The sequence below is a fragment of the Pseudomonas oryzihabitans genome, from assembly GCF_014522265.1.
Classification (GTDB): domain Bacteria; phylum Pseudomonadota; class Gammaproteobacteria; order Pseudomonadales; family Pseudomonadaceae; genus Chryseomonas; species Chryseomonas aestiva.
Window position 1 is genome coordinate 2,486,023 of the sequence record NZ_CP017024.1, and the last position, 52,588, is coordinate 2,538,610.

At 65.2% G+C, this 52,588-nt stretch carries 62 protein-coding genes and 2 pseudogenes (2 of these 64 running past the window's edge); 13 read left to right on the plus strand and 51 right to left on the minus strand.

Annotated elements, in window-relative coordinates; genetic code table 11:
- Positions 1-129, plus strand: the 3' end of a protein-coding gene (locus BGI51_RS11455; protein ID WP_187981214.1) for a pyridoxamine 5'-phosphate oxidase family protein. Its footprint begins 300 nt before the window's first position; only the last 129 of its 429 coding nucleotides appear in the window; its start codon lies beyond the left edge, outside the window; the stop codon is at positions 127-129.
- A gap of 138 nt (positions 130-267) precedes the next feature.
- Here the strand turns inward: BGI51_RS11455 and BGI51_RS11460 are convergent, their stop codons facing one another.
- The 8 genes and pseudogenes from BGI51_RS11460 to BGI51_RS11495 form a co-directional block, all read right to left on the minus strand.
- Positions 268-1,476, minus strand: coding sequence for an amino acid deaminase (locus tag BGI51_RS11460; protein ID WP_187981215.1), 1,209 nt, complete (start codon positions 1,474-1,476; stop codon positions 268-270).
- Complete coding sequence (locus BGI51_RS11465; RefSeq protein ID WP_044342118.1) at positions 1,473-2,246, minus strand: IclR family transcriptional regulator; 774 nt, start codon at positions 2,244-2,246, stop codon at positions 1,473-1,475. Before BGI51_RS11465 ends, BGI51_RS11460 begins: the two co-directional genes overlap by 4 nt.
- 14 nt (positions 2,247-2,260) lie before the next feature.
- On the minus strand, positions 2,261-2,647 hold the full coding sequence (locus tag BGI51_RS11470) for a RidA family protein (protein ID WP_007161900.1): 387 nt from the start codon (positions 2,645-2,647) through the stop codon (positions 2,261-2,263).
- Between the two features lie 28 nt (positions 2,648-2,675).
- On the minus strand, positions 2,676-3,452 hold the full coding sequence (locus tag BGI51_RS11475; RefSeq protein WP_007161901.1) for an amino acid ABC transporter ATP-binding protein: 777 nt from the start codon (positions 3,450-3,452) through the stop codon (positions 2,676-2,678).
- On the minus strand, positions 3,449-4,111 hold the full coding sequence (locus BGI51_RS11480; RefSeq protein ID WP_140220646.1) for an amino acid ABC transporter permease: 663 nt from the start codon (positions 4,109-4,111) through the stop codon (positions 3,449-3,451). Before BGI51_RS11480 ends, BGI51_RS11475 begins: the two co-directional genes overlap by 4 nt.
- Positions 4,112-4,121: 10 nt before the next feature.
- Positions 4,122-4,783, minus strand: a pseudogene (locus tag BGI51_RS11485) (amino acid ABC transporter permease).
- A gap of 48 nt (positions 4,784-4,831) precedes the next feature.
- Positions 4,832-5,611: a transporter substrate-binding domain-containing protein gene (locus BGI51_RS11490; RefSeq protein WP_223855486.1), complete on the minus strand. Its 780-nt coding sequence runs from the start codon at positions 5,609-5,611 to the stop codon at positions 4,832-4,834.
- A gap of 265 nt (positions 5,612-5,876) precedes the next feature.
- Positions 5,877-7,340 carry an N-acyl-D-amino-acid deacylase family protein gene (locus tag BGI51_RS11495; protein WP_144956061.1) on the minus strand — a complete coding sequence of 488 codons (1,464 nt, stop codon included), beginning with the start codon at positions 7,338-7,340 and terminating at the stop codon, positions 5,877-5,879.
- 175 nt (positions 7,341-7,515) lie between these two features.
- Between BGI51_RS11495 and BGI51_RS11500 the strand changes: the two genes are divergently transcribed.
- The 3 genes from BGI51_RS11500 to BGI51_RS11510 all read left to right on the plus strand — a co-directional run bounded on the left by BGI51_RS11500 (position 7,516) and on the right by BGI51_RS11510 (position 11,326).
- On the plus strand, positions 7,516-9,534 hold the full coding sequence (locus BGI51_RS11500) for a methyl-accepting chemotaxis protein (RefSeq protein WP_144956058.1): 2,019 nt from the start codon (positions 7,516-7,518) through the stop codon (positions 9,532-9,534).
- A gap of 96 nt (positions 9,535-9,630) precedes the next feature.
- Complete coding sequence (locus BGI51_RS11505) at positions 9,631-10,062, plus strand: LexA family protein (protein WP_133862066.1); 432 nt, start codon at positions 9,631-9,633, stop codon at positions 10,060-10,062.
- A complete protein-coding gene (locus BGI51_RS11510; RefSeq protein ID WP_187981216.1) occupies positions 10,055-11,326 on the plus strand; it encodes a Y-family DNA polymerase in 1,272 nt (423 codons plus the stop codon). Before BGI51_RS11505 ends, BGI51_RS11510 begins: the two co-directional genes overlap by 8 nt.
- Positions 11,327-11,341: 15 nt before the next feature.
- Here the strand turns inward: BGI51_RS11510 and cycA are convergent, their stop codons facing one another.
- Positions 11,342-12,724: a D-serine/D-alanine/glycine transporter gene (gene cycA, locus BGI51_RS11515; protein WP_187981217.1), complete on the minus strand. Its 1,383-nt coding sequence runs from the start codon at positions 12,722-12,724 to the stop codon at positions 11,342-11,344.
- A 245-nt stretch (positions 12,725-12,969) separates the two neighbouring features.
- On the opposite strand from cycA, the gene BGI51_RS11520 reads away from it, so the two are divergent.
- Together BGI51_RS11520 and BGI51_RS11525 are read left to right on the plus strand one after the other, a co-directional pair.
- A complete protein-coding gene (locus BGI51_RS11520; RefSeq protein ID WP_187981218.1) occupies positions 12,970-15,147 on the plus strand; it encodes a hybrid sensor histidine kinase/response regulator in 2,178 nt (725 codons plus the stop codon).
- Between the two features lie 295 nt (positions 15,148-15,442).
- Entirely contained in the window at positions 15,443-16,639 is a 1,197-nt protein-coding gene (locus BGI51_RS11525; RefSeq protein ID WP_187981219.1) for a tyrosine-type recombinase/integrase, read from the plus strand.
- A 10-nt stretch (positions 16,640-16,649) separates the two neighbouring features.
- On the opposite strand, the gene BGI51_RS11530 is transcribed toward BGI51_RS11525, so the two are convergent.
- From BGI51_RS11530 to BGI51_RS11585, 12 genes are all read right to left on the minus strand, one after another.
- A complete protein-coding gene (locus tag BGI51_RS11530) occupies positions 16,650-16,853 on the minus strand; it encodes a helix-turn-helix transcriptional regulator (RefSeq protein WP_115946727.1) in 204 nt (67 codons plus the stop codon).
- Positions 16,834-17,043: a DUF7696 family protein gene (locus BGI51_RS11535; protein WP_187981220.1), complete on the minus strand. Its 210-nt coding sequence runs from the start codon at positions 17,041-17,043 to the stop codon at positions 16,834-16,836. The genes BGI51_RS11530 and BGI51_RS11535 overlap by 20 nt, the downstream gene beginning before the upstream one ends.
- Positions 17,043-17,714 (minus strand): 3'-5' exonuclease, encoded by a 672-nt coding sequence (locus tag BGI51_RS11540; protein WP_187981221.1) that lies wholly within the window; start codon positions 17,712-17,714, stop codon positions 17,043-17,045. Before BGI51_RS11540 ends, BGI51_RS11535 begins: the two co-directional genes overlap by 1 nt.
- Positions 17,711-17,971 carry a hypothetical protein gene (locus tag BGI51_RS11545; protein WP_115946729.1) on the minus strand — a complete coding sequence of 87 codons (261 nt, stop codon included), beginning with the start codon at positions 17,969-17,971 and terminating at the stop codon, positions 17,711-17,713. The genes BGI51_RS11540 and BGI51_RS11545 overlap by 4 nt, the downstream gene beginning before the upstream one ends.
- A gap of 128 nt (positions 17,972-18,099) precedes the next feature.
- On the minus strand, positions 18,100-18,690 hold the full coding sequence (locus tag BGI51_RS11550; RefSeq protein ID WP_187981222.1) for a hypothetical protein: 591 nt from the start codon (positions 18,688-18,690) through the stop codon (positions 18,100-18,102).
- Positions 18,691-18,715: 25 nt separating this feature from the next.
- Positions 18,716-21,433: a toprim domain-containing protein gene (locus BGI51_RS11555; protein WP_187981223.1), complete on the minus strand. Its 2,718-nt coding sequence runs from the start codon at positions 21,431-21,433 to the stop codon at positions 18,716-18,718.
- A 2-nt stretch (positions 21,434-21,435) separates the two neighbouring features.
- Complete coding sequence (locus BGI51_RS11560; RefSeq protein WP_115946732.1) at positions 21,436-21,654, minus strand: hypothetical protein; 219 nt, start codon at positions 21,652-21,654, stop codon at positions 21,436-21,438.
- A complete protein-coding gene (locus tag BGI51_RS11565) occupies positions 21,654-21,896 on the minus strand; it encodes a hypothetical protein (RefSeq protein WP_187981224.1) in 243 nt (80 codons plus the stop codon). Before BGI51_RS11565 ends, BGI51_RS11560 begins: the two co-directional genes overlap by 1 nt.
- A 74-nt stretch (positions 21,897-21,970) precedes the next feature.
- Positions 21,971-22,330 (minus strand): hypothetical protein, encoded by a 360-nt coding sequence (locus BGI51_RS11570; protein WP_187981225.1) that lies wholly within the window; start codon positions 22,328-22,330, stop codon positions 21,971-21,973.
- Entirely contained in the window at positions 22,327-22,686 is a 360-nt protein-coding gene (locus BGI51_RS11575) for a hypothetical protein (protein ID WP_187981226.1), read from the minus strand. Before BGI51_RS11575 ends, BGI51_RS11570 begins: the two co-directional genes overlap by 4 nt.
- 105 nt (positions 22,687-22,791) lie before the next feature.
- On the minus strand, positions 22,792-23,274 hold the full coding sequence (locus tag BGI51_RS11580) for a YmfL family putative regulatory protein (protein ID WP_187981227.1): 483 nt from the start codon (positions 23,272-23,274) through the stop codon (positions 22,792-22,794).
- Between the two features lie 29 nt (positions 23,275-23,303).
- Positions 23,304-23,522 (minus strand): DNA-binding protein, encoded by a 219-nt coding sequence (locus BGI51_RS11585; RefSeq protein WP_187981313.1) that lies wholly within the window; start codon positions 23,520-23,522, stop codon positions 23,304-23,306.
- 76 nt (positions 23,523-23,598) lie between these two features.
- On the opposite strand from BGI51_RS11585, the gene BGI51_RS11590 reads away from it, so the two are divergent.
- The 4 genes from BGI51_RS11590 (at position 23,599) to BGI51_RS11605 (ending at position 26,626) form a co-directional block, all read left to right on the plus strand.
- Positions 23,599-23,952: a helix-turn-helix domain-containing protein gene (locus BGI51_RS11590; protein WP_252977273.1), complete on the plus strand. Its 354-nt coding sequence runs from the start codon at positions 23,599-23,601 to the stop codon at positions 23,950-23,952.
- A gap of 120 nt (positions 23,953-24,072) precedes the next feature.
- On the plus strand, positions 24,073-24,534 hold the full coding sequence (locus BGI51_RS11595) for a DUF2511 domain-containing protein (RefSeq protein WP_187981228.1): 462 nt from the start codon (positions 24,073-24,075) through the stop codon (positions 24,532-24,534).
- A gap of 383 nt (positions 24,535-24,917) precedes the next feature.
- The gene (locus BGI51_RS11600; protein ID WP_108582886.1) at positions 24,918-25,346 is read left to right on the plus strand and encodes a hypothetical protein; all 429 of its coding nucleotides are present in this window, start codon (positions 24,918-24,920) and stop codon (positions 25,344-25,346) included.
- Entirely contained in the window at positions 25,343-26,626 is a 1,284-nt protein-coding gene (locus tag BGI51_RS11605) for a Y-family DNA polymerase (RefSeq protein WP_187981229.1), read from the plus strand. Before BGI51_RS11600 ends, BGI51_RS11605 begins: the two co-directional genes overlap by 4 nt.
- Positions 26,627-27,030: 404 nt before the next feature.
- Here BGI51_RS11605 and BGI51_RS11610 read toward each other — a convergent pair whose 3' ends face one another.
- The 17 genes from BGI51_RS11610 to BGI51_RS11690 form a co-directional block, all read right to left on the minus strand.
- Complete coding sequence (locus tag BGI51_RS11610; RefSeq protein WP_187981230.1) at positions 27,031-27,828, minus strand: hypothetical protein; 798 nt, start codon at positions 27,826-27,828, stop codon at positions 27,031-27,033.
- 194 nt (positions 27,829-28,022) lie between these two features.
- Positions 28,023-29,291: a phage late control D family protein gene (locus BGI51_RS11615; RefSeq protein WP_187981231.1), complete on the minus strand. Its 1,269-nt coding sequence runs from the start codon at positions 29,289-29,291 to the stop codon at positions 28,023-28,025.
- Positions 29,288-29,731: a phage tail protein gene (locus BGI51_RS11620; protein WP_187981232.1), complete on the minus strand. Its 444-nt coding sequence runs from the start codon at positions 29,729-29,731 to the stop codon at positions 29,288-29,290. The genes BGI51_RS11615 and BGI51_RS11620 overlap by 4 nt, the downstream gene beginning before the upstream one ends.
- Positions 29,732-29,736: 5 nt before the next feature.
- Positions 29,737-32,151: a phage tail tape measure protein gene (locus BGI51_RS11625; protein ID WP_437179443.1), complete on the minus strand. Its 2,415-nt coding sequence runs from the start codon at positions 32,149-32,151 to the stop codon at positions 29,737-29,739.
- Between the two features lie 171 nt (positions 32,152-32,322).
- Positions 32,323-32,442 (minus strand): GpE family phage tail protein, encoded by a 120-nt coding sequence (locus tag BGI51_RS11630; RefSeq protein ID WP_017640277.1) that lies wholly within the window; start codon positions 32,440-32,442, stop codon positions 32,323-32,325.
- Positions 32,443-32,450: 8 nt separating this feature from the next.
- Positions 32,451-32,840 carry a phage tail assembly protein gene (locus BGI51_RS11635; RefSeq protein ID WP_187981233.1) on the minus strand — a complete coding sequence of 130 codons (390 nt, stop codon included), beginning with the start codon at positions 32,838-32,840 and terminating at the stop codon, positions 32,451-32,453.
- Positions 32,841-32,909: 69 nt separating this feature from the next.
- The gene (locus tag BGI51_RS11640; RefSeq protein ID WP_187981234.1) at positions 32,910-33,425 is read right to left on the minus strand and encodes a phage major tail tube protein; all 516 of its coding nucleotides are present in this window, start codon (positions 33,423-33,425) and stop codon (positions 32,910-32,912) included.
- Between the two features lie 48 nt (positions 33,426-33,473).
- Complete coding sequence (locus BGI51_RS11645; RefSeq protein ID WP_187981235.1) at positions 33,474-34,640, minus strand: phage tail sheath protein; 1,167 nt, start codon at positions 34,638-34,640, stop codon at positions 33,474-33,476.
- Positions 34,641-34,741: 101 nt separating this feature from the next.
- The gene (locus BGI51_RS11650) at positions 34,742-35,023 is read right to left on the minus strand and encodes a phage tail protein (RefSeq protein ID WP_187981236.1); all 282 of its coding nucleotides are present in this window, start codon (positions 35,021-35,023) and stop codon (positions 34,742-34,744) included.
- A gap of 8 nt (positions 35,024-35,031) precedes the next feature.
- Entirely contained in the window at positions 35,032-36,426 is a 1,395-nt protein-coding gene (locus BGI51_RS11655) for a phage tail-collar fiber domain-containing protein (protein ID WP_187981237.1), read from the minus strand.
- A gap of 2 nt (positions 36,427-36,428) precedes the next feature.
- Positions 36,429-36,923: a DUF1353 domain-containing protein gene (locus BGI51_RS11660; protein ID WP_187981238.1), complete on the minus strand. Its 495-nt coding sequence runs from the start codon at positions 36,921-36,923 to the stop codon at positions 36,429-36,431.
- Positions 36,920-37,480, minus strand: coding sequence for a DUF4376 domain-containing protein (locus tag BGI51_RS11665; RefSeq protein ID WP_187981239.1), 561 nt, complete (start codon positions 37,478-37,480; stop codon positions 36,920-36,922). Before BGI51_RS11665 ends, BGI51_RS11660 begins: the two co-directional genes overlap by 4 nt.
- A gap of 262 nt (positions 37,481-37,742) precedes the next feature.
- Positions 37,743-39,059, minus strand: a complete 1,317-nt coding sequence (locus BGI51_RS11670; RefSeq protein WP_187978429.1) for a WD40/YVTN/BNR-like repeat-containing protein — start codon at positions 39,057-39,059, stop codon at positions 37,743-37,745.
- Positions 39,052-39,687: a phage tail protein I gene (locus tag BGI51_RS11675; RefSeq protein ID WP_187978430.1), complete on the minus strand. Its 636-nt coding sequence runs from the start codon at positions 39,685-39,687 to the stop codon at positions 39,052-39,054. The genes BGI51_RS11670 and BGI51_RS11675 overlap by 8 nt, the downstream gene beginning before the upstream one ends.
- A complete protein-coding gene (locus BGI51_RS11680; RefSeq protein WP_187978431.1) occupies positions 39,680-40,603 on the minus strand; it encodes a baseplate assembly protein in 924 nt (307 codons plus the stop codon). Before BGI51_RS11680 ends, BGI51_RS11675 begins: the two co-directional genes overlap by 8 nt.
- Entirely contained in the window at positions 40,603-40,944 is a 342-nt protein-coding gene (locus tag BGI51_RS11685; protein ID WP_187978432.1) for a GPW/gp25 family protein, read from the minus strand. Before BGI51_RS11685 ends, BGI51_RS11680 begins: the two co-directional genes overlap by 1 nt.
- Positions 40,941-41,534, minus strand: a complete 594-nt coding sequence (locus BGI51_RS11690; RefSeq protein WP_187978433.1) for a phage baseplate assembly protein V — start codon at positions 41,532-41,534, stop codon at positions 40,941-40,943. Before BGI51_RS11690 ends, BGI51_RS11685 begins: the two co-directional genes overlap by 4 nt.
- Positions 41,535-41,695: 161 nt before the next feature.
- On the opposite strand from BGI51_RS11690, the gene BGI51_RS11695 reads away from it, so the two are divergent.
- Entirely contained in the window at positions 41,696-42,769 is a 1,074-nt protein-coding gene (locus BGI51_RS11695; RefSeq protein ID WP_187978434.1) for a hypothetical protein, read from the plus strand.
- Between the two features lie 9 nt (positions 42,770-42,778).
- Here the strand turns inward: BGI51_RS11695 and BGI51_RS11700 are convergent, their stop codons facing one another.
- From BGI51_RS11700 to BGI51_RS11750, 12 genes and pseudogenes are all read right to left on the minus strand, one after another.
- Positions 42,779-43,240: a phage virion morphogenesis protein gene (locus BGI51_RS11700; RefSeq protein WP_187978435.1), complete on the minus strand. Its 462-nt coding sequence runs from the start codon at positions 43,238-43,240 to the stop codon at positions 42,779-42,781.
- Positions 43,233-43,763, minus strand: coding sequence for a phage tail protein (locus BGI51_RS11705; protein WP_187978436.1), 531 nt, complete (start codon positions 43,761-43,763; stop codon positions 43,233-43,235). The genes BGI51_RS11700 and BGI51_RS11705 overlap by 8 nt, the downstream gene beginning before the upstream one ends.
- Positions 43,760-44,017: an Rz1-like lysis system protein LysC gene (gene lysC, locus BGI51_RS23480; RefSeq protein ID WP_252977067.1), complete on the minus strand. Its 258-nt coding sequence runs from the start codon at positions 44,015-44,017 to the stop codon at positions 43,760-43,762. The genes BGI51_RS11705 and lysC overlap by 4 nt, the downstream gene beginning before the upstream one ends.
- A pseudogene (locus BGI51_RS11710) lies at positions 43,941-44,294 on the minus strand (Rz-like lysis system protein LysB); the annotation flags it as partial. The pseudogene BGI51_RS11710 and the gene lysC, both read right to left, overlap by 77 nt.
- A complete protein-coding gene (locus tag BGI51_RS11715; protein WP_017641680.1) occupies positions 44,291-44,497 on the minus strand; it encodes a hypothetical protein in 207 nt (68 codons plus the stop codon). The pseudogene BGI51_RS11710 and the gene BGI51_RS11715, both read right to left, overlap by 4 nt.
- Positions 44,494-45,318, minus strand: a complete 825-nt coding sequence (locus BGI51_RS11720; protein WP_187978438.1) for an N-acetylmuramidase domain-containing protein — start codon at positions 45,316-45,318, stop codon at positions 44,494-44,496. Before BGI51_RS11720 ends, BGI51_RS11715 begins: the two co-directional genes overlap by 4 nt.
- Positions 45,315-45,629 carry a phage holin, lambda family gene (locus BGI51_RS11725; RefSeq protein ID WP_017640255.1) on the minus strand — a complete coding sequence of 105 codons (315 nt, stop codon included), beginning with the start codon at positions 45,627-45,629 and terminating at the stop codon, positions 45,315-45,317. Before BGI51_RS11725 ends, BGI51_RS11720 begins: the two co-directional genes overlap by 4 nt.
- A 12-nt stretch (positions 45,630-45,641) precedes the next feature.
- Positions 45,642-45,866, minus strand: a complete 225-nt coding sequence (locus BGI51_RS11730) for a tail protein X (protein ID WP_187978439.1) — start codon at positions 45,864-45,866, stop codon at positions 45,642-45,644.
- Entirely contained in the window at positions 45,866-46,327 is a 462-nt protein-coding gene (locus BGI51_RS11735) for a head completion/stabilization protein (protein WP_187978440.1), read from the minus strand. Before BGI51_RS11735 ends, BGI51_RS11730 begins: the two co-directional genes overlap by 1 nt.
- Positions 46,328-46,429: 102 nt before the next feature.
- The gene (gene gpM, locus BGI51_RS11740) at positions 46,430-47,131 is read right to left on the minus strand and encodes a phage terminase small subunit (RefSeq protein WP_187978441.1); all 702 of its coding nucleotides are present in this window, start codon (positions 47,129-47,131) and stop codon (positions 46,430-46,432) included.
- A 3-nt stretch (positions 47,132-47,134) separates the two neighbouring features.
- A complete protein-coding gene (locus tag BGI51_RS11745; protein ID WP_187978442.1) occupies positions 47,135-48,151 on the minus strand; it encodes a phage major capsid protein, P2 family in 1,017 nt (338 codons plus the stop codon).
- A 28-nt stretch (positions 48,152-48,179) separates the two neighbouring features.
- Complete coding sequence (locus BGI51_RS11750; RefSeq protein ID WP_187978443.1) at positions 48,180-49,025, minus strand: GPO family capsid scaffolding protein; 846 nt, start codon at positions 49,023-49,025, stop codon at positions 48,180-48,182.
- A gap of 232 nt (positions 49,026-49,257) precedes the next feature.
- Between BGI51_RS11750 and BGI51_RS11755 the strand changes: the two genes are divergently transcribed.
- Positions 49,258-50,991 (plus strand): terminase ATPase subunit family protein, encoded by a 1,734-nt coding sequence (locus tag BGI51_RS11755; RefSeq protein WP_187981315.1) that lies wholly within the window; start codon positions 49,258-49,260, stop codon positions 50,989-50,991.
- Complete coding sequence (locus BGI51_RS11760) at positions 50,991-51,995, plus strand: phage portal protein (RefSeq protein ID WP_187978444.1); 1,005 nt, start codon at positions 50,991-50,993, stop codon at positions 51,993-51,995. Before BGI51_RS11755 ends, BGI51_RS11760 begins: the two co-directional genes overlap by 1 nt.
- A 148-nt stretch (positions 51,996-52,143) precedes the next feature.
- On the opposite strand, the gene BGI51_RS11765 is transcribed toward BGI51_RS11760, so the two are convergent.
- Positions 52,144-52,588, minus strand: the 3' portion of a protein-coding gene (locus tag BGI51_RS11765) for a hypothetical protein (protein ID WP_187978445.1). It continues 89 nt past the right edge of the window; the window shows 445 of its 534 coding nt (coding positions 90-534); its start codon lies off the right edge, out of view; the stop codon is at positions 52,144-52,146.

The following is a 52,588-nucleotide window of genomic DNA, read 5'->3' on the forward strand; positions in this document are numbered from 1 at the left end:
CACTGGACCAAGAGTCTGGACCGCTGGTTTCTCCAGGGTACCGACACGCCCGGCATGATCCTCATCAAGGTGCATGCCGAGCGCGTGCGTTACTGGGATGGGGAGGAAGAGGGCGAGCTGCGCCCCTAGGCTTTGTCTGAAAGGTGCCTGCACTCGGTCATGCTGCGTTAAAAATCTGTTCGGAATGCTCATTTACCATTCGTAAACTCCGCTTCCTCACAGATTTTTGCCTTGCCTGACCTTCGTTCGACGACCTTTCAAACAAGCCTAAAAGCAGGTCGCGAAGGTCTCCACGACCTGCAGACCTTCGTCGACGATGCAGCCCTGGCGCCACTTGTCGAAGGTCAGGCAGGGGTGCGAGGTGCCCAGGGCCATGATGTCGCCGATGGCCAGTGCGGTCCCCGGGGCGACGACCATGAAGGCGTGCTGGTCCATTATGGCCGTGACCGTGCAGCCGCTGACATCGATGGCTTCAGCTGCAGTCTGGCCGGGCCGGTAGCGGCGCAGCGGCAGCGGCAGGCCGGCATCGTGGGCGATGTCGCGCTTGCCCAGGGCCAGGATGGCGAAACCGGGTTCGGGCAGGGATTGCACGTGAGCCCAGACCTCCAGCGCCGGTTGCAGACCCTCGTTCAGACCGGTGCGGGCCAGGACGCCACGCTGGGCCTCGCGATAGATCCCATGGTCATGGACCACATAGCTGCCGGGCCGCATGACGGCGAGAAAGCGCTCGCGCACTTCCAGCTGGTCGAAGGCGGCGGCGATCAGGTCGTACCAGGCCGAACCCGAAGCGGTGACGATGGGGCGGTCGAGGGCGAAGGCGCCTTGGCCGCGCAGTTCCTCCGCCAAGCGCACCAGGGAATCGGCGAAGGCGCGGATGTCGGTGGCCGCCTCGGCGCCGTGGATCACCCCCTCGTAACCTTCGATGCCGGTCAGGCGCAGCGCCGGTTGCCCGGCGATGGCCCGGGCCAGTTCTCGTACCTCGGCTTCGCTGCGGCAACCACAACGGCCGCCGGGTACGCCGTATTCGATCATCACCTGCAGCGCCAGCCCCCGTGCGCCAAAGAAGGCGCCCAGGGCGGTGACCTGGTCGGGATGATCCACCAGGCAATGGAAGTCGAAGTCCGGATCGGCGGCGAGCAGCTCGGCGATCAGCGCCATGTTGGGCGCCCCCACCAGCTGGTTGGCCATCAGCACCCGGCGTACGCCCTGGGCCTGGGCGGCGCGGGTCTGCACCGCGGTGGCCAGGGTCATGCCCCAGGCGCCGGCGGCGAGCTGGCGCTGGAAAAGTGCCGGGGCCATGCTGGTCTTGCCGTGGGGCGCCAATTCGGCACCGCGGTCGCTGGCGAAGGCCTGCATCCAGGCGATGTTGTGGTCGAGCGCAGCCTGGTGGATGACCAGGGCGGGCAGGGCGATGTCGCTGAGCAGGCTGGCGCCAGGCGTGGTGGCGCCCTTCTCGGGAGCTTTGAGGATGGTCATGGATTCTCCTGGCCGCCCAGGCGCTGGGACAGGCGGCGGGCGCTGTCGACCAGCACCTGGCGGTACTCGGCATGGTGGGCCTGGGCGTCGGCGCGGGGCGCTACTATGCACAGGGTGGCGATGCTCAGGCCGCTGGCGTCCTGCACCGGGGCGGCGAAGCAGTGGGTGTAGGTGTCGGCGATGCTGTCGAAGGAAAAGAAGCCTTCGGCGCAGGCGCTGCGGATCTCGGCGATAAAGGTCGCCGGGGGCAGGCGGCTGCCGTCGGGCAGGATGAAGTCGTCCGGATCGATCAGGGCGAGGATCTCGGCATCGCTCAGATGACCGAGCAGCAGTCGCCCGGACGCGGTCCAGGGAATGGGCGCGTCTTCGCCGACATTGGACGAGATGCGAAAGGCGCGGGCGCCTTCCTTCATCAGCGAGACGGTGTACTTGCGGCCGTTGAGCTGGCACAGCTGGGCGGTCTCGCGGGTCTGGGCGACGATGTCGTCCAGCAGCAGTCCGGCCTCGCGGGCCAGATCGAAGTGGCGCAGGTGCGCCTGGCCGAGAAAGTACAGCTCGCGGCCTAGATAGACCTGGCCGTCGCGGCCCACGGCATCGAGCATGTGCCGCTCCAGCAGCAGGCCGACCAGGTCGTAGACGGTGGACTTGGGAATGCCCAGGCCCGCGGCGATCTCGTTGGGGCGCAGCGGCCGACCCACCCGCTTGAGGTGATCGAGGATGTCGAAGGCGCGGTCCAGGCCGCGGGCTCGTTGGCGGGTAGGTTCGGTCATCTGTGCGGTTTGTCTCAGGCCTTGGGTTTGTAGGCGATGCAGTCGATCTCGACCTTGCAGTCCACCATCATGGAGGATTGCACGCAGGCGCGCGCCGGGGCATGGCCGGCGAAGTACTCGGCGAACACCTTGTTGAAGCTCCAGAAGTCGCGCGGATCGTCCAGCCAGACGCCGGCCCGCACCACGTGCTCCAGACCGTAGCCGGCTTCGTGCAGGATGGCGATCAGATTCTGCATGGTCTTGTGGGTCTGGGCGACGATGCCGCCGTCGATGATCTCGCCATTCTCCATGGCCACCTGGCCGGAGACGTGCAGCCAGCCATCGGCTTCCACCGCACGGGCGAAGGGCAGGGGTTGGCCGCCTGCGCCGCGTTCGCCGGCGCCGTATCGGGTGATGCTCATAAGGGTGCTCCTGTAGCGGGGGAAGGATTCAGAAGGAGGTCCGGCCGAGAAATTCGGCGAGACGGGTGGAACGGGGGCGCTCGAAGAGTTCGCGGGGCGGGCCCTGCTCCTCGATGCGGCCCTGGCTCATGAAGACGATGCGATCGGACACCTCGTAGGCGAATCTCATCTCGTGGGTCACCAGCAGCATGGTCATGCCGTCCTGGGCCAGGTCCTTGATCACCGCCAGCACCTCGCCGACCAGCTCCGGGTCCAGCGCCGAGGTGGGTTCGTCGAACAGCATCAGGCTGGGATTCATGGCGATGGCGCGGGCGATGGCCACCCGCTGCTGCTGACCGCCGGAGAGTTGGCCGGGATGATGGTCGCGTCTTTCGATCAGGCCGACCCGGCGCAGCCACTGTTCACCCAGGGCGATGGCTTCGTCCTTGCCCATCTTCTTGACCTTGCGCAGGCCGAGGGTGACGTTTTCCAGGGCGGTGAGGTGGGGAAACAGATTGAATTGCTGGAAGGCCATGCCGGTGAGCGAGCGCTGGCGGGCGATCTCGCGCTCCGGTAGGCGCTGGCGGCGACCGCCTTCCTCGCGGTAGCCGATGGCCTCGCCGGCCAGCTGGATGCTGCCACCCTGGAAGTCTTCCAGCAGGTTGACGCAGCGCAGCAGGGTGGTCTTGCCCGAGCCGCTGGAGCCGATCAGGGTGACCACGTCACCGCGGTCCAGGGACAGGTCGATGCCCTTGAGCACCTCGGTGGCGCCGAAACTCTTGTGCAGGCCGTTGATGCTCAACAGCGGGGCGTTGGCGTCGGTCATGGCAGGGTCACCCGTTTTTCCAGATAGCGGCCGAGCCGCTCGATGGCGAAGTTGATGAGAAAGAACAGCAGCCCGGCGAACAGATAGAACTGCAGGGTCATGAAGGTGCGGGCGATGACCTGCTGGCTGCTCAGCAGCAACTCGGCCACGCCGATCACCGAGAGCAGGGTGGAGGCCTTGACGATCTCGGTGGAGGCATTGACCCAGGTCGGCAGGATCTGGCGCAGCGCCTGGGGCAGCAGCACCTCCTTGAGACTCTGGGCGAAGGTCAGGCCGATGGCCTTGGCCGCCTCGTGCTGGCCACGGGGGATGGCCTGCAGGGCGCCGCGGACGATCTCCGCCACGTGGGAGCCGCAGAACAGCAGCAGCGCCGCGGTGCCGGCCTGGAAGGGCGTGGGCCGCAGACCCAGCGCCGGCGCCATGTAGTAGCAGGCCAGCACCAGCACGAACACCGGGGTGCCGCGGATCAAGTCGGCATAGAGGCGAAAGGGCAGGCGCAGCGGCCAGCGGCCATAGGTCAGCGCCAGGCCGCCGAGGGTGCCGAGCAGGGTGCCGCCGAGCACCGCCAGCACCGAGCAGGCCAGGGTGGTGGCGAAACCGGCGGCCAGGGTCTGGCGCGCGTTCCACAATTCCAGGAACCAGGAGGGGGCTTCGTACACGATCGGGCTCCTAGCGGGTCAGGCTCAGGCGTCGCTCCAGCTGGCGCAGCAGCAGGGCGATGACGTAGCAGGTGAGGATGTAGAGGGCGCTGGTCACCAGCCAGGTCTCGATGACCCGGTAGCTTTCCAGGTTGATCTTGCGCGCCTGGTAGGTCAGCTCCGGCACGGCGATGGCCGCCGCCAGGGAGGTGTCCTTGAACAGCGAGATGAAGCTGTTGGAAAGCGACGGCAGCACGTTGCGCAGCATCACCGGAATGATGACGTAGGCCTTGATCTGCCACTCGCGCAGGCCGATGGCCAGGCCCGCCTCGCGCTGGCCCTTGGGAATGGCCATGAGCCCGCCGCGAAACACTTCGGCCAGGTAGGCCCCGGCATAGAGCGCCAGGGTGATGAGAAAGGAGCTGAGCTTGTCCAGGCGGATGCCGACGCTGGGCAGGGCGAAGTACAGCAGGAGGATCAGCACCAGGATCGGGGTGTTGCGCACCAGGGTGACATAGCCCCCGCCAGCCAGCGCAGCGCCCGCACTGGCGAGAGCAGGGCGAAGGCGGTGGCCAGGCCGATCAGGCAGCCGATGGCGATGCCCACCAGCGCCAGCTGCAGGCCGAGGGCGAGCCCGGCCAGCAAATGGTCCAGGTTCTGCCACACGGGGGCGAAGTTGAGGGTGTAGTTCATGCTCGACGTCTACCTAGAGGGCGCGGACAGGCCGCGCCGGGGCCAGGATCACTTGAACTCGACGGGGAAGCCGATCGCCGGGGAGGGCAGCTCGACGCCGAACCACTTCTTGAAGGACGCCTGATAGGTGGGGAATTCCACACCGGTCATGGCCTCGTGCAGGGCGGTGTTGACGAAGTTCAGCCAGTCCTGATCGCCGCGCTTGACCGCGCAGGCGTAGGTCTGGGGACTCCAGGCGTAGTCGGGCGAGCGGTAGCGGCCGGGATTCTGGGTCATCAGGTACTTGACCGAGGACTGGTCGGTGGCCACGGCGTCGGCGCGGCCGGTGCCCAGGGCCTGGTAGAGCAGGTCGACGCTGTCGTACTGGTCGACCTTGGCGCCGGGCAGCGCCTGGTGCACCAGTTCCTCGGCATAGACGTTCTGCAGCACGGCCACGGTCAGGTCGCCCTTGGCCGCCTTGAGGTCGTCGATCTGCTGGTAGCGGCTGTTGGCCGGCAGGAGCAGGGCCACGCCTTCGCGGTAGTAGGGCAGGGTGAAGGCCACCTGCTGGGCGCGGCTGGCGGTCACGGTGATGAACTGGCAGCTGATGTCGACCTTGTCGGTGAGCAGGTTGGGGATGCGCGCATCCGAGCCCTGGACGACGAATTCGACCTTTTCCGGATCGTTGAACAGGCCCTTGGCGATGACCTTGGAGATATCGATATCGAAGCCTTGCAACTTGCCGTCGGCGCCCTGGAAGTGCCACGGCGCATTGGTGCTGCCGGTGCCCACGACCAGATGGCCGCGCTTGAGCACGTCATCCAGCTTGGCCGCCTGGGCGCCGGTCATGGCGACCAGGCCGACCAGCAGCGCCAGCGTTTTCCACCCCTTCGTCTTGCCTGTCATCGCATGTCTCCTTTTCCGTTATAGCGGAAGTATGTTCGTAACAACGGAATAGATTGCAGCGACTGTGCCAGCTATTCGCATGACGTTGCAAATCAAGGGCTTGGCACGGGGGACAGGCAGCCGAAGGGGTTCCCGGTGCGCCAAGGGGCACCGGGAGGTGGCGGAAGGTAACGGGGATGCACCAGCTGGAGGCGTTACCTGGTAGCGCTCAGGCGGAACGTGGGAAGGTCGACCGCAGATCCCCGGCGCGCGGCAGGAAGCGACCATGACGCTCGCCAATGGCTTGCCCCGGTGCATAGGCCAGTTGCCCATTCACCCAGACCGCTTCGATGCCTTCGGCAGGCCGTTGCGGCTCGCTGAAGTCGGCCACGTCGCGGATGCGGGCGGGGTCGAACAGCACCAGATCGGCCTGGGCGCCGGGCTCGATCAGGCCGCGACCCGCCAAGCCGAAGCGGGCGGCGGAGAGGCCGGTCATCTTGTGCACGGCGGTGTGCAAGGGAAAGAGGCCGAGGTCGCGGCTGAAGTGACCGAGCACCCGCGGGAAGGCGCCCCAGAGTCGCGGATGGGGGAAGGGGTCCTCGGGCAGGCCATCGGAGCCGATCATGCTCAGCGGATGGGCGAGGATGAGGCGCACGTCGGCTTCGCTCATGCCGTAGTAGACGGCACCGGCCGGTTGCAGGCGGCGGGCGGTGGCCTGCAGGTCCAGGCCCCAGTCGGCGGCGATGGCGGCCAGGTCGCGGCCGCCGCACTCGGGATGCGGGGTGGACCAGGTGATGGTGATGCGGTGGCGGTCGGTGACCTGCCTGAGATCCAGGGTGGAGGAGCTGGCGGCATAGGGATAGCAGTCGCAGCCGACCGGCTGGCCGTGGGCGGCCCGCGCCAGAGCGCCGAGCAACTCCGGCGCGCGGCCCCAGTTGTCCACCCCGGCGCACTTGAAGTGGGACACCACCACCGGCGCCCGGGCCTGGCGACCGATGTCCAGGGCTTCGTCCAGGGCCTCGTGCACCGCGGCGAATTCGCTGCGCAAATGGGTGGCATAGAGTCCGCCCACGGCGTCCAGCTCGGCGGCCAGCTCCGCCACCTCCGCGGTTGGCGCCGCCATGGCGGAGGCGTAGGCCAGGCCGGTGGAGAGCCCCAGAGCGCCAGCGGCCAGGCTGTCGCGCAGTTCGGCGCGCATGGCAGCGATCTCGGCAGGGGTGGCGGCACGCTGGAGATCGTCCAGGTGATTGCTGCGCAGCGCCGTGTGCCCGACCAGGGCGGCGACGTTGACGCCGGGGCGGGCCTGCTCCACCGCCGCGCGATAGGCAGTAAAGGTGGGATAGCTGAAGGCCGCGGCCGGGCCCAGCAGATTCAGCGGATCCGGCGGCTCGCCACGCAACCGCACCGGGGCGGCGCTGATGCCGCAGTTGCCGACCACCACGGTGGTGACCCCCTGACTGAGCTTGGGCAGTTGCTCAGGGCGGCGGATGACCATGGTGTCGTCATGGGTATGGACATCGATGAAGCCGGGCGCCAGCGCCAGGCCGCGGCCATCGCGGACCTCCCGTGCCGGTTGCCCGGCCAACTGACCGAGTGCCTGGATACGCTCGCCGGCAATCGCCACGTCGAGAACCCGGCCCGGACGGTCGCGACCATCCAGCACAAGGGCATTGAGAATCACTACATCATACATGCCAGAGCCATCCTACAACCGTTGGGAGACGCCTTTCGACCGTTGAGTGGCAAAGGGCCATATAAGCGAGACGGCAGGCCGATAGCGATAGAACTGTTACAGAAAACTCTGTCTATTAGGTCACAAATTGGGCGGTACAGCCCGAGTGACCCCTCCTGCCGCCCGTGAGCTCGCCATGAATCTGTTGACCCCTGTCGTAAGCCTAATGAATCGCCTGAGATTCCCCGCCAAATTCGCCTGCCTGGCGGCCATCATCCTAGTGCCCCTGGTGTTTCTCAGCGTCTATCTCTATCAGGATATCCAGGAACAGCGGGCCGGCCTGGCCCAGGAAATCGACGGTCAGCGCTATCTGACGCAACTGGCGCCCATCGCTCGCCTGAGCATGCTGCAGCGCGCCCTGACCAAACGGCTCCAGGATGGCGATGCCTCGGCCCAGCAGGATTGGCAGAACAACCGTGACAACCTGCTCAAGGCCTATGACGATCTCGGCCGGCTGGATCGCGAACTCGGCACCCAGCTTGAAACCGGCGACCGCCTGAGCAAGTTGCGGCAGGGCGTCGAGCGCCTGCTGCAGGGAACCTCGGGCACCGCGCTGGAGGTATTCGAAGCCTGGAACCAGCAACTGATCCAGACGCTGAACTTCTTCTATTACGTCTCGGCCACCTCAGGGCTGGCGCTGGATTCGGACTACACCAGTCTCTTTCTTATCGACATCAGCTCCGTGCGTCTGCCGCGGGAAATCAACCTCATCGGCCAGCTGCGTGGCCTGGCTACCGGTCTGAGCGCCACCAACAGCTTCGATCCGGCCAGTCTCAACGTGGCGCGCGGGGTGGTGCGCCAGGAGCGGCAGACCGCCGACGAACTGGAGCAGGGCCTTAGACTCCTGGCGCGCCAAGCGCCGGAACTGGCGCAGCGCCTCAAGGGTTCCCTGGCCCAGGCGGCGGATGACTACGCCAATTTCCGTCAGGGCATGCTGTCCGCCATGAATGGCGAGGGCAAGGTCGACGGACGCGCCCTGGGGGCCCAAGGCAATGCCGTGGTCGCGCGCTACTTCAAGGTGCAGGAGGAAACGCAGGGGGTTCTCTCCCAGATGCTGGCCGAGCGGCTGGCCCATGCGACCACGCTGCGCAATCTGGTCGTGGGCCTGATCCTGGGTGCCCTGCTGCTGCTGGCCTACACCTTCGCCGGCATCTACCAGGCCATGCGCCTGGGGATCGCCGAACTGGTCGGGGTGACCGCCGCCGCCGCCCAGGGCGATCTGAGTCGCCGCGCCGCCCTGCACGGGCGTGACGAGATCGCCGACATCGGCCGTAGCCTGAACGCGATGCTGGAGGCCTTCGGTCGCTCGCTGCGCGAGGTGGATCAGGCCTCCAGCGCGGTGGCCGAGGCCTCGGGGTCCCTGGCCGGCTCCATCGGCCAGGCCCGTTCGACCATGCAGACGCAACAGGGCGAGACCGATCAGGTGGCCACCGCCATCACCGAGATGACCGCCAGCGTGGCGGACGTCGCCAACAACACCGAAGGCGCCGTGGCCGCGGCCCAGCAGGCCGATCAGGCCACCCGGGAAGGCACCCGGGTGATGCAGCAGACGCAACAGGCCATCGAGGCCCTGGCCGCCGAGGTGGACCTCAGCGCCACCAAGGTCGCGGCCCTGGAAACCCACAGCCAGGCCATCGGCGGGGTCATCGCGGTGATCCGCACCATCGCCGAGCAGACCAACCTGCTGGCGCTCAACGCCGCCATCGAGGCCGCTCGGGCCGGCGAGCAGGGCCGCGGCTTCGCCGTGGTGGCCGACGAGGTCCGCACCCTGGCCTCGCGCACCCAGACCTCCACCGAGGAAATCCGCCGCATCATCGAGCAGTTGCAGGCCGCCACCGGCGAGGCCGTCGGGCAGATGCAGGCCAGCCGCGGCCATGCCCTGACCGGCGTCGCGGCGGCCGAGCAGGCCAGCGTCAGCCTGACCAGCATCGGCGCCGCGGTGGAGCGCATCGTCGACGTCAACGTGCAGATCGCCAGTGCCGCGGAACAGCAGGCGGCGGTCTCTGAAGACATCAACCGCAACACCACCGGCATCCGCGCCAGCACCCTGCAGGTCCTGACCGGTATCGAGTCCGATGCCGGCACCGCCGAGCGTCTCGCCGGTCTCTCCCAGGACCTGCGCGGCATCGTTTCGCGCTTTCGCCTCAGCGCCTGAGGGCGCCGCTCATCGGCGAGGGTTAGGTCGGACTTTACAACACGGCAGCTGCGGATAACTGTATAAATAGACAGTTATCCGCAGGAGCGCCTTGTCATGTCCGTTACCGTCCTGGGTTGCCTGGAGTCGTCCGAGACCCGGCTGCCGCTCTATGATTTTCGCCTGCCGTGCGGCTTTCCCTCGCCGGCCCAGGATCATCTGGAGCGCCAGGTCTCGCTGGACGAACTGGTCGACCTGCGCGCGCCCCACACCTATGTCATCCAGGTCAGTGGCGACAGCATGACCGGCGCCGGGATCTTTGCCGGCGATCTGGTGATCGTCGATCGCGCCAGGCCGGCACGGGTCGGCGACATCGTGGTGGCGGTGCGCGATCGCGAACCCACCCTCAAGCGCCTCGGCCGGCGCGGCGCCCATTTCGTCCTGCTGGCGGAAAATCCCGCCTATGCGCCCCTGGTCATCGGCGAGCGCGACGACTTCGAGGTCTGGGGCGTCGCCACCCACAGCCTGAGGCGCTTCGGCCATGGCTGAGTCGGTGCTGGCGCTGATCGACTGCAACGCCTTCTATTGCAGTTGCGAGCGGGTCTTCCGCCCCGATCTCGCGCAGCGGCCGGTGGTGGTGCTGTCGAACAACGACGGCTGCGTGATCGCCCGCTCGGCCGAGGCCAAGCGCCTGGGCATCGCCATGGCCGCGCCCTGGTTCCAGGTCCGCGAACTGGCCCGGCGCGGCGAGGTCGAGGCCTTCAGTTCCAACTACGCCCTCTATGGCGATCTCAGCGATCGGGTGATGCGCACCCTGGCGACCCTGGTGCCGCGCCTGGAGCGCTACAGCATCGACGAGGTGTTCGCCGATCTGGCCGGCCTGCCCGAACCCCTGGATGCCCTCGGCCAGCGCCTGCAGGCGCGGGTGCAGAAGTGGACGGGTATCCCGGTCAGCGTCGGCATCGCCGGCACCAAGACCCTGGCCAAGCTGGCCAATGCCGCCGCCAAGCGCTGGCCGGCGCGCACCGGCGGGGTGCTGGATCTGCGCGACCCGGCAGTGCACGACTGGGTGCTCAAGCATTCGCCCATCGAAGACGTCTGGGGGGTCGGCCGACGCCTGGCCGCGCGCCTGCGCGGGGAGGGCATTACCACGGCCTGGGAGTTGGCCGGGCAGGACGCCTGGTCGCTGCGCCAGCGCTACAGCGTGGTGCTGGAAAAGACCGCACGGGAATTGCGCGGACTGGCCTGCCTGAGCCTGGAGGAACTGGAAGCGCCACGGCAGACGATCTGCAGCAGTCGCATGTTCGGGCGCCGCCAGTACCAGTTCGGCGCCCTGGCCGAGGCGGTGGCCAGCTACACCGCCCGCGCCGCGGAAAAGCTGCGCGCCCAGGGCTCGCTCTGTCGCACCCTGAGGGTCAGTATCCAGACCGGCATGCACGGCGCCGACGACGGCCGCTACGCCAATGCCGCCCTGCTCAACCTGCCGGCGCCCAGCGACGACACCCGGGTGCTCAACGACCAGGCCCAGGCGGGCCTGCGCGAGATCTTTCGCGACGGCTTCGGCTATGCCAAGGCCGAGGTGCTGCTGCTCGATCTCTGCGGCCGTGGCGAGGTGGCGGCGGATCTCTTCGCCGCCGCCCCGGATCCGGCCGCTGCGCGGCTGATGGCGACCCTGGACGCCATCAACGGCCGGTTCGGTCGCGAGACCCTGAGACCGGCACGGATTCCGCGCGATCCCGCCTGGCAGATGCGCCGCGACCTGCTCAGCCCGCGCTACACCACCCGGCGCGATGAACTCTGGACGGTGGGCTGAGCGCCCAGCGCCAGTCTAGCCGGCGCGTACCGCCCGCCGCCCGCGCCACCAGTAGCCCACGCCCAGCAGCAGGAACCACAGCGGACTGGCCAGCAGCGCCTGGCGGGTGTCGTCCTGCAGGGTCAGCAGGACCAGCACCGCGGCGAAGAAGGCCAGCACCCCGTAGCACACCCAGCGTCCGCCGGGCAGGCGAAAGGCCGAGGCGGCATGGCGCTCCGGACGGTTGCGGCGGTACGCCAGCCAGGCCAGCAGGATCAGCGACCAGACGAACATGAACAGCACCGCGGCCAGGGTGGTGACCAGGGTGAAGGCGGTGACCAGGTTGGGGATCAGGTAGATCAGCACCGTACCCAGCAGCAGGCACAGGCAGGACAGCACCAGCCCGCGCGCCGGCACCGCCGCCCGCGAAAGGCGGGTGAGGCCGCGTGGCGCATGACCTTCGCGGGCCAGGCCATAGAGCATCCGGCTGGTGGAGAAGATGCCGCTGTTGGCCGAGGAGGTGGCCGAGGTCAGCACCACGAAATTGATCAGGCTGGCGGCCATGGGCACGCCGGCCAGCACGAAGAGTTCGACGAAGGGGCTCTTGTCCGGCACCACCTGGCGCCAGGGCGTCACCGCCATGATCACCACCAGCGCCAGCACATAGAACACCAGGATGCGCAGCGGAATGGAATTGATCGCCCGCGGCAGGTTGCGTCGCGGATCGGCGGTTTCGGCGGCGGTGGTACCCACCAGTTCGATGCCGACGAAGGCGAAGACGGCGATCTGGAAACCGGCGAAGAAACCGCCCAGCCCCATGGGAAAGACGCCGCCGTCGTTCCACAGATTGGCCAGGCTGGCGACGTTGCCCGAGGGCGACTGGAAGCCCCAGAGCACCAGGCCGAAGCCGGTGACGATCAGCGCGCAGATGGCGACGATCTTGATCAGCGCGAACCAGAACTCCAGCTCGCCGAACAGCCGCACGGTGACCAGGTTGAGCCCCAGCAGGAGCAGCACGCAGAGCAGCGCCGGGATCCAGGGGGCGAGGCCTGGAAGCCAGAACTGGGCATAGGCGGCGATGGCGATGACATCGGCGATGGCGGTGACGATCCAGCAGAACCAGTAGGTCCAGCCGCAGAAGAAGCCGGCCCAGGGGCCGAGCAGATCGGTGCAGAAGTCGATGAAGGACTTGTAGTCCAGGTCCGACAGCAGCAGTTCGCCCAGGGCGCGCATGACAAAGAACAGGGCGCTGCCGATGATCAGATAGACCAGCAGGATCGAGGGGCCGGCCAGGGCGATGGTCTTGCCCGAGCCCATGAACAGGCCGGTGCCGATGGCGCCGCCGATGGCGATCAGTTGCAGATGGCGATTGGACAGGCTGCGTTGCAGCCCCTCGGGCGGGGTGGAAGACGCGGACATGACGAGCGGATACCTGACAGCGACAGCGGGGGCCACACGGTAAGAGATGCACGGCGGACGTGCCAGTCGTTTCACCGGGACAGCATGCCGCAGGGCCGGCCTGCCACTGATGGGGGCGGCGGCGCCGTCGGTCACCTGGAACTCTGGCAGGCAGGCTCGTACCTGCCTATCATGGCCATCCGGGCTCCTGCAGCGGACCCGGACGGCCACGAGATCCCTCAGTGCCTCTGCCAGTGAGTCGTCCCTTGTCCTATCTCGAAAGTTTCGCCTGGGAAACCACGCCACTGGGCGCGCGCGCCAGCTGGCCCGTGGCCCTCCGGACTACCTACGACCTGCTGATGGCGTCCCCCTTCGCCATGTGCGCCACCTGGGGCGCGGAGCAGACGCTGATCTACAACCAGGCTTACGCCCCCTTTCTCGGCGCGCGACATCCTGCCGCATTGGGGCAGCCGATCGATAAGGTCTGGGCGGAACTGTGGGACGAGATCGCGCCGCTGATCGAGCGGACGCTGTCCGGCGAGGCACTGCACTTCGTCGACAAGCACTTCGTGATGACCCGCAACGGCTATCCCGAGGACACCTACTGGAGCTTTTCCTACAGCCCGCTGCGTGACGGTGAGGCCATCGTCGGCATGCTCAACATAACCACCGAGACCACTGCCGGCGTCCAGGCCCACCACCAGCGCGATGTGGCCGAGGCCGCCCTGCGCCGGCACAACTTGACCCTCGAACAGGAACTCTCGGCGCGCATCGACGAGCGCGACAGCGCGCGCGCCGCGGAGAGCAGCGTGCTGGCCGCCGCCGAGCGTGTACAACTGGCCCTCGCCGCCGGTGCCATCATCGGCACTTGGTACTGGGACCTGCCCACCGACAGATTCACCGTCGACGAGGCCTTCGCCATCAACTTCGGCCTCGACCCGGCGCTGGGCCGCGATGGCCTGAGCCTGGCGCAGGTGGTGGCCACCGTCCACCCGGACGACCAGGCCGGCCTGGCCGCGGCCATCGCCGACGTCATCGCGCGCGGTGGGCGCTATGCCCACCAGTACCGGGTCCGCCGCAGCGACGGCCGCTACTACTGGCTGGAGGCCAACGGCCACGTCGAACTGGCTCCGGACGGTACCCCGCTGCGCTTCCCCGGCGTGCTGCTGGACGTGGATGCCCGGCGTGCCCTGGCCGACGAGCGCGACCGTGCCCTGGCGGAGTTGCGCGACCTGACCGCCACCCTGGAGCAGCGCGTCGAAGAGCGCACCGAGGAACTGCGCCGCTCGGAAGAAGCCCTGCGCCAGTCGCAGAAGATGGAAGCGGTCGGCCAGCTCACCGGCGGCCTGGCCCATGATTTCAACAACCTGCTCGCGGGGATCTCCGGCAGCCTCGACCTCATGAGTCTGCGCATCGGCCAGGGGCGCTTCACCGAGCTGGAAAAATACCTGTTGGCCGCCCAGGGCAGCGCCAAGCGCGCCGCGGCCCTGACCCACCGGCTGCTGGCCTTCGCCCGCCGCCAGACCTTGGCCCCGGAGGCCACGGTGGTCAACCAGCTGGTGGGCGGCATGCTCGACCTGGTGCAGCGCACCGTGGGGCCGGCCATCCAGGTGCACTTCACCAGTCTGCCGGACGACCAGCCCTTGCTGGTGGACCAGTCCCAGCTGGAAAACGCCCTGCTCAATCTGTGCATCAACGCGCGCGACGCCATGCCCAAGGGCGGGCGTATCCTCATCGCCGCCAGTCATCGCACCCTCGGCGAAGGGGACAGCCGCGATTTCGAACTGGCCCCCGGGCGCTATCTGCACCTGAGCGTGACCGATACCGGCAGCGGCATGCCGCCGGAGGTCGCCGCCAAGGCCTTCGAACCCTTCTTCACCACCAAGCCGATGGGGCAGGGCACGGGCCTTGGGCTGTCGATGATCTATGGCTTCGCCCGCCAGTCGGGCGGCCAGCTGCGGCTGCGCTCGATGCCAGGCGAAGGCACTACGGTCTGCCTTTACCTGCCCCTGCGACCGGTGGGGCGACCATGCGGCTCGCCTCTGGCAGCGGGCCAGCCCGGTCTGCTGGAAGGTGCCCATGCCACGGTGCTGGTGGTCGACGACGAACCCACGGTGCGCATGCTGGTGACCGATCTGCTGCGCGAACTGGGCTACGTCATCATCGAGGCCGCCGACGGCGCCGGCGGCCTGGAAGTGCTGCACTCCGATGCCCGTATCGATCTGCTGGTCACCGACGTCGGCCTGCCCGGCGGCATGAACGGTCGCCAGCTGGCCGACGCCGCCCGGGTCCAGCGTCCGGCACTCAAGGTGCTGTTCATCACCGGCTTCGCCGAAACCTCGCTGCTCAGCGACGGCCACCTGGAGCCCGGCATGGCGATCCTCACCAAGCCCTTCGCGGTGGAGGCCCTGGCGCAGCGGGTGAGGAGCCTGGTAGCGGGGTAGGTTTCGCGCACGCAAAACCCCTTGGCAGAGCCCGGAAACGCAACGGCCCCCAATCAGCGTGTCCGCAAGGACTGATTGGAGGCCGCCTGAAATCTGGAGCGGGCGAAGGGAATCGAACCCTCGTCATGAGCTTGGGAAACTGCTCCGCCTAGAATCTCAGGCTGATTCATGAAGTGTCAGATTGGCGCTGGAAGCCAGTAGAATCGCGGGCTTCCATACCCTTGGGCTGTCTCACCTCGTCTCAGGCGAAACCACCTTGATTCCGGCGAACGGCCCCCAGAAACGGACCCCAAACATGCTGACGGAAAAGCAGATCCGCGCACTCAAGCCGCGAGAGAAGGAGTACTCGGTTTCAGACGGCCGCACTGCCCGGGGCGAGGGTGTCCTGGTGCTCCGGGTGCGGCCCAATGGCTCCAAGGAGTTCTATTACCAGCGCCGGATCGGCGAGCAGAAGAGCAAGCGCAAGCTGGGTAACTGGCCGGCATTGACGCTGACGGATGCGCGCGATCGCTGCCGGGACGAAAAGGAGCTGGTGGCGGCCGCTGGCACTTTCCAGGAGCTGCTGGATTCGTATCTGGCGAAGCTGGAAGGGGAGGGGGCGGCCTCGGCTGGTAATGTGGCCTGGTCGTTTCGGCATTACGTCTGCGAGCCATTCCCGGGACTGGTGAAGCGGCCGGCATCGCTGATCGGTCCTGCGGACATTCGGGACATCATCAGCCGGATGATCGATAACGGCGTCACTACCTACTGCAACCGAGTGCGATCGCAGCTGCACGCAGCGTTCCAGGCGGGACTTGAGCAGGAATACAACCCGCGTAGCTATCTGCAGGTGAAGGTGCGCTTCGGCCTGCAGAGCAATCCAGTGGCCAGCATCCCAGTGCAAGAGGACTGGGAGCAGCCTGGAGACCGGGCGTTGTCGAAGGTCGAACTCCGGACGCTCTGGCAGCTGCTGCCGGAGAAGTTGTCTCTTACCACCGCCGAGCTGCTCCGCTTCCTCATCGCCGCCGGAGGTCAGCGGCCGGAGCAGCTGCTCGCGTCTGATCGATCGATGTACCACGACGACCACCTGGTGATTCGCAGCGCGAAGGGCCGGGTCCAGGGGGAGCGGCAGTTGCACGTGGTGCCGTTCAACGAGCCGATGCGTCAGGTGCTGCACACGATGGACGAGATCGATGAGCAGAGTACCTATCCGTTCCAGGGCCGGGTCCTGGGCCAGCCGCTCAACGTGCAGTCACTGTCCAGGGCGGTGACAAAGCTCTATCAGCGGCATGAGAAGGCATTCGCCGGGCCGTTCACGCTGCGCGACCTGCGACGGACCTGCAAGACGCTGATGGCCAGCGCCGGGCTGAGCAAGGAGTTGCGGGACCGGATCCAAGGGCACGCCTTTAACGACGTATCGTCGAAGCACTATGACCGCTATGACTACTTCGAGGAAAAGCGGGCCGGTCTGCAGGTGTGGGCTGAGTGGTTGGAGCGGAACGTCAGCAAGTAAAAGGGGCTGCTCACGCAGCCCCGCCTTGCCATCTCATCGGGTCGCTCTGCCATCCGGCAATGGCCGACTCACGCCAGCCGACCCGACCAGGGGTAATGTTGACCGGCGGCGGAAACTGGCTGGCCTTCACCAGTCGCCAGATGGTGGCGCGCGAGAGAGAGGTCACCGCGACCACCTCTTCCTCGCGCAGAAATCTATCCAGCTTGCTGGCCATTGGTCTCTTCCTCACGTAGGCGCCGGTACTGACGGCGCATCTCTTGAATCAGGTTCTCAGCCGCGGCAGCGCCGCGATGCTTGGTGATGGTTGCCCGCAACTCTTGGACCCGCTCGGGCGAACTGTAGCCCTTACCGATCCAGGCGCGCGCCTCGGCCTCGAGGAGCTGTTGGACGTCCTCGATCGGCATTACCTGACCTGCTGATCAGTGGGCTGCTGGTAGGAATGCTCCAGCGATGCCACTCGGCTGGCTTCGGCCTTGGCGCAGTCCAAGCGGAGGGCATGGACGGACAAGGCCTGGATCAGCTGGTGGGCTTCGTGGCGGGCGTCGTGCAGGGCGTGGTGGCGGATGCCCTCGAAGTCGCGCAGCTTGGCGGCGGGGTACAGGTCCAGCAGGGTCCGCAGATCTCGCTCCTCACGGTGGTGCCAGGGCACCAGGTTGTCGCCGATACGGTAGGCGTTGCCCAAAATGATGCAGTCGAAACTTGGGCTGTTGCCCCAGATCCGCCGTTCCACGTCGGCGAGATAGCCGTCCTGGTCGGCTTTAGGCGTCGATTGCTGCAGCAGCCAGGCGGAGAAGAGCAGCAGCGCGGCCCGGATGTCGTCCCGATCGCGGCTGCCGTCGATCTCGGCCCGGGCCTCGGGCGACTGCTGCCACCACCATTCGATGGTTTCGCTGTCAGGCACGGCGCCGCGGGCGATGGCGGATTCCAGGTCGACGCGGCTGTAGAACTCGCCGGCGATCGCCGCGGTGGCGGTGCCGGCACCGGTCACGGCAACGGCGCCGATGGACAGGATCGGGGCGTTGTTGCACTGGCCGAGGGTTTCCAGGTCGATGACGATGTCGATGCGGTGCTTCATGCGCTTGCTCCGGTGTGCTGCTGGGCCGGCTTGGCCAGGGTGGTTTCGATGACCTCGGCGTCCTCGGCGGTCAGGGCGCCGAGGGTGTTGGCCATGCTGGCCAGGGCGAGGAGGTGGATGCGATCGCCGCTGGAGCGGCTGACCTGGTAGCGGATGACCGCCTCGCCCAGCAGGGCGGTGGCCTGGCAGCGTTGCACCAGGGCCGGGTGGAGCGTGATAGGCTGAGCATTGCTACTGCGCTGGTTTACGTTAGGCATGATGTTTCTCCAGTGGTGGTGGTCGGCCTGGGCGAGTTGGCGCTCCCCAGGCCTCTTTCTTTCCGGCGTCCCTTCAGCGGATCCGGACCTTCTCTCCTCGATCACGAACAGTTGGGCGCTCCCGGCCCTCAAGCTGCCTCCCGGTTGTAGTCGCGGCGGGCGGCGTCGTAGTGGCTGGGCAGGATCTCCTCCGCACCGTCGATCCAGCCAGCGCTGGGCTTGCCTGCGGCGACGTTGGCCAGGTGCTTGTCCTGGTCGATGCAGAAGCCCAGGCAGAAGTAGGCTGAGCCGTGCTGGGTGAAGAACAGGCCGCCGCTGAGCAGCAGGTTGCCGGTGTTCACGCCCAGGCGATCCCAGAACGCATGCACGTCGAGCGACGCCGGGCAGTGCTCCTGCCACAGCTGGACCAGACGCTGGTGCTCGACCTGGAGGGCTTCGCGCTCCGCCTTGGGCATGCCCTTGGCCGTCTTCGGCTTGACGCGCAGGCGACGGAAGCCCCACTGATCAGGTCGGCACCAGTGGACGTCCAGCTCCTGGCCTCCCTTGAGCTTTATGCCGCCGGGCATGACGTCGGTCGTGGAGCGCAGCAGGGCGACCTCACCGCGGAAAGCCTCGCCCAGACGATCAGCAGCGAGCCGCAGGGCTTGGCGCTGGTTGAAGCAGTCCTGGACGATGGCGACGACTGCAGGGTCTGTGGAGCGGTAGTGGTATTGCTGCATGGTGTCTCTCCTTGGGGGGGGCAGATCAGGGCTTGAAGTGCCAGCACTTCACGTTGGGTTCTTTCTTCTCGCTCAGGGGGTTGCGCAGCATTTCGCGGGTGCGAATCGCGCTGGACGTGGAAACGTTGATGCCCAGGAGCTTGTGCCGGCGGCAGTCGGGCAGCATGCGGCGCAGGGTGTTGAGGTCCGGGATCTTCTGCTTGAACTCAGCGGCCTTCTCAGCGAACTGGTTGAGGTTGATGGCGATGAGGTCGTCGGGCTTCTTGGCGTGATTGACCATGGCGTGGTCGCCGCGCGATTCCAGGTAGTCGTACACGGCCCAGAATTCGTCCAGCTCGGCTGGATCGGCGCTGATCGCGCTCTGGCGCTCCATGGCCATCTGCAGCAGCTGCTGATCACAGGCAGCCAGGTGGGTCTCGCTCAGCGGCAGGATCAGGGCCAGGCAGTCCACCAGGGCCAGGATCATGGCGTGGTTCTTCACCACCCGGGCCGAGCGCAGGGCGCTCATCTTGCGCAGCCGCTGACGGTGGTGCGGGTAGCGCTCGGCGAATAGGGCCATGACCTGGGGCTCGGCCTTGATGGCCTTGACCAGGAAGTGGCTCAGCTCCTCGATCTCCATCAGGTTGATGGCGTCCGCGGCCGCGCTGCTGGCCTCGGTGATCTTGGGCTTGGTGAAGTGCAGCTTCACGATCCGCGAGAGGATGGCTTCGTGGCCCGTCACCGGCGCGTTCTGGCTGATGACGATGGTCCCGCGGAAAGGCGGCTCGTAGGTTTCGTTGGTGTTGTTCTTGACGCCGCGGGTCCGCAGCAGACCGCCGCCGAAGAAGTCCTTCAGCTCGTCCCAGTCAAAGCTCTTGGTGTTGGCGGCATCGCTGTTGCGGTCGCCCTCGAGGAGCACGACCGGCATGCCGGCAACCTGGCCCATGGCGCGGCTGCGGCCAGAGGCCGAGCCCTTGGTCGGGTCGAAACCTTCGTAGTTTCGGCCGAACAGCTTCCAGATGAAGACCAGTAGGGTGGACTTGCCGGCGTCGGGCTCGCCAGTCACTTCCAGGAAGGGAAAGCTCTCGTATTGGCCGCGGATCTGCTCGGCGAACAGGGAGCCGAACCAGTAGGTGAGGGTGATCAGGCCCTTGGCACCGAAGCATAGCCAGAGCTTGGGCAACCAGTCTTCGCGGTAGCCGGTGCTATCGGGCTGCGCCTTGATCTTCAACAGCGACGGGGACTTCACCCGGCGCTTGCCCAGCTCGAAGTAGTCCTCGCTGTTGGCCTTGACCACGTTGCCGTTGTGGCAGGCGATGTCGTTGAAGATGTAGGCCTGGTGGTCCTTGCTGTAGCCCATGAAGTCGATGGTCTCGACGGTCTTCACGCCCTCGGTTTGGGTGATGACGATCTGGTCCAGGTGCTTCTGGGTGCCGAGCCAGGTGGCGCCGGCGTGCAAGAGCTTGGCCTTGAATTCACCGCTCGAGGCCATCTGCTTGGGCGTGAAGGCCAGCTTCTCGGCCGGGCCGTCGTGGGGCGGGTTGACGCGGAGGTAGTACCAGGCCTCACCGGTGGATTCGCTGATCTGCTTGTAGAGGGTCTCGAAGTTGCAGTTGGCCAGCAACTTGAGCGAGCAGACGTTCTCCAGGGCGCGGCGGCGGGCGCTGTTCTCGTTGAGCATCCGGTCCTCGGGCTCGTCGCTGTCCAGGATGGCGCGCTGCTCTTCGTCCAGCTTGCTGAGGTCGAACTTGGCCCAGTACATGCGGTTGCCGAAGTCGAAGTAGAACTCGCTGCTCGCTTCCTCGAAGCCGTAGATCCGCAGCGCCTTCTCCTTGGGGGAGTCGGCCAGCAGCAGGGTGCCTTGGTGGTGGGCGATCTCCAGGTCTCGCTCAATGCGGTCTTTGCGCTTGTCCTCTTTCTCGAACATCCAGCGCTGGTGCAGATCGTTCCAGTCGACCTTGCGGCCACCTGGTTGCGGAATCTGAGCGGCTTCCTGGTTGCGATAGCCGAGGTCCTTGGCCAGGCGTACCCACTTGCGGATGTTCTCCCTGGCGGTCGGCTCGTTATCCAGGGCCCAGACCAGTTTCGGCAGCTTGGGGCCGCGGGTACGGGCCAGCTCCTTGAGGGCTTCCTCAGGGAAGGGCGCGCTCGACATCATGGAGACGGCCGGGATGCCGTGATGCAGCAGGGCGATGGCGTCGAAGATCCCCTCGACGATCCACAGCTCCTGGACCAGCAGCAGGTCAACGGTCGGCGGCACCCAGAGCTTGCCCTTGTAGCTCCAGGCCGGCTTGAAGCGGGCTTTCTTGCTACCGAAGCGATTCGGGCGATCGATCAGCCGTTCCCAGTAGCCGCCGGCGGGCATTTCGAAGCGCACGGTGGCCGAGCCGATGTCGAGGTCGCGGTCCCAGTAGTTCTCCTGGGTGTACCAGCCTTTGATCAAGCCCAGATCGAAGCCGCGGGCGAACTGGAGGTAGCCATCGGCACTAGCGGCCGGGGCGTCGTTGGTGGGCTTGAAGCGCTCGGACCAGTCCTCGAACAGGTCGCTATAGAGCTCCTTGACGTGCCAGGTCTGGCCACACTTCGCCTCGCGGCCGCACTTCACCACCCAGGGATTGGCGTGGCTGGTGAAGAGCTCGGTCTTGTGGCACGCCGGGCAGGTGCCCTTGCGCATGTAGTCCGTGCCGTTGATGTGCCGCAGGCCGAGGTCAGCCTCGAGGCGCTGCAGCACGTCGGCGCGGAGCTGGTGATCCATTTGGTACATGCTCAGAACTCCGCCGCGCGGCCGGTACCGAGGTCGCGCACCAGGCGCAGGTCACCGCCCTCATGGCGTTCGGCGTCGGTGGCCAGGATGTTCAAGGCGCGGGCGAGCTCGCGCAGCTCGGCAGGGGTCCAGAAGTCTTCCTTGCCCAGGGCGCCGTCATTGGAAACGACCAGGGGCTGGCCGGCGTTGCGGTGAAGGGTGACATCGAGCTGGCGGCGCATCAGTTGGCCTCCTGGGTGGCGAGCTGAGCGCGGATCAAGCGGGCGGTCTGGTCGGCGGCGAGCTGGGAGGGGAAGCGGCGGAGGATGGCGGCGCGGCGGTTGGTGAGGTCCTCGATACGCACGTAGCGGGGCTCACCCCAGTGCTGCTGGACGGTGTAGTCGGCTCGGCCTTGAAGCCAGCGGGCGAAGGCTTCGGCGGCTTCGGCCGGCAGCTCGAGGTGGACGTTGAGGGTGTTCGGCATGATGTTTCTCGCTGCAAAAAGGCGCAGTTCACCCATACCCACGCAAGGCGGGCATGGATCAGGTATTCAGGGGCTTAGCGGGAGGCGTTCTGTCGCGTGCCGGGGTCTTCGTCGATCAGGGCGTCGAAGATCTCCACGACCGGAATGCAGTAGCGCAGGCCAGTGGCCGGGTTGACCAGGACAACGACGTCGCCGGTGCTGGCATCGATGTCCAGGAAGCGGTGGCCCTTGAGGGCTTCGAGTTGATCACTGGCACGAGCGACCAAGCGCTCGGCGGTGTGCTGGGGCACGCCCATCAGCTGCAGGTGCGCGGCGGCGGCATCCTGCAGGGCCTGGCTGCGGCCGAGGTGCTTTGCTTCGTGGTTGCGCAGGTAGGCCAGGGCAGCAGCCTGCATGGTGTCGAGGTAGTCGGCGGGGTGGTTGGTGGTGGTCACGATGCGATGTCCTCTCTGACGTGCTGCTGCTGGTCTTCCTCGATCTCGTCCTGGAGCAAACTCAGCTGCTCTTCGCGGATGACCAAGTTGTTCTCGTACACCTTCTGCGCCATGGCGTTGAGGTGGCTGGTGCTGGGTGGTAACTCGCAAGCCGGCGCATTCGGCAATCCACTTGGGCTGGCCAGGTGGGTCAGCTCGGTATGGGCGTAAAACGATGCGCTGCAGGGCGCGAAGTGACACTGGAATACCTGCTGTCGCAGGAACACGTGGGCAAACCAGCTGGTCCGGCAGACCAGGGGCGCACCGCAGAAGCAGCACCAGAACTGCCCCTTCTTCTGTTTCTTGAACAAAGCCATCTATCTTCCCTGCCGCCTGTGGCGGCTCCGGCCTGGCCGGTTTCTGGCGCTCCGCGCCGACTACGTGCCCGCTGTCCTAGCAGGCTTTCAGGGTTCGCCGTCAGGCTAGTGTTTTGGGCCCGTTGCCTTGGCCGCGTGCAGCGTGATCACCGCCCAGACCTCTTCCTCGCGTGCCGCCATATGCCGGCGATGCGCGCCGAGGATCTGCTCGATCTCCTTCGCATCAATGACGCCGTCCTCGAGCGCCTGGCCGATGATCTGGTCCACCAGGCCACGCTTGACGGCGGTCTTCACCGAGCGGGCGTAGAGGTCCAGGTTGTCCAGGTCGCCGATCTCGGCCTGGCGCACGAAAAAGCCGCCGTACTGATAGGCCAGGTAGTCCACCAGGTGGGTGGTGCCGGTCTCCTGCTCGAGCAGCAGGATCTGGGCGTCACTCAGCGGGCGGCAGCCGGCGGTCTCGTAGGCGTGGTTATCGAATTTTTTGAGCGGCAGGCCGAGGCGGGCTGCGGCGCATTCGCGACCACCGGGATATGCACAGATCACGGCACTGATGACCTGGCGGCGGGTTTCTAGGGCAGGGCGTTTCATCTTCCAGTATCTCCCTGGGCCAGCTGGCCCTACAGTTGCGCCGCATTGGCAGTCGGGATCTCGCCCTGCTTGATACCGAGTAGAACTGCCGCACGGTGCGACTCGCCCCGGCGACCTTTCTTGCGGCCGTTGAGCAGGTCGCTGACCAGATTTTTATTTAGCGAATGGGTACGGCAGAACTCGGCTAGGGATATGCCCGCTCGGTCCAGCTTGGCGCGGGCTTGCTCAGGGGTAAGAGGGGCGGGCATAGTGTTCATCTGTGTTCAATCGTGTTCATTCGATGCTGATTATGCACCCGAGCGGACGCATGTCAAAGGAATTTGTGTGCAAGCGCGTGCATTAGGCGACAGATTGCGCCAAGAAAGAGACCGCCTGCAGTTGACGCAGGATGAATTAGGTCAACTGGGCGGCGTGAATCGAAACTCGCAAGGAAAGTACGAGAAGGGAGAACGGAATCCTGATTCCGTATACCTGGAGGCCGTCGCTGCAGCAGGCGTCGACGTGCTTTACGTGCTGACCGGGAAGCGCCAGCCTTTGGAAGAAGTTGCCCTTGCTCCAGATGAGCAGGAAGTCGTCACCTACTACAGGGGAATGTCCGACGTCAGCAAAGATGCTGTTCGCCGAATGACCTTCGCCCTCGCCGCTCAGGACGGCGCACTGGACTCCGGCAAGGCGTAAGCCCTGTCGGCCCCGGCCATGGGGGCCGGGAAGCACGGATTCCACAAGGAGCAGTTCCATGACCCATCACCATCGCTCGCTCGCGAGCTGCCTCCCTGCCTCCTTTTCAGGAGGTGTCGCATGGCGCTGACGCCCTGTAAGACCTGTAGCCACCAGGTGGCGCCGACGGCCAAGGTTTGCCCTGGTTGCGGGGTCAAGAACCCAGGTATCCGTCTGAAGCACTACTTCTACGGCCTGGCGTTCATCACGGTCGCGGGTTGGTTTTTCATCAAGGTTCTGGGTGCGCCGTCCACAGCAGATCGCGAGAAGATCACGGCAGAAGAGTACGGCCAGGAATGGCCCTTTACCGTGCCTGCCGTGCTACTGGATTGCGAGCCACCGGCTTATACCGTCGTGCTCGTTGGCGACACCACCTACGCCGTCAATGGCTCGGCACGATCCAAGGCAGCGAAGATGGGCTGGCATGATCTGACCGAGATCTGGCGCGACGATCCAAAATCGGTTGGCACTGGCACGACTTGGAAAGTCCCGATACCTACTGAGATGATCCAGCGAGCGCTTGCCCGCTGCCCTAAGCCCTGATCTACAAGCCCGGCCTCTACGCCGGGCTTTTCGTATTAAGTAACCCTTAAGGGTTGGCGACCTACGTCACAAAATGTACTGTATACAAATACAGTAATGTGAGGGGCATGCAACCATGGAGCAGGTGAGTTACACCCAGGCTGAGCCGCGACAACGTCGAGAAGACGCTGTGCGCCTGGTGGAAGTCGAGCGAGAAATGCTTGATGCCTTCCGTCACCTTTCCAGCGCCGATCAGGGGCGCATCCTGCTGTTGACGCGCAGCCTGCGCTGGGCTGCCGGTCCCTTACCTCCCCGCCCGTAGACACCACTCGTCGCTTCGTCTGTTGACCTCTCTCTAAAGCCAGCACCTATACTGTTTAAATGTACAGTATCAGGGTGCCATCATGGACGCTTTCAAGACACGGGGTCGCAGACTCGCGCAGCTCGCGCTCTCCCAGGCGCGGTTGAAGATCACCGGCTTCCAGAGCCCGGCCGAGGATCACGCGCAGCTGCCACTCTCGATCGATGAGGCGATTGGCTGGGGCGCACCCAACCTCTGGCTCTGGTTGGTGAACAGCGAGGCCCTCGCGGGGCTGAGCATCCATCAGGGTGACGTCCTGGTCGTGGACCGTGCCGGCGATGTCGAGCCCGGGCGAGCGGTGATCGTGGTGGCCGACTGTGAGCACCGGCTCTGCACGGTGCTGACCACCCAGGAGCGGCAGCAGCTGCTAGCGACGATAGGGCGTGATGGCCACCCGCGGCCTCTGGACTTGATCGGCGAAGTGGAGCTCTGGGGCGTGGTGGACTTCCTGATGCGAGACCTTCGGCCATGAGCGTCTACGCGTTGATCGACTGCAACTCCTTCTACTGCAGCTGCGAGCGGCTGTTCCGGCCAGAGCTGAACGGGCGGCCGGTGGTGGTGCTGTCGAACAACGATGGATGTGTGATCGCCCGAAGCCGCGAAGCCAAAGCCCTGGGCATCGGCATGGGCGTGCCGTACTTCCAGAATCGGGCCTTCCTGCGCCAGCACAACGTTGCTGTCTTCAGCTCCAATTACGAACTCTATGCTGACGTCTCGAATCGAGTGATGCGGACCATCCAAGGCATGGTGCCGGACCTGGAGGTGTACTCCATCGACGAATGCTGGGCGGATCTCACTGGTATGCCGGGCGACCTCGACGCGCTCGGCCGGGAGATCCAGGCGCGGGTTCGGCGCTGGGTCGGCATCCCGGTCGGCGTGGGAATCTCGACGACCAAGACACTGGCCAAGCTGGCCCAGTGGGCCGGCAAGACCTGGCGCGCGACGGGAGGGGTAGTGGACCTCACCGACTCGCTTCGGCAGGGGCGCCTGCTGCCGCTGGCACCAGCGGGTGATGTGTGGGGCGTGGGCCGCAAGCTGACCACTCGGCTGCAGGGGCTCGGGATCACCACGGCCGAGGAGCTGGCCCGGGCCGACCTACGGATGCTGCGCAAGGAGTTCTCCCGCGTCCTGGAGCGGACGGCGCGAGAGCTACGCGGCGAGCAGTGGATGCGCCTGCATGAAGCACCGCCGCTGAAGAAGGAGATCATCAGCTCGCGGATGTTCGGCCACCGGGTGTACCGCCTCGAAGCGCTACGCGAGGCGATGGCCACCTATGTGACCCGGGCTGCCGAGAAGCTGCGCGAGCAGGGGTCGCTGTGCTCCACGCTGCTGGTGAGCATTCAGACAGGCCAGCACGAACCCGAGGAGCGCCGCTACTACCGCAGCATCGGTATCCAGTTGGCGCACCCGACTGATGACACGCGCACTCTGGTGCAGGCCGCGCTGGCCGGACTGGACCCGATCTATCGCGAGGGCTACGCCTACTCGAAGTGCGCGGTGGTGCTGGGCAGCATCGTCCAGACGGACGAATTCACCCCGGATCTCTTCGCCCCGGCCGGGCAGGGACGACCCAGCGAGCTGATGCAGGTGGTGGACCGGATCAACGCGCGGTACGGGCGGGCGGCGCTGCACGTAGGGCGGGTTCCCGCCGATCCGGGCTGGCAGATGCGGCGGGAGCTATTGTCGCGGGGGTATACGACGCGGTGGGGGAGTTACCGCGGGCGGGGTAAATTTTATTTAACCCGATATTAACGACTGCCCAGTTAAGCAGCCGGTGCCAATATAAGCTGTTGAATGTCGTCGATACGAGCTAAGCATCTTAGCTTGTGATCCTCGACATCTTCGGCACAGAATCCCGAGTTCAACTGATAATCTGCATCGCATCTTCTTTCGTGAAGCGTGCGCAGGGAAATTCCAAGCTTGCGGATCATCCTACGGCGATCCATATCCTTCCCAAGGTCTTGAGAAAGCAGCTCCCGCAATTTCGCGTGAGAAGGTCCTGGTATGGCGCTTGGGGAGGGGTGTAGTTGTTTTCAGCGAAATCGTAAGCGTAGTGATAGAGGCTGTAGTACATCCGAGATATCGCGTTGCGATACTTTATCTCAGTGTCCGCGTCCTCACATAGACGAACAGCTTCCTGCTGGATTTCGTTAAGATTAACTGACAATTTCGAACTCCTTTCGATTGTCTTCAGCCGGAAACCTGCGGAAGCTAAAAGAAAGCTTTTCCCAGGACTCTATATTTAGATCTTCAGCGATAAAATCATGTAGCTCTTCATTCATTTCGAACAAAGTTTTACCGTCCGCGTTTACAGCGAACATTGCATGCAAGATGCCCTGCCCACCGAAATTACCTTGCCTGTGAGTAAAGGACATCAATGCAAGATTACGTCGCTTTGCAATTTCCTCGACCTTGGCTGAAACGGCCTGAAGATCTTTACTGGAGATCTTTAGGCGCTCTGCTATATCGGCATACTGGAGAGCGGCGTTCATGTAGGGCAACTCCTCAAATGGAACTTCAGGCAGCTTGTCCTTGCACTCGTATACTACATCCGGAAGGAGTTCTATTCTTCCGGTAAGTAGTATCAAGTTAAGCAGGTATCCAATGGCTGCGAGGGAGCGCGGAGAAAGTTTGACAGCTTTGTAAAAGTAGTCAACGGATTCTCCATAATGCAAAAATTTCTTTAGAGAGACGCCATAATTACAATGGACTTGTGAGTTGTGAGGCGCTGCTGCAATAGACTGCCTATGTGCCTTATTGCATGCCGCCTCGTTTTCAGAGATTGCGTATAAAATACCTTCCAGCATCAAGCCTGATACAAGGTTGATCGCTTTAATCTCGGAGATTTCACGCTCAAAAGCTTTAATTTCGAATTGAGTGATTGGCTCACTACGCTCAACTGTTGCTACTAGTCTGTCATGTAAACTACTAGCTTTCGTTTTGAGCTGTACCATCAAACCTCCGGTCGGCTTCCGTTGCCTGGTATTGACTGTCTGTGTGCCTTTGTGATATGGCGAGCGACAGATATAACATAGTTTAGGTGACTAAAGGTTCATTGTCATTAACTGTGCTGATATACAGCCTGTCGGCCGACCAAGCGTATCTATAGGACTTATCCATGTAGCGGTCGTTCTCCGGAAAGCTTTAATCAGCGTTCGGATTGCAGGGTTTTCGCCCATTCCCGCTCCACAGCTCGCTTCGCCGTCGCCTTGGTGGCGTACAGGTGCCGCAGCCGCCGCGGCTTGCTCTGGTCGCCCTCGGTGAGTGTGTGCTCCTTGCCGGTCTTGGGGTCGCGGTAGTAGGCGATGATCCCGGTGTAGTCGCCTTGGATCTCGTCGACCAGGTCGGCGACCAGGTCCTCCGGCAGCTTGGCTTCGAGCTCCAGGCGTGTGGTGTAGCCGCCGTCCGCCGTGAGGCTGTGCTGCACGTTGCCCCCGTACCAGATGATGGCGTCGATCTCGGCCTTCATGCCCTGCAGGGTGTAGGTGAGCTCGGGCACGAGCTCAGGCCGGCCCAGGGCGAGCTGGTAGGTGAGGGTGGCGGTACCGCGCTGCAGGCGGTTCCACTCGGCCCGGGCGGCGCGCAGCGCGGAGAGCTCGTCAGTGTAGGTGTGGCGTAGGTCTTTCACGTTCTCGCCGCCGCCGGCGATGGCCTCCTTCTTTTTCGCGCTGTTGACGTCGTAGTAGAAGGCGCGGACGGCGTCGTAGCTCTCGCGGTCGGCCTGCAGGTAGCTGTGTTGGTCGCCGTCCTTGCGGGTGAGGGTGACGTGGCCCAGATCGGCACCGCTGACCGACTTGCCACCGCCGGCCGGGAGGAACAGCAGCCGGCCCGCTTTCACGGTGGCCACCGCGTCATAGTCCTCGCCCAGGCGAGTCAGCAGGTTGGCGTCCGATTCGCCCGTCTGATCCAGCTGCAGGACCTGCTGCGCCTCGAGGTCGGGCGCGATGAGCGGGGCGAGGCCCTGGCGCGCGGCCAGGACGCGCAGCACGGCGCCCAGGGTGGTGGCGCTGTAGCTCTGGTCCCGTTTGGTCTTGAGGCCCTTGCGCAGGTCGGCGCTGCGGGCGTGGATGCTCAGCACGTCGGGAGCGCCGCTGTGCTCCGTCTCGTCGACGATGTAGCTGCCCTTGTCGATCAGTCCGGTGGTGGACCAGCCCAGCCAGAGGCGAATCTTGGCGCCCCGGGGCGGGATGGCCAGCAGGCCGTCGTGGTCGGACAGCACCAGGCTCAGCTGGTCGGCCTCGAGGCCGCGGTTGTCCGTCAGGTCCAGGCTGATCAGCCGCGGCGCGATGAGGGCGCTGATGTCCTTGCCGTCGACCAGGATCTGGTAGCGCGCCTGGGCATAGGTAGCGCCCTGCACCAGGTCGCGGCCGAGGGTGCGCAGCTGGCCAGTGGCGGTGTCGAGCAGCTCCTGGATCACAGCAGTTTCCTCAGCAGAGTGCCCATGCCGGCCATGCTGGCGCCGAGCAGCTCGCGTCCTGTGTCGTCGTCAACGCGCTTCAGGGCGATGCTGAACTCGATGCGGCGCGGGGTGCCGTCCGAGAAGAAGAGCGTCTTGGTCTCGGTGATGCTCTCGATGACCCAGAGCCCGTAGATCCGCCCGCTGCCCTCGATCAGCGGCCAGGCGCCGCCGGTACCGGCCATGTAGCGCAGCACGTCCAGGCTGCTGGGCGTGCCGGCGAGCTCCGGGGCGAGCCAGCCGGGCAGGGTGATGCTGTCGTCGCCCTTGCCCAAGAACTGGCGCGCCGGCGCGGCGCCCACGCGGGAGCTGCTGGCGTGGCGGTAGTCGGTCTGCCGCTGCAGCTCCTGGTAGGCGAGGGTATAGAGGCTGAAGATGAAATTGCCGAGGGCCATCATCATGGTGGTCAGGTCCTGTCCTTGAGGCTACTGCGGCCGCGGGCGGCCTTCTGGCTCTCGATGCGGGCCAGGACGGCCTGGACCTCGCGGGCGATTGCCTGGGCGTCCATACCGGCACCAGCGTTGATGGTGATGTTGTAGACGTCACCGCCCGCCGGGGCAGCAGGGGCTGCAGCGGACATCGCGGGTCGGTCGTCGAAGGTGATGCCGTTGGCCAGCGCGGGCGTGGCGGCGGTACCGATCCCCAGGGCGACCGCGCCGGCGCTGGCGATGCGCTTAGCGGTGTCGGCGATCTGGGCCAACGGACTACCCTCCCCCTTGCCCAGGCCGATGGCCAGGCCCTGCATGGTGAACTCGCCCAAGGAGGCGAAGACGCGGGACGGCGAGTGGATGTCCAGCTTCTCCTTGAAGAAGTTGATCGCGCTCTCGCCGGCGCCCATGACGGCGTTTTTCACCGCGCCCAGGCCGCTGGTGATGCCGTTGACCAGGCCCTGCATCATCATGCCGCCGAGTTCGGTGAATTTGGCCGGGAGCTCGAAGCCGAAGTAGTTCATCACCGCCGCGAAGGCCCGGTAGAAGAGGCCGATCGGCGAGAAGTCCAGGATCAGCTTAGCGATTCCGGTAATACCACCACTGGCCCCCAGCTTCATCTCCTCCCAGATCCCTTTAAACCACGGCGCAATGGTGCTCCAGTTGGCGTAGAGCAGGGTACCCGCGGTGACCAGGCCGAAGATGACGGCGGCGATGGGGTTGGCCATCACGACGGCGCCGAGCAGCCGGAAGCCTGCGGCCACCAGGGGCAGGGCGCCCTTGCCGAGGTTGAACAGCAGGCCGATCAGGTTCGGCAGGCGGATACCGACCTGGGCGAGCATGAAGCGCAGCGCCAGGAAGGGACCCAGCACGCCAGCCAGCCCCAGGGCAACGGTGCCGAAGGCGATCGACACGGCTGAAAGCACCGCGGCCACCTTGACCAGGTTGCCGGCTAGAGTGGGATTGGCCTCGGCCCAGGCGCCCGTGGCGGAGGCAGCATCGGTCAGCCAGGTGATGATTTCCTTGAGCTGGGGCGCGACTGACGCCCCGAACTGAGCTTGAGCGTTGGTGAAGCTACCGGTCGCGGCATCCCAGAGGTTGGTCACAGTCTTGAGCTGCTCGTTGACGCGCATCTGCAGGTCCGCCTGGGCCTTCATCTTGCCCTGGACTTCCTGGTAGCCGGCCAGGCCCTTGGACATCATGGTGTTGAGCGCGGTCAGGGTCTCGGAGTCGTCACCGAAGACCTGTTTCAGCACGCCCAGGCGGGTCTCGGTGTTGAGGCCCTTGAGCTTGTCCAGCTGAGCGTAGAGCTTCTCCATGCCGCCGAATTCGCCCTTGCCGTCGGTGAAGTCCAGCTTGATGCCCTTGTCCTTGAGGCCCTTGTTGGCCTTGCCGACCTTGTCCGTATCCATGCCCATCTGAAAGATCTTGCGCAGGGCGTTGCCCGCAGCGCCGCCCTCCATGCCGGTCTGGTCGAGCTGGATCAGCAGAGGGGCCAGGGCGTTGGCCGCCTCGAGACCTTCCTTCTTGATGATGTCCAGCGCCGGACTGATCTTGCTGAAGCCCTCGAGCATGTTGTTGGAGTCGACGCCCAGGTAGAAGCCGCGCTGGATGGTATCCATCAGGCCCATGAGGTCCTTCTCGCTGGTGCGGGTGGCGTCCTGCATCTTGGACGCGAACTCCGCGGCCTCGGTAACTGGCATCTTGAGTTGGACGCCCAGGTAGGCCGAGGCCTCGCCCATGCCGCCGAGGATGGTCTTGGCCGACATCCCCTGGCGCACCAGCATGGTCATCATTTCCTGGAATTCGGCGGTGGTACCGGGTAGGCGATCGCCCAGGCGCGTGGCCAGGTCGGAGATCTGCTTGAAGGATTCAGGGACCGAGCCGTCGCTCAGCATCAGCGAGGCGCGCAGCTGGGTGGCGGCGTCCTCGGCCGGGGCGAAGGCCTTGATCATGCCCAGTACCGGGCCGCCGATCGCGGCGCCGGTGGCAGCCGAGCTAGCGCCGGCCATGGCGGCGTTGCCGGCGAGCTCCTGGCCGCGCTTGAGCTTGCCGCGGGCGCTGGCCAGCTTCTCCTGGGTGCGATTGAGGCGCTCGAGCTTGCCCCGCTGAGTGTCGATCGCCGCATTGGCGCTGGTGATCTGCGCCTGCAGCCGCGACTGGGCGCCGCCGAGGTCGCGGGTATCCACGCCACTGGCGCGCATGATCGGCAGCAGGCGCTGCAGCTCAGTGCGCTGGGCGGTGTGCTTGGCCTGCAGCTTGTCGACGGCAGCGGCCGCGTTGGCGAAGGTCTTCTGGAAGGCAGCGGACGGGGCGTCCATCGCCTTGAGCTGCTCGCGGTAGGACCGCAGCTTCTCCTGACCCTTGGCCAGGGCCTCGGCGCTCAGGCGCACGGCCTCGCGCTGGCGCTGGTAGGCGCTGATGTCTTGCTGCTGCTGGTTGAGCTCCTTGACCCGGTCCCGGGCAGCCTTGAGCGCCCGGGCGGTCGCGTTGCCGCCCCGGCGATGCGTTTGAGCGGGGCCGTGACCTTGTCCAGGGCGGACAGGAGGACGCGGATCTGCAGGTCATTGGCCATCGGGGGAGACTCGCTTGCGGGCGCGTTCGCGCCAGTCCATCAGTTCGGAAACGCTCAACTGGTCGAGCTGAGCGGGGTGCCAGTGGAAGGTGATGGCGAGATCCGCCATCGCATCCTCTACGTGGCGGGGAAGAGATCCGCCTTCATGGACTTCTTGAGCAAAAAACTGGCGACGACACTCCCGGCGTCGACCAGGTCGGCGGGATCCATGGCGCGGACCTCGGCCTCGGTGAGGGTCGGGGTGCTGATACGCGGGATCACGCGGACGATGGCGTTGACGTCCATCTGCAGCAGGTCGGACAGGGTGATGCCGCGCAGGGCGCCGGCGTTGGGCTTGCGCAGGGCAATCTGGGCGATGGTGGTCGCGCCGCGGACGATGGGCTGGTCCAGGACGACTACGTTTTCCGGTACCGGCTGCGGCGCGTTGTGGCTGTGGCTGCCGGCCTGGTCGAGGCTGATGGGGTGGGTGTGGTCGCCTGCAGGAACGGCGTTGGTGGTGTCGCTCATGGTGGTACTCCAGGTAATAGGCTTGGGAGATCAGGTGGCCCGCCGAAGCGGGCTGGAAAAGGGGAGGGATCAGATGCCGAGCGAGGCGCGCTGCTTGGCCAGGCGGTCTTCACCGCCGACGTTCTCGATGAAGTTGAGGAGGTCGATCTCGATCACGGTCTCGCCGTCCACGATCAGCTTGTAGTAGCTGCCGGCGGTGGTGATCTTGTGCTCGGTGTCCTCGCCGGCGCTGGCTTCACCCATCTCGATGGATTCGTGGCGGCCGCGGACGACGATCTCGACGGCGGTCTCTTCGCCGGTGTCGTCCTGCTGGTAGCTGCCGGTGAAGCGCAGGGGCACGGCTGCGGCGCCCACGGCTCCGAATTGCTTGAGGACGGTGAGGTCCAGGCCGCCGAGGGTCCATTCCAGCTGGATACCGTCGTCGGACATACCCAGGTCAGCCTTGACGGGGCCGTTCATGCCGGCGCCGCGGAAGGCTTCCATCTTGCGGCCGAGGGTCGGCAGGGTGACGGACTTGGCGACGCCCAGGTAGGAGTGGCCGTCGTTGAAAAGCATCATGTTCTTGAGTTTGCGGGGCATGGCCATGGGGGCAGCTCTCCAGAGGGCGCCCGTAGGGGCGCCGGGTGATCAGGATCAGGCGTTTACGCGGGTCGCGAAGTCGGCTAGGTAGCGGTCGGTGATGCGCTGGCGCAGGGTCATGTCTTCCAGCGGCGGGACGGGGGTGTAGTCGTAGTCGAGCCACAACTTGCCGGCCTTGAGGGTGCTGGAAGCGTTGGCGTCGGCGTCGTACCAGCACTCGCCGCCCAGCAGGTAGCCCTGGCGGGTCAGCTCGCGGAACTTGGCGTTGATGCCCTCGACGATGTCGCGCACCAGGCTGGGGTGCATCGGGCGATCCACGGCCCAGAAATGCGCCTCGGCCATGGTGTCTGCCAGCACCTGGGCGGTGCGGGTGTAGTTCTCGAAAGTGAAGAGCGCGTCGTCGCTGCAGGTGCGCGAGCCCCAGAAGCGGTAGCCCTCGTGGTTGATCAGCGTGGTGATCTGGTTGCCGTTGAGGTAGTCGCTGTCGGTGGCGGTGTTCTGCAGGTCCCAGAAGACATCCTTGGAAACGCCGGTGACGCCGGCCACAGCGACGTTGGACAGGGTCTTGTGCCAGCCCGTCTCCTGGTCGATCTGGGCACGCAGGCCCAGGGCGCGTGCGGTGGCGGCCGCGGTGACGGTCTTGTTGTCGGTGGTGGACCAGGCCAGGAAGTCAGGCCAGTGGAGCATCAGCTCGCGGGCGCTGAACTGGGTGCGGTAGGCGACGGCCTCTTCCTTGGTAGCGCAGCCATAGCAGCTGGCGTAGACGAAGGCGCGCAGCTGCTTGGCGATCGGCAGCAGGGCGGTGGTCACGGCCTGGGTGTCGAGCCCGGGAATGCCCAGGATGCGCGGCGTCACGCCGAGCTTGGCCTTGGCTGCGAGCAGGGCCTTCATGCCGGTGTATCTGCCGGCGACCACGCCGCCGATCAGGTTGGATTGCAGCTCCGCCGCGCTAGCGCCGTCTGCAACCCGGACCACGACCACGACGGGCTTGGACTGGTCGGCGATCGCCTGCAGCGAGGGGGCCAGGGTGCCCTTGGTGCCGGCCTTGCCGACAGCGGCCTGGACGTTGGTCAGCAGGACGGGCGTATCGAGCGGAAAGCTAGCGGCATCGGCATCGCTGCCGGTGCAAACCATGCCGATGACGGCCGTGGAAACGGTGGAAATGGAGCGGGTGCCTTGATTGATCTCGAGGACACGCACGCCGTGATGGAAGTCAGCCATGGAGGGTAAGCCTGCGCAGGTGGGTAGGTGACGCTGCACAGGCTGGCGGATCCGCGCGCGCGGGTCGCGGGGCGGGGTTTGTAGCGGGCGCCGCTACACAATCAGGCGGCGGTGATGAGGCTCGCCACGTCCGGGTTGGCGGCGAGGAAGGTCTTGAGCTTGTCGACCGGATCTTCAGCGTCGAAGGCCTTGGGTCGGTTGACCAGACGCCAGGTGGTGCCGTCCCAGCGCGGCCACTGGCTGTCCTCCCAGGTGGCGGGCGGCGGCGTTTCCACGCAGCGCGCCGGCAGGTGGTAGACGCCGGGCTCGAGCGGGGACTCATCGGCGGAGGTCTGGCCCTGGTAGAAGCCGGCCTGGTCGGTTTGATAGACGATTTTGTCCATGGGTTGCCTCAGTACTTGATGATGGCCAGCAGCGCGATATTGCGCGGGCGCGCCTCGCTGCCGCCGCTTGGGTCAATGGTGACGACGTGGGTGTGGTCGCCGTTGGTGGTGGTGTTGTAGTTGGTGTCGCGGTCGGTGAAGTTGTTGCCGCCGGACAGGCCGCTGCTGCTGGTCTCGGCAGTATCGGTGTTGGTGTAGACGTGGGAATGCGCGCCGGCCTGGGCCGTCTTGCCGGTGTGGGTGTGCTCCAGGTTCTGGCTCAACTGGCCGGTACCCATGCCGCGGCCTTTATCGATCCCGCGGCCGTCGTCCAGGCACCGGATGAATTCGCCGCGCAGATCCGGCAGGTTGAAGGTGGTGAAGCCATCACCCGCGCCGTGATAGGTGCCCAGGGCGGCGAATAGCTCGGCGTAGGCGGTACGCGAGATCGCCGCGCCGTTGGCCTTGAACCAGCCGGCCGGGGCGGTCGTGCCGGCGAAGTAGCCGACCGTGCCTGCCGGTACCCGGGCGATCAGGGCGTCCACCTCGGTCTTGCTGTAGAGCTCCAGATTGGCCCGAGCCTTGGCCTTGTCCGGTACGTCGGCCAGGTTCTGGGTCTTCATCAGCGGATCAAAGAAGGTGCCGAGCGGGTCGTTCTGGGCGAGGACTATCTTGGTGCCGGCGGCGTAGCTGCTGGTGAGCTTGAGCGCGGTGCTGCTGGTCGCGGTCCATTCCTCGCCGGCGCGCAGCCGGGTACCGGCCACATAGACCGCCAGGCCCACGGTGGTGGTCTTGGCCAGGTTGACCACGGTCTGATTGGCGGCCAGCGTCTGGACCTCCTCGATCGAGCGCACCACCACGTTGGTTTCAGTAGGATCTTCCCAGCCGTATTCGCCGGGGCCGTTGCCCCACTTGGCCAGCACCTGACGCACGGTCCCGCCAGGAATGATCAAGGCCTTGGCGAAGGTGTTGAGCACCCAGGTGTGGCTGGCCACCGCCAGATTCGGGTCCACCTGCAGGTTGATCACCGAGGCATTCGAGGCCAGGAATTGCACGCGCAGCACGGCGTCCGAATAGGCGCCCTCGCCGGGCAGCGGCTTGTAGGTGTCTGGCAGGTTGCCGACCACGAACAGGCTGCCCTGGTCGTCGAAGAGACCGACCTCACGCAGGGTGAAGCCGCCGGTCGCAGCCGGGATCACGATCTCGGCGATGAAGCCGCGAGGCTCGTCAGGGTCCTGGTAGACGCGGTTAATGGTGGTGCGATAGCGCTCGCGCACCAGCTGGGTCATGCCCTCAGCCGGGGTCACCAGGTTGCCATTGCCATCGCCCACGGCGGCCTGGGTCAGGTTGATGGCGACGCCGGCAGCCTCGGCCTGGGCCAGGCGCTTGAGCCCGTAGGCAGTGTGTATCGTGTGGAAGTCCATAATCAGCCCTTGCTGCCGGTGTGGTAATGACTGGCCCCGCCGAGGCGTGGCCCGATCCAGAAAATGAAGGCCCGCCAGCGCGCTTCGCCCTCAGCCCGACAGGCGCGGTACAGCACCGCGTCCGCCGCAGCCCGGGGCAACTGGCCGGTGCGGTAGAGGAAGTCGTGGACGAAGGCGGCCAGCACGGCGTAGCCAGCCAGGACGGCGTAGATGCCGGTGGCAGCGATGCTGGTCCACAGCAGCGGATCCGCGAAGGCCTGCAGGGGCAGCAGCAGGGCACAGACCGCGCCGGCGGCCCAGGCCAGGGCGGCCAGGATCAGGGCCCAGCGCGCGACCTCACGTAGAAAGAGGATCGACGCCAGGTCGCTGCGCTCGCCCACGGGAACGACGATCCGGCCATAGACGGGGTCGACGAAGACCAGCGGCTCGACCAGCTCCCAGGTCCAGCGGTCCACCTGGCGCATGGCCGGGCGGTTCTCGAAGTAGCCCTTGCTCATACCGGCCACCACTTGTCCGCGGCGAAGTCCTGGGGGATGGGCGCCATCGCCTTGAGGTCGCTGCCAGCCTGCACCAGTGCGCTCTTGCGGGCCGTGGCGGCCTGGCCCAGGGCGAGGGCTGTCTGGGCATCCATCGGCACGCGGGTATTGTCGGCGGCGATCCAGAAGAAGTCCTTGGCTGCGTCCGCCCAGCGCAGCTCGCCGGCCTTAGCGCCGTTGATGATGGCTGCGAGTGCGTTGTTCATGGCGCCCAGGATGTTTTCCCGGTCGCCAGCCTCGCGGGTCTGGTAGTGCTTGCCCTGGAACTCGAAGCCCAGCTCGACGCGACGATCCCGCTCGGCGTCGACCTGGTCAGCGGTGACCACTGGCAGCGGCTGCTCAGGCACCTTGTCGGCGGCGATCCAGCCCTGACCGTTCCAGACGGCCACCTGGCCAGCCTTGAGCTTGGGCGGTGGGGTCGGCGTGCTGCGCTCGGGGATGCCCGCCATAGGGTCGGCCTGGATGTATCCAGCCAGGACGCCATCGGCGCCCCATTGGTAAAGGGTGATGGTGTCCATGGTCATTTGGCCTTGATGAAGTTGGCGAAGGGCGCCGGTTGGGTAGCGGCCTTGGGGACCTTGAAAAGGGTTTTCACGTCGTACGACGGATTGCACCTCACAACGTCGCCACTACTGCCGCCGAATGCGATCCAGCCATATTGGCCGTCAGTCACTACGAAGTTCGGCCACGTTGTCTGCGCGCCGGGCCCGGTGCTGGCTCCGAATACCGTTCCAGAGAAAATAGCCGCTGCTCCAGCAGCCGAAATGCCGACGGTCAGCCTTAGATTGGAGCCGGTGTAACACATGAACCAGCAGAGGCCGCGGTCGTCGGTATCCCAGCCGTAGGGGGCTGGCTGGCGGAATACTGGCCGACTGACGACCAGGTAAGGCCATCAATGGAAACCGCGTAGTAGCTGTACTGGTTGCTGCTGTTCCAGCACACGGCCACGAATACGCCGTTTCCATAGGTCACGATTGTCTGGCCGTTATATGCAGCCAGTAGCGAGATTTGCGTCCAGGTCTCGCCATTGTCGGTCGAGCGCAATCCTATGCCGTTGCTTTGCGCGGACATGATCCACAGGCCGTTTCGATTGGTCGAAAGCTTGAACGGCGCGTAAGGGAGGGCGATCCGCGTCCAGGTCAGACCGTTATCCTTCGACTTGAGGATAAAACTCTGATTCGACGGGGAGCAGGCGATCCAAGTCCCCTTTCTGTCACAGACGATGCTGGTGCATTGGCCGACAATGCCCGCCGCAGACGTGATCGACGTCCAGGTAAGGCCGTTATCCACGCTGCGCAGGAATCCATTACTGCCAACGGTGATCCAGACCCCAGCCTTGTCGGTATCTATCCCCTGGGCTTGGCCGTCCGTGATGGACAAAATCTTGGTGAAGCTGGCGCCGCCGTCCGCGCTCCGCATGATTCCCTGAGACGACGTCGATACGGCGGCGCAAATTACGCCGTCCTTGCCCAAGGCCACACTGAGAATGCCTTGCACAACTCCGCCGGTCTTGGGCCAGGCCCCATTACCGGTTGCGTCAGCGTCCAGCAAGCCAAGCTTCTGGAACAGGTCGGGGTAGCTGGCCTGCAGATAGTTTGCCCCGTCGGGAATCCATGTTGCGTCCGGGGCACCGCGGACGGTCGTCAGGACGTCGCCGATTGCGGGCTTCCAGTAGGTGCCAACCAGCGCTTCTGCCCAGCCCTTCGTGGCCGCGTGGAGCGGATCGGTCGGCGCACCTGCCAGCTTGAGCGCGCCGGTCATGGTGCCGCCGCCCTTGGCGAGCTTGGCGGTATCCAGGTCAGTGATGGCCTTCGCGTTGTCGGCGATTCCCTTCGCCTGGTTGGTCAAGGCAGCATCGACCGTGACCGTACCGAACCCAATCAGCTTCGCGCCGCCGGTGCCCTTGAGGGTGTCGGCCGTAGAGCTGGCCGCGGCGATCGCAGCCGCAAGACGGGAGACGACGCTTGGCAGCGTCTCCACCTTCTTGCCGTCGACGGTGATGTAGTAGCCCGCGGCGTTGCCGTTGGCGAAGTCGGCGATACGCGCCTCATTCCCCCGGAAGCGAGTGATTACCTCGGGTAGGGTCAAGTCAGCCATTTTTCAGTTCCAGCGCCTGGACCAGGTCCACGTTGGTGAGTTGGTGCAGCCCGGATTCAGCCAGGACGAAGCCAGGCTCCAGGGCGGCGTATTGGGTGTCGGAGGGGCGGACCGTCAGCTCGAAGCCGGCCGCGGTGACGGCGCCACGGTAGGCGCGGGTCTTGGTGGCGACGCGGAGCTCGATGGTGTCCAGGTGCGAGCGCAGGTTCTTGGCTGCCTCGACGACGGGCATGAAGCGCAGCGCGCTGCTGTTGGGCACGCCGATCTGGTCGACGTCGATCAGCAGGCGGAAGGTGCCGGGCTTGCCCGGCGGATCCTGCTGGTACCACTCCTGGACGCGGATCGGGAAACCCAGGGCGGCCAGGGCGTCCTTGATGGCGCCGAAGGTGCCCTTGGTGCGGTGGACCTGGATGCTCGCGCGGATGGTCTGGCGCTTCTGGTTCTCGCTCCACAGCGGATCCCAGGCGTCGACGGATAGGGCCCAGGCGAGCCAGGGCAGCTGCTCGGCCGGGGCGGTATTCGGGTCCCAGACCGACCGGGTGGGTACCGGCACGTCGCTGATGGCGCTACCGGTTTCGGCCAGGCGCCGCTCCAGGTCCGTGCTGTTGGGTGGCAGCAGCTCAGACATTGGTGGCCCCTGCCACGGTCAGGGTGACGCCGGTCAAGTTGCTGGCTTCGCCATTGCCCAGCACCAGGCTGGCGGCGGGCTTGGTGAGCTTGACCGCCTGGACGCCGGACTGGTGCAGGGCCTTGTAAAGGCCGGACAGGGCGACGTCATAGCCGATCTTTTTCACGCTGGCGGCATAGTCCTCGACCGCCTTGTAGGCGGCGGCGACCACGACATCGGAATCCGGACCGTCGTAGAGGGTGAGCTCGGCGTTGACCTGGTAGTCCACGATGTTGGCCGACAGCACGGTCACCTTGTCGGTGAGCGGCCGGACTTTCTCGGCGTTGAGGGCTGCGGTGACCTTGGCCAGCAGCTCGGGCGAGGCCAGGCCGGTGCCCAGGCGCGAGAGCACGTAGATGGTCACCTGGGTCGGCGCGGGGCTGATGGCCTGGACGTCGCGGACGTTGCCATCGGCGGACAGGCCGTGGAACACGTAGCTGCCCTGGCTGCCGGCGGTGGTGTAGCCCTCGGGCGACAGCTGGATCCGCGCGCGGAAGTCGTCGTCGGATTCGTAGACGGCAGCGGTGGGCGGCACGGCGTTGGGATTGGCGGCCTTGAGCAGCAGGCGGGTCACGCTGAAATTGGCGCCCAGCTGGTCCAGGTCGGTGCCCACGGCGAAGGCGAGCATCACGCCGCGGGTGGCATCGTTGACCCGCTGGCGGAGCACCAACTCGCGATAGGCGTTCTCCTGGAGCAGTTTGTTGACCGGATCCGACTCCAGGGCCAGGCGCTCGCGGATCGCCGCGCGCTCGGCCGCGGGGTAGAGGCTGATGAGGCGCTCCTTGCGGGTGGTGAGCAGGGTCTCGAAGTCCAGGGTCTCGACGATAGTCGGGGCCGGCAGCTGGCTGAGGTCGATGGGGCTGAAGGTGTCGACCATTACAGGCCTCCCAGGGTGAGCGGTGCGCGCAGGCTGACGGCGGCGTCGTTGACGGTGCTGTAGCCCTCGAGGTCAACGAAGGCCTGGCCCGGGGCGTCGCCCAGGCTGATGCCGATGTAGGTGAGGTTGAGGCGGGGCTCCCAGCGCAGCAGGGCAGTCACGGCGGTGGCCTTGGCCTGCAGGGCGAGGGCGGGATTGAGCGGCTGGTCGAGCAGGCTGAACAGGTCGCAGCCGTAGGCGCGGCGCATGGTCCGCGTGCCGATCGGCGTGGTGAGGATGTCGGCCACCGACTGCTGCAGGTGCTCGAGCTCGGTGACGGTCAGGCCAGTGGATCGGTTCATGCCGTGGGCGCTCCGGTCTTGCCGCTGCCGGTCTGCACGCCGCCGTGCGGATGCTTGACCAGGCTGATGCCGGCGGCGACCACGTCCACGCTGACGGTCACCTTGCCGGTGACGGTCTGGTTGCCGGTCTGGGTGTAGTCGCCCTGGTGGTTGATCGGGCCGACGATGTTGATGCCGCCGGTGCTGGTCAGATCGGTGACGCCACCCTCGGGCAGGACGGCCCGCAGGCGATGGGCTTCGCTGTCGTACTCGACGACGGCGCCGTCTGGGTAGGTGCGGCGGTGCAGGCCGGCGCGATCGCCGTTGGCAGGGATGAGGGCGCTGAACAGGCCGGTAATGGCGATGCCCTGGGCGGTCTGGCCGCTGGGGCTGAAAACAACAACCTGCTCGCCTACGGTGGGCGGATCCCAGTCGCGCGTAGTGCCAGCACGCAGGGCGGCCCAGGGCAACCAGCCAGTCAGCAGGTCGCCGCTCTGAACCCGAACCCGGGCAGGGCGTTTGTCTTGGAGGCTGCCATGGTCGACCTCGGCAACGGTGCCGAGGCGGATCAGGTTCTCGATGAGGCGGGAGAGGGCGGCGATGTCGGTCATGCCGCGGAGGATGGCCGTACCTGCTGAATGTAGCAGCTGCCGATATTTGTATGAGTAAGAGCTACAAGACAGGCTACGATATTGCTGATGCTAGGCCTAGATCAGCGCTAGGTGAGAATTTTTAGATGTTAGCCTGGATGCAAACATAAAGAGCTTAATGTATGGATAAATTTTTACCTCTACTAAACTTAATAGGGACGTTATTTTTGACGGCTATTATTAATAGGTTTATTTCTTCATTTCGCATTCGTCAGTTGTATTTATCTTGTGATGATTGCATGTCATGCTATGAGAAAGAGGTTTCAGGGTGCACGCTCACGCTAACCATAGTGAATAAAGGGAAAGACAAAGAGGAGAAAGTAAAAATACGGTTTCCTTCGGTTAATGTAATTCAGGTTATCTCTGTTTCCGCAGGAGGTGTAACAGCGGAGGGGAATGAAATTTTCGTTGATCGAGTCTTGCCAGATGAAACTGTTAAGATGGTGGTGTACGTTGACGATTTTGACTTCAAAAAGAAGGCGTCTAGGCCAAGCATAAAGTCTTCTGACGCTAATGGAAAAGTATTTAATAAGAGAGGCAGTATTCCTCCGAGTGTGGGGCCGACTGTCCGATTTTTGTCATTCTGTTTGGCTTTATTCATACTTGCTTTTTATCTAGGTTATACCGGGCGCGATCCTTTTTCTATTTACTATGGCGTAAGGTATTCTTATTTAACCGATGCTGGAGTGAATTTTAAATTTTATACCGACAATGCTCTTGTATCGGAGGGGACTAAGAGTTCCCCGACCTTAGAGCTACTCCCAGCTAGGCGTGAAGGATCGAAAATTATTTTCCCACTTAGCATAAGGAATCCTTTCAAAACACCTATCTACGCAAATCTGTCTGGCACAGAGTCGACGTCGGATTTCTGGGAAAGACGTGAACAGCTTAAAAGAAAGGGGGGTAATCCTGATACAGATCCTGAAATTTTGATGTTTAGGAGAAGAATTTGGCTGAGCGATTGGGAAAGTGCAATAGGAAAAGTTGAGAAGAAAATTGAGCCCGGCCAGACGGCCATTCTAAGTTTGGAAAGAGTTGCAACGCCTGACGCGGAATTGAAAAATCTCAAGATCGACCTGAGAGTCGATGGTGAAGACAATAAAGGAAAGGTGTTCAAGGATCATTATACTTATGTTCCGGCTGATTCTCCTAGTGCGAGGAATATAGTGGACATGATAAAAGCGACAGGGAACTAATTGCATTCGCTATGAATGGTTAAATAGGCTCAGATGGTCGAGAAGTAATAGCCGTAAGTTGCCTATGTCTTCATCTGCGAATCCAAGTAGCCTACGTCTTGCATAGCGGACCTCAGGGGCCCCACGCTCGGCGCGGTCTTTCAGGGCGTACTGGTGGACGCGGGCGATGCGGGAGACGCGGCCGGCAAAGCCGATCACCGCCTGTTGAGGCGAACCTTTGGCCTTGAGGTAGCGGGCCATCTTGAGCTTCTCGAACATGCGCCGCTTGATGCGGCCCTTCTTGCCACGCAGATCCCTCGGCTTGCGTGCCTCGAACGGCGAGCCATCCGGGTTCACCTGGGCGCGGATTCGCTGCTGCTGGCTGCGGCGCAGCTGCTGGGCAGCCTTGCGGGCCAGTTGAGCCCGGCCGCGGCCGTCGAGCTTCTGCAGCAGCGGCGAGAGCCAGGTCTCCAGCGCCTCGAGGTCAGCCACGGCTGCGGCCCGGCTGCGGTGTCTCCAGGGCGAGGGCGTCGCCAGCGGATCCGGACTTCCACTCGGCCAGCAGCTCGCCACCGGCGAAGACCTGCCAGGTACCGGGCTCCTGGTATTCGGTGTATTTCGATTCTGGAACGTGGCTCAGCTGATAGGTGCCGTCTGGCTGGCTCTTGACGACCACGCGCTCGGTGAGGGGAAGGGTGATCGCAAGATCCACCTTAGAGTTGTCCAGGATGTCGGCCTCGAAGCCGATGCCCTGGGCAGATTTGTCCAGGTTGACCAGGAGCTCAGACTGGTTCGTCCGGACCCAGGCCAGCAGCGGCAGCATCACGGCGTCCGGGTGGCCGGCGAAGTCGGTCAGGATGATCTGCAGCTCGTAGCCGTACTCCCAGGACAGGCTGGCTGCGGCGGTGCAGCGTAGCTTGCCCTTGTCGATGAAGACCAGCAGCCGGTCAGGGCTGTGGCGCAGCTCAGGGACGGCGGCGAGCAGGTGAGCGCGAAGGCTTTCGGGCTTGTTCATGGGTGGGCCTGCTGGGCGTCATAGACCATATCGACCTGGGCCGCGCAGTCGGCCCAGGCAGCTTCCAGCGCCTCGCTGTCGTCCAGGAGCTCGCCGTTATTGCGCGGGTGGGTCGACGGCAGCTGGCAGCGCGTTACCACTGGACAGCCACTCACGGTAAGCCGTGGCTCCGGTGAGGACGGGCCGCTGGCGCAGCCGGCGAGCAGCAGCAGGCAGAGGCTGGCCAGCCCAAGCCTTGAGTTCAGCGTTTTCATGTTCGAGCTCCTGGATTCGGCGCCGGCGGACATCGATCTCGCGGCGCAGGTCTTTCTGGGTGGTCTGCAGCTGGGCCTGGGCGGCCCGCTGCTCGGTGAGGGTGTCGGTGAGGTGGTCGCGCTCGCCGGTCAGCTGGGTGACCTGGTCCTCAGCGGCCTCGCGCTTCTGATTGGCCTGGTCGATGCGCAGGCCCTGCGCATAGAGGGTCAGGCACAGCACGGCGATCGTGAGGGCCAGGGCCAGCGCGAAGAGCGCCTTCTCCTTCCAGCTGATCATTGGCGGTACCAGCCAGCGCGGTTCATCGCCGCCTGGTCCAGGTGCTCGAGCTCGCCGATCACCACGACAGCCCGCACGCCTGGCTTGGCGGTCTGGATGGCTTCACAGAGACGCTCGGCCTCCTCGAAGGACGCGCCGGCCGGCAGGATGAAGACCTCCCCATCCTGCGGCTCCAGGCGCTGCACGTCAGTGACGGGTGTCATGCGGCGTCCTTAGCCGGGGCGGCGGCGCTGTAGCGGGCGAAGGCGCGCTCGAGCTTCACGTCGTACAGGTTGCGGGCGTAGGCCGGGCCGTTGTAGCCGCGGGCGAAGTCCGCCCATTTTCCGGCCTTGAGGGCCTTGAGCAGCGCAGGCTCCGCCTTGACGAAGCGGACGAAGGCGTCGAGCTGCTCGGCTTCGCTGGTCTGCAGGCGGGTGACGAAGTCCTGGACGCTGGCATAGCCCAGGTCTTGCCAGTGGTAGCCCATGACCTGGAACAGGCCCCAGCTGCACGACTCTAGCGCGCAGGCCTCGTCGATCTGCCGGGCCGAGGTCAGGCGCTGCCACTCGGCCGCACCGCCGACGTAGCCGCCGGACTTCGGGTTGATCAGGTTCGGGTTGAGGGCTGCCAGACGATCGGCCTCGGCCTGGCCGTGGGCCTTGACCAGGCGCTGATAGAAGACGTGGCGCTCGAACAGGATCACCACCCTGCCGTTGTCCAGGAAGCCTTCGCCCTTCGACTCGACCTCATTGACCGCCTGAACGGTCGCGACGGGGACGCCCAGGGTCTTGGCGGCGTGCTCGAGGTCGGCGAATCCCAGGTGCAGCGGGTCGCGCTTGCCCAGTAGGGCAGCGAAGGTCTTCGGGCCGGCGATGCCATCGGCCACCAGGCCGACAGAGCGCTGGAAGTCTTCGACGGCGTGCTCGGTGCCTTCGTCATAGTCGCCGTCCAGGTCGACGGAGAAGCCAGACGCGGCCAGGGCTTTCTGCAGGTCGCGCACGGCCAGGCCGTGGGCGCCGATGATCAGGATCTTGGGCTGGTTCATTGCGTTTCTACCTTGCGTTCGACGAAGCGTTTAGCCGCGGCGCGAGTACCCTCGACGCCCAGCAGTCCGATGATTCCGCCCCAGAAGGGGCCGGTGCTGGCAGGTATGCCCAGCAGGGAAAGGCCGTGGCTTGCGGCCAGGGCCAGGGCGCCGCAGAGGGGCGCCTCGAGCAGCACGCGGCGCAGGGTGCCGCCGCTGTAGGCGATCCGCAGGCCCGCGATGACGCAGGCGACCAGGCCGGCGTAGAGCGCGGGCCAGTTGTGTTCGAGCCAGGCGGCGAGCCAGGCCCAGGTGTCGGGACGGTCGGGCATGATGTTTCTCGTCTAGTCCCAGAGGCTGACCGGCTGTTGCGCGGCAATGCCGGCAGTGGCCTGGGCGGGGGCGTCTGGCAAGGTGATAGGGGTGCCGATCGGCAGAATGGGGCCCAGCTCCGCCAGGCCCGGGTTGGCTTCGAGCGCGGTCTCGGTGACGTCCTGGGTGCGCCCGTAGTGCCGCAGGCAGATCCGGTCCAGGGTGTCGCCTTGCTGGGCGCGCACGACGGTGGCCATCAGATGAGCTCCACGGTGGTCCGGGCCAGGCCCAGAAAGTCGCGGACGGCCCAGCGCTGATCGCGGCGGTAGTCGTCGATGGTGGGGGTCTCCGCCTCGGCGTCCTTGTCGCCCTTGGCGGTGCTGTCGTAGCTGCGGTACCGCTCGGCGACCTCGGCCGCGGTGGCGGCATCGATCGCACGCAGGTACAGGTGAGCACGCTCGCTGACGCCGTCGATCAGCAGCCCGGGCACAGCGGCCAGGGTGGCGTAGCCGGTGGTGACCTGGGCGAAGCGGTAGCCGGCGAGTTCGCGGTTGACGGCGATGGCTGCGGCAATCACTGCTGCCTTGAGCTTTTCAGTGCTGACGCTGCTGTCGATCCGCAACCGCGCGCGGACCTGGTCCAGCTCGATCGCCGGCCAGAAAGGGTCGGACACCACCTGACCGCTGGCGACGGTGCCGCCTGCAACGAATCCGCTCATGGTGCTGCTCTCGAATGGGTCGCCGGTGGTCGGGGCTTCACGGTCCAAGGCTAGGCCTGGCCGATCCGCCCCGAGCCGGCGGGGTTGCGGGGGACCGCTCGGTTAGCCACCAGAGGCGGCATGTTTCTTGGCCAGGCGCTCGGCCCGTTCCAGGTCTTTCTTGCCGCCGCAGCGGTCGTGCAGGCTGATGGCGCGCTGCAGGGCAGCGATGCCGCGAGCCAGCTGACCCTCGGCGCCCGGCCGCTCTTCATCGATGCCCTCGAGCTCGGCCCGGCCGATGGCCAGATAGAGCTTGGCGCGCGCCTCGTCGGGCATGTCTTGCTCGGCGGTGAGCGCGTCGGTGTAGAACAGGAGGTCCGGCTCGAACGGCTGACCGGCTTTCTGGGCGTTGAGAGCGGCGGTGGCCACCTCTTCAGCGATCAGGCAGCCGGTGGTCCGGGCGAAGCGATCCGGCATCACCAGGCCGTGCTTGAGCACGTAGGCAGCGATGTGGAGCGCGCCCCAGAAGTCGCCGGCATCGATGCGCCAGATCATCACGGTGACCAGCACCTCGTCCTGGGCACCATTGCCGCCCTCGAGCACGCCGCTGACGTAGTCGGCATAGGCGCCGAGCAGCTGCCGCTTGAGCTCGGCCTTGGCCTGGGTGGATTGCACCTGCTTGAGTCGCAGCCGGTCCTGCAGCAGCTGGGCCAGCTGCTGCTCGTACACGGTGCGGCCCGCCATGCTGTCGGCCGGCCCGACAGCTGCAGCGGCGAGTGCCGCTGCAGCTGCTAGGAAGTGCCGTTTCGCGGGAGAGGAGGCCATGGCTTAAACGCCCGTCACGATGTTTTCGACCAGGCAGCCGAAGCCGTAGTCTTCGACCACGTAGGCGTCGTTGCTCGACTCGTAGTTCTCGATGCGGTTTTTCTCCGGCGCTTCCTTGACGAAGCGGCGGCGGCCGCCGGTCTGGTAGTAGAGCGACAGGTTCTGCAGCGAGGTGATGAAGAGCGCGTTGTCGGGGATGTAGGGCACCTCGACCGGCTGCAGGCCACCCATACGGTTGGCAGCCAAGATCACGTCAGTGGCCAGCTTCTCGGACGCCGGCTGCTCCTTGTTCACCAGCGGGAAGTACTTGTCGTGGACCAGGTCGCGACCGACGATGACTACCAGGCCCGGATCCTTGCGGTGCCAGGGGTCGATCAGGTTGCTGATCACGTCGTATACCAGCGAGTCCAGGTTGTTGTAGTCGGCAGCATCGCCAGCGCCGATGACGATCTTGCCCGCGGCCTTGCCCGTCTTCAGCACGCGCTGGGGCGCGTTGTTGCGGTACTGCTGCAGCCAGCCGATGTTGACGTCCTGCAGCAGAGGGTTGGTGGCGCGGTTGGTGGTGGCCGCAGCGCTGGTGCCATTGAAGCCGATCATCAGGCGGTCCAGGGCCTGGCGCTTGACGATGGCGTCACGCAGGCGCGCCTGGAAGTCCGGGAACTTGGCCCAGGCATCCAGCAGGGAGTAGGGGATTGCAGTGTCGAAGTCGGTCTTCTCGCACTTGTAATCCGCCTTATCGGTGCTGGACACGTCGCGGGGGCTACGGCTGGCGGTGCCTGTGGTGTCGGTACGGCTGGCGATGGTGCCGGAGACGCCCAGACCGACCTTTTGGCCGAGCAGCTCGTCGACGGGAATGTTGTTGATCTTGCTCAGGAAGTCGCTGGACTCCTGGATGCGGGTTTCCAGCTTTTGCTGGACGGTGGGGTCGACGGCGAAGGTCGCGCTCGCCGAGGACACACCACTCAGGGCGGCGACTTGGTCCAGGTATTGGTTGAACAGGGCACGGGTATCGTTACGCATGGATCTCTCCGGGAAAGTGAACGGCTGATCAGCAGTCGGTCAGGTTCTGGCCATCGCCGCCGGTGACCGGAGGGCGCTTGGGTTGGTTGGGGTCTTGGGTCTGGCTGAGCTGCACCTGCAGGGCGGTGAATTCGGCCTGCAGTTGGGCATGCTTGCCGGCCAGCTCGGCGAAAGCGGTTTCGGCGTTGGTGAAGCGGCTGTCCTGCTCGCGGACGTGCTCGGCCACCGCGGTGACGGCGGCGCCGAACTGGGCGAACTCGCCCTGGGTCTGCGCTTCCTTGCCCTTGAGCAGCTCGGTCACCTTGGCGAAGAGCAGGGCGCCCAGGCTGGGCTTGTCCTCGACTTCGGCGAAGGTCAGGACGGTCTCTTCGGCCACGGTGAAAAGGTTGTCCGCGTGCAGCTTGCGGCTGGCATAGGGATTGGCCGCCGGATTGGCCGCGGCGAAGGACAGCACGTCGGTGCCCAGGCTGGCCGGGCTGTCGGTGATGCCCAAGCCGACCAGGTAAGCGGCGCCGGTGTCGGCGAATTTGGGCGAGATCTCGACCGAGGTGTAGATCTTCTGCTTGGCCTTGTTCAGGGCCACCAGGTCGGCGGTGGGCTCGATCTGGGCGAAGAGGGCTAGCTTTTTCTGGCCGTTGATCTCGACCTCTTCGGCCTTCACCGCGATCACGTCGCCGTAGGCCTTGAAGGGGCTGTCCGCCACGCTGCTGCGGATGTGCTCCATCCAAATGCGAGCGCCGTAGGTCTTGGGGTTGTAGCTGGCCGCGGCCTGCTCGATCCAGGCGCGCTCGATCTGGCGGCCATCGCTGGTAGCGCCTTCGACGGCGACACGGAAGAAAGGAGAGCGGAGTTTGGGGGTCTTGGGGTCGGCCATGCCGGGGATCCTCAGAGGCTTAGCGGGAGTGCTTGGGCGATGAGGGGCATGGTCGGGACGCGCGCGCGTCCCAGCAACGAGGGGGTTTTGTAGGCGCGCGCGGTACACGGTCGCGCGCTATGGAGGAGGGGATCAGGGCGGCAGTCTGGCGGCCATGAAAAGCCTATCCGATTCCTCGCCCCTGCCAAGCCCGGCCGAAACGCCGGCGGCCGCTCCGTCCACCGACCTGCTGATGGACGTGCGTCGGCGCGCCAAGCATCTGTACTGGATGGGCTGGAGGGTGACGGAAATCGCCGAGGCGATCGGCGAAAAGGAAAAGACCGTCCACAGCTGGAAGGCCCGGGACGAATGGGATCGGGCGGACAACGTCGAGCGGATCGGCGGCGCCCTGGAGGCGCGCCTGGTGCAGCTGATCCTCAAGGACGGCAAGACCGGCGGCGACTTCAAGGAGATCGATCTACTCCACCGCCAGCTGGAACGCCAGGCACGGATCCAGCGCTTCCAGGGCGGCGGTACCGAGGCCGAGCTCAATCCCAAGCTGGACAACCGCAATGCCGGGCCGAAGAAGAAGGCGGCGCGCAACGAATTCACCGAGGAGCAGATCGAGGCCCTTGAGAGCGCCTTCCGCGACCAGTGCTTTGGGTACCAGCTCGACTGGTACCGGGCAGGCCAGCAGCGGACCCGCGCCATCCTCAAGAGCCGGCAGATCGGTGCGACCTACTACTTCGCCCGCGAGGCCTTCCTGGACGCCCTGATCACCGGGCGCAACCAGATCTTCCTGTCGGCCAGCAAGAACCAGGCGCATATCTTCAAGGCGTATATTCAGGCCTTCGCCCGGGAGGTCTGTGGCGTCGATGTGACTGGCGATCCGATCATCCTGGCCAACGGCGCCGAGCTGCACTTCCTGGGTACCAATGCCCGCACTGCCCAGGGCTACCACGGCAACTTCTACTTCGACGAATTCTTCTGGACGTTCCGCTTCGAGGAGCTGAACAAGGTGGCCAGCGGCATGGCTATGCAGAAGCAATACCGCCGGACCTACTTCTCGACGCCGAGCTCCATGGCCCATGAGGCCTATACCTTCTGGACTGGGGAGCGCTTCAACAAGGGCAAGCCGGTCGCCCAGCACCTTAAGCTGGACGTCTCCCATGAGGCCCTGCAGGAGGGCCGGCTCTGCGAGGACCGGATCTGGCGGCAGATCGTCACCATCCTGGACGCCGAGTCCCGTGGCTGCGACCTGTTCGACCTGGAGGAGCTCAAGCTTGAGTACTCGGCCGAGGCCTTCCAGAACCTGCTGATGTGCCAGTTCGTCGACGACGGCGCGAGCATCTTCCCCCTGGCCATGCTGCAGCCCTGCATGGTGGACAGCTGGGTCGAGTGGGCCGAGGACTACAAACCCTTCGCCAGCCGACCGCTGGGCGAACGCCCGGTCTGGGTCGGCTATGACCCCGCCGAGACCGGCGACACCGCCGGCCTGGTGGTGGTCGCGCCGCCGCTGGTACCGGGCGGCAAGTTCCGCGTGCTCGAGCGCCACCAGTTCCGCGGCATGGACTTCGCCGCCCAGGCTGAGGCGATCCGCCAGGTCTGCCAGCGCTACTGGGTGACCTATATCGGCATCGATGTCACCGGCATGGGCAGCGGCGTGGCCCAGCTGGTGCGCCAGTTCTTCCCGAACCTGACCACCTTCAGCTACTCGCCCGAGGTCAAGACCCGCCTGGTGCTCAAGGCCTACGACGTGATCAAGAACGGCCGGCTCGAATTCGACGCTGGCTGGACCGACGTCGCCCAGTCGCTCATGGCCATTCGCAAGACCACCACCGCCAGCGGCCGCCAGTTCACCTACACGGCCGGACGCAACGACACCACAGGCCACGCGGATCTCGCGTGGGCCCTCTTTCATGCCCTGCACAACGAGCCGCTGGAAGGGCAGACCGCCCGCAATACCGGCGTCATGGAGATTTTCTGATGAGCGAATCCACCGAGCTGGCCGTTTCGACGCCCGGCCCTATCGAGGCCTTTACCTTCGGCGACCCCATGCCGGTGCTGGAAGGGCGCGAGGTCTTCGACTACCTGGAATGCTGGTTCAACGGCCGCTACTACGACCCGCCGCTATCGCTCGACGGCCTGGCCAAGGCCACGCGGGCCAGCGTCTATCTGGACTCCGGTCTCAAGTTCAAGCGCAACATGCTGGCCCGCACCTTCATCCCGCATCGCCTGCTGAGCCGTGCGGCGTTCGAGCAGTTCGCCCTGGACTGGCTCTGGTCGGGCAATGCGTACCTGGAGCGCCGGCAGTCGCGCCTGGGCACGCCGGTCAGTCTGCAGCCGGTGCTGGCCAAGTACATGCGCCGCGGCGAGGACAACCGCTTCTTCCAGGTGCGCGGGTGGCGAGACGAGCACGAATTCACCCCGGGCACCATCTGCCACCTGCGCGAGGCCGACATCAACCAGGAGATCTACGGCATGCCCGAGTGGCTCGCGGCCATGCAGTCTGCGCTGCTGAACGAGTCGGCCACGCTGTTCCGCCGGAAGTACTACAACAACGGCAGTCACGCCGGCTTCATCTTCTACATGACCGACCCGGCGCAGAAGGAGGAGGACATCGACAACGTCCGCACCGCGCTGCGCCAGTCCAAGGGCCCCGGCAACTTCCGCAACCTCTTCGTCTATGCCCCGGGCGGCAAGAAAGACGGCATCCAGCTGATCCCGGTCAGCGAGGTGGCGGCGAAGGACGAATTCAACTCGATCAAGGGCATCACCCGCGACGACATGCTCGCCGGCCTGCGGATCCCGCCGCAGCTGATGGGCATCGTGCCGCAGAACGCCGGTGGCTTCGGCTCGATCCGCGATGCCGCCCTGGTGTACGCCGCCAATGAGCTGGAGCCGCTGCAGGCTCGCCTGGCCCAGGTCAACGAATGGTTGGGAGAGGAGGTGATCCGCTTCCGGGAGTATGAAATTTCACAACTTCCGTAGCAATTGAATGTATGTAAAAGCCGCCCGGAGGCGGCTTTTTTTATTTCTTCTCGCGTGGCGGTGGCGGGGGGGTCTTATGCGGGTCGTGATCTCTAACGAAGCGCGGGGCCGGTGGCGGTGGAGGTGGCGGTTTCTGCTGGCTCATTTCTTAATGTCCTCTTTGGTACAAGTGAAGGGTGCCGAACGAAAGCATTGCCAAAAAGAATGTTAGTGCAACGTTTGTTGCCATGTTAGAGAAATATGCAGCTCGTTTATCATTATTCCTAGTGTTGACGGTTGTGCAGTCAACGTAGAAGCGGATGATGATTTCTCTGAAATGGGCCTGAGCATCGTCTTGACTCTCGCCGTGTGTCTCGAAGTGCCGCTGTAGATCCTGTCGATGGTCCTCCAGCGCGGACAGGTCGGGAAGTAGGGCGTCATAGTCTCGCAGCTGCCAGGTTCTCCAGAAATACCAAGCGCTGCGCACTGCTGTGATCATGCAGCAAAGGTAGAATATCCAGAAGAGCACCCCGTACATTCCGTCGCTATACGGTGGGGCTTTCTCCAGCATCGTCGACAAGAGAGAGCTCAGGGTGACAATGATAGCCAATGGA

What these genes read in the sequence shown, in the direction of transcription:
- BGI51_RS11460 (WP_187981215.1), bottom strand. Translation starts at nt 1,476, where the DNA reads ATGACCATCCTCAAAGCTCCCGAGAAGGGCGCCACCACGCCTGGCGCC.
- BGI51_RS11465 (WP_044342118.1), bottom strand. Translation starts at nt 2,246, where the DNA reads ATGACCGAACCTACCCGCCAACGAGCCCGCGGCCTGGACCGCGCCTTC.
- BGI51_RS11470 (WP_007161900.1), bottom strand. Translation starts at nt 2,647, where the DNA reads ATGAGCATCACCCGATACGGCGCCGGCGAACGCGGCGCAGGCGGCCAA.
- BGI51_RS11475 (WP_007161901.1), bottom strand. Translation starts at nt 3,452, where the DNA reads ATGACCGACGCCAACGCCCCGCTGTTGAGCATCAACGGCCTGCACAAG.
- BGI51_RS11490 (WP_223855486.1), bottom strand. Translation starts at nt 5,611, where the DNA reads ATGACCGGCGCCCAGGCGGCCAAGCTGGATGACGTGCTCAAGCGCGGC.
- BGI51_RS11495 (WP_144956061.1), bottom strand. Translation starts at nt 7,340, where the DNA reads ATGTATGATGTAGTGATTCTCAATGCCCTTGTGCTGGATGGTCGCGAC.
- BGI51_RS11500 (WP_144956058.1), top strand. Translation starts at nt 7,516, where the DNA reads ATGAATCTGTTGACCCCTGTCGTAAGCCTAATGAATCGCCTGAGATTC.
- BGI51_RS11505 (WP_133862066.1), top strand. Translation starts at nt 9,631, where the DNA reads ATGTCCGTTACCGTCCTGGGTTGCCTGGAGTCGTCCGAGACCCGGCTG.
- BGI51_RS11510 (WP_187981216.1), top strand. Translation starts at nt 10,055, where the DNA reads ATGGCTGAGTCGGTGCTGGCGCTGATCGACTGCAACGCCTTCTATTGC.
- cycA (WP_187981217.1), bottom strand. Translation starts at nt 12,724, where the DNA reads ATGTCCGCGTCTTCCACCCCGCCCGAGGGGCTGCAACGCAGCCTGTCC.
- BGI51_RS11525 (WP_187981219.1), top strand. Translation starts at nt 15,443, where the DNA reads ATGCTGACGGAAAAGCAGATCCGCGCACTCAAGCCGCGAGAGAAGGAG.
- BGI51_RS11530 (WP_115946727.1), bottom strand. Translation starts at nt 16,853, where the DNA reads ATGGCCAGCAAGCTGGATAGATTTCTGCGCGAGGAAGAGGTGGTCGCG.
- BGI51_RS11535 (WP_187981220.1), bottom strand. Translation starts at nt 17,043, where the DNA reads ATGCCGATCGAGGACGTCCAACAGCTCCTCGAGGCCGAGGCGCGCGCC.
- BGI51_RS11540 (WP_187981221.1), bottom strand. Translation starts at nt 17,714, where the DNA reads ATGAAGCACCGCATCGACATCGTCATCGACCTGGAAACCCTCGGCCAG.
- BGI51_RS11545 (WP_115946729.1), bottom strand. Translation starts at nt 17,971, where the DNA reads ATGCCTAACGTAAACCAGCGCAGTAGCAATGCTCAGCCTATCACGCTC.
- BGI51_RS11550 (WP_187981222.1), bottom strand. Translation starts at nt 18,690, where the DNA reads ATGCAGCAATACCACTACCGCTCCACAGACCCTGCAGTCGTCGCCATC.
- BGI51_RS11555 (WP_187981223.1), bottom strand. Translation starts at nt 21,433, where the DNA reads ATGTACCAAATGGATCACCAGCTCCGCGCCGACGTGCTGCAGCGCCTC.
- BGI51_RS11560 (WP_115946732.1), bottom strand. Translation starts at nt 21,654, where the DNA reads ATGCGCCGCCAGCTCGATGTCACCCTTCACCGCAACGCCGGCCAGCCC.
- BGI51_RS11565 (WP_187981224.1), bottom strand. Translation starts at nt 21,896, where the DNA reads ATGCCGAACACCCTCAACGTCCACCTCGAGCTGCCGGCCGAAGCCGCC.
- BGI51_RS11575 (WP_187981226.1), bottom strand. Translation starts at nt 22,686, where the DNA reads ATGGCTTTGTTCAAGAAACAGAAGAAGGGGCAGTTCTGGTGCTGCTTC.
- BGI51_RS11580 (WP_187981227.1), bottom strand. Translation starts at nt 23,274, where the DNA reads ATGAAACGCCCTGCCCTAGAAACCCGCCGCCAGGTCATCAGTGCCGTG.
- BGI51_RS11585 (WP_187981313.1), bottom strand. Translation starts at nt 23,522, where the DNA reads ATGCCCGCCCCTCTTACCCCTGAGCAAGCCCGCGCCAAGCTGGACCGA.
- BGI51_RS11595 (WP_187981228.1), top strand. Translation starts at nt 24,073, where the DNA reads ATGGCGCTGACGCCCTGTAAGACCTGTAGCCACCAGGTGGCGCCGACG.
- BGI51_RS11600 (WP_108582886.1), top strand. Translation starts at nt 24,918, where the DNA reads ATGGACGCTTTCAAGACACGGGGTCGCAGACTCGCGCAGCTCGCGCTC.
- BGI51_RS11605 (WP_187981229.1), top strand. Translation starts at nt 25,343, where the DNA reads ATGAGCGTCTACGCGTTGATCGACTGCAACTCCTTCTACTGCAGCTGC.
- BGI51_RS11610 (WP_187981230.1), bottom strand. Translation starts at nt 27,828, where the DNA reads ATGGTACAGCTCAAAACGAAAGCTAGTAGTTTACATGACAGACTAGTA.
- BGI51_RS11620 (WP_187981232.1), bottom strand. Translation starts at nt 29,731, where the DNA reads ATGATGATGGCCCTCGGCAATTTCATCTTCAGCCTCTATACCCTCGCC.
- BGI51_RS11630 (WP_017640277.1), bottom strand. Translation starts at nt 32,442, where the DNA reads ATGGCGGATCTCGCCATCACCTTCCACTGGCACCCCGCTCAGCTCGAC.
- BGI51_RS11635 (WP_187981233.1), bottom strand. Translation starts at nt 32,840, where the DNA reads ATGAGCGACACCACCAACGCCGTTCCTGCAGGCGACCACACCCACCCC.
- BGI51_RS11640 (WP_187981234.1), bottom strand. Translation starts at nt 33,425, where the DNA reads ATGGCCATGCCCCGCAAACTCAAGAACATGATGCTTTTCAACGACGGC.
- BGI51_RS11645 (WP_187981235.1), bottom strand. Translation starts at nt 34,640, where the DNA reads ATGGCTGACTTCCATCACGGCGTGCGTGTCCTCGAGATCAATCAAGGC.
- BGI51_RS11650 (WP_187981236.1), bottom strand. Translation starts at nt 35,023, where the DNA reads ATGGACAAAATCGTCTATCAAACCGACCAGGCCGGCTTCTACCAGGGC.
- BGI51_RS11655 (WP_187981237.1), bottom strand. Translation starts at nt 36,426, where the DNA reads ATGGACTTCCACACGATACACACTGCCTACGGGCTCAAGCGCCTGGCC.
- BGI51_RS11660 (WP_187981238.1), bottom strand. Translation starts at nt 36,923, where the DNA reads ATGAGCAAGGGCTACTTCGAGAACCGCCCGGCCATGCGCCAGGTGGAC.
- BGI51_RS11665 (WP_187981239.1), bottom strand. Translation starts at nt 37,480, where the DNA reads ATGGACACCATCACCCTTTACCAATGGGGCGCCGATGGCGTCCTGGCT.
- BGI51_RS11670 (WP_187978429.1), bottom strand. Translation starts at nt 39,059, where the DNA reads ATGGCTGACTTGACCCTACCCGAGGTAATCACTCGCTTCCGGGGGAAT.
- BGI51_RS11675 (WP_187978430.1), bottom strand. Translation starts at nt 39,687, where the DNA reads ATGTCTGAGCTGCTGCCACCCAACAGCACGGACCTGGAGCGGCGCCTG.
- BGI51_RS11680 (WP_187978431.1), bottom strand. Translation starts at nt 40,603, where the DNA reads ATGGTCGACACCTTCAGCCCCATCGACCTCAGCCAGCTGCCGGCCCCG.
- BGI51_RS11685 (WP_187978432.1), bottom strand. Translation starts at nt 40,944, where the DNA reads ATGAACCGATCCACTGGCCTGACCGTCACCGAGCTCGAGCACCTGCAG.
- BGI51_RS11690 (WP_187978433.1), bottom strand. Translation starts at nt 41,534, where the DNA reads ATGACCGACATCGCCGCCCTCTCCCGCCTCATCGAGAACCTGATCCGC.
- BGI51_RS11695 (WP_187978434.1), top strand. Translation starts at nt 41,696, where the DNA reads ATGGATAAATTTTTACCTCTACTAAACTTAATAGGGACGTTATTTTTG.
- BGI51_RS11705 (WP_187978436.1), bottom strand. Translation starts at nt 43,763, where the DNA reads ATGAACAAGCCCGAAAGCCTTCGCGCTCACCTGCTCGCCGCCGTCCCT.
- lysC (WP_252977067.1), bottom strand. Translation starts at nt 44,017, where the DNA reads ATGAAAACGCTGAACTCAAGGCTTGGGCTGGCCAGCCTCTGCCTGCTG.
- BGI51_RS11715 (WP_017641680.1), bottom strand. Translation starts at nt 44,497, where the DNA reads ATGACACCCGTCACTGACGTGCAGCGCCTGGAGCCGCAGGATGGGGAG.
- BGI51_RS11720 (WP_187978438.1), bottom strand. Translation starts at nt 45,318, where the DNA reads ATGAACCAGCCCAAGATCCTGATCATCGGCGCCCACGGCCTGGCCGTG.
- BGI51_RS11725 (WP_017640255.1), bottom strand. Translation starts at nt 45,629, where the DNA reads ATGCCCGACCGTCCCGACACCTGGGCCTGGCTCGCCGCCTGGCTCGAA.
- BGI51_RS11730 (WP_187978439.1), bottom strand. Translation starts at nt 45,866, where the DNA reads ATGGCCACCGTCGTGCGCGCCCAGCAAGGCGACACCCTGGACCGGATC.
- BGI51_RS11735 (WP_187978440.1), bottom strand. Translation starts at nt 46,327, where the DNA reads ATGAGCGGATTCGTTGCAGGCGGCACCGTCGCCAGCGGTCAGGTGGTG.
- gpM (WP_187978441.1), bottom strand. Translation starts at nt 47,131, where the DNA reads ATGGCCTCCTCTCCCGCGAAACGGCACTTCCTAGCAGCTGCAGCGGCA.
- BGI51_RS11745 (WP_187978442.1), bottom strand. Translation starts at nt 48,151, where the DNA reads ATGCGTAACGATACCCGTGCCCTGTTCAACCAATACCTGGACCAAGTC.
- BGI51_RS11750 (WP_187978443.1), bottom strand. Translation starts at nt 49,025, where the DNA reads ATGGCCGACCCCAAGACCCCCAAACTCCGCTCTCCTTTCTTCCGTGTC.
- BGI51_RS11755 (WP_187981315.1), top strand. Translation starts at nt 49,258, where the DNA reads ATGGACGTGCGTCGGCGCGCCAAGCATCTGTACTGGATGGGCTGGAGG.
- BGI51_RS11760 (WP_187978444.1), top strand. Translation starts at nt 50,991, where the DNA reads ATGAGCGAATCCACCGAGCTGGCCGTTTCGACGCCCGGCCCTATCGAG.